At 71.1% G+C, this 56,242-nt stretch carries 46 protein-coding genes and 2 tRNA genes; 15 read left to right on the top strand and 33 right to left on the bottom strand.

Going from position 1 to position 56,242, the window contains the following annotated elements; genetic code table 11:
- Window positions 1–90: 90 nt before the first annotated feature.
- Complete coding sequence (locus AB0903_RS26840; RefSeq protein ID WP_366707039.1) at window positions 91–1,143, top strand: pectinesterase family protein; 1,053 nt, start codon at window positions 91–93, stop codon at window positions 1,141–1,143.
- Window positions 1,144–1,197: 54 nt separating this feature from the next.
- Here AB0903_RS26840 and AB0903_RS26835 read toward each other — a convergent pair whose 3' ends face one another.
- The 5 genes from AB0903_RS26835 to AB0903_RS26815 form a co-directional block, all read right to left on the bottom strand.
- Window positions 1,198–2,007 carry a pectate lyase gene (locus tag AB0903_RS26835; protein ID WP_366707027.1) on the bottom strand — a complete coding sequence of 270 codons (810 nt, stop codon included), beginning with the start codon at window positions 2,005–2,007 and terminating at the stop codon, window positions 1,198–1,200.
- Window positions 2,008–2,108: 101 nt separating this feature from the next.
- Window positions 2,109–2,792, bottom strand: coding sequence for a hypothetical protein (locus AB0903_RS26830; RefSeq protein ID WP_366707025.1), 684 nt, complete (start codon window positions 2,790–2,792; stop codon window positions 2,109–2,111).
- Window positions 2,789–3,319, bottom strand: coding sequence for a SigE family RNA polymerase sigma factor (locus tag AB0903_RS26825; protein WP_366707023.1), 531 nt, complete (start codon window positions 3,317–3,319; stop codon window positions 2,789–2,791). The genes AB0903_RS26830 and AB0903_RS26825 overlap by 4 nt, the downstream gene beginning before the upstream one ends.
- Window positions 3,320–3,354: 35 nt before the next feature.
- A complete protein-coding gene (locus tag AB0903_RS26820; RefSeq protein WP_366707021.1) occupies window positions 3,355–4,362 on the bottom strand; it encodes a LacI family DNA-binding transcriptional regulator in 1,008 nt (335 codons plus the stop codon).
- A 198-nt stretch (window positions 4,363–4,560) separates the two neighbouring features.
- On the bottom strand, window positions 4,561–6,324 hold the full coding sequence (locus AB0903_RS26815) for a glycoside hydrolase family 6 protein (RefSeq protein WP_366707037.1): 1,764 nt from the start codon (window positions 6,322–6,324) through the stop codon (window positions 4,561–4,563).
- A gap of 514 nt (window positions 6,325–6,838) precedes the next feature.
- Between AB0903_RS26815 and AB0903_RS26810 the strand changes: the two genes are divergently transcribed.
- From AB0903_RS26810 to AB0903_RS26795, 4 genes are all read left to right on the top strand, one after another.
- A complete protein-coding gene (locus AB0903_RS26810) occupies window positions 6,839–9,754 on the top strand; it encodes a glycoside hydrolase family 48 protein (protein ID WP_366707019.1) in 2,916 nt (971 codons plus the stop codon).
- Window positions 9,755–9,931: 177 nt separating this feature from the next.
- The gene (locus tag AB0903_RS26805) at window positions 9,932–10,381 is read left to right on the top strand and encodes a hypothetical protein (RefSeq protein ID WP_366707018.1); all 450 of its coding nucleotides are present in this window, start codon (window positions 9,932–9,934) and stop codon (window positions 10,379–10,381) included.
- Window positions 10,378–11,136, top strand: coding sequence for a hypothetical protein (locus AB0903_RS26800; protein ID WP_366707016.1), 759 nt, complete (start codon window positions 10,378–10,380; stop codon window positions 11,134–11,136). Before AB0903_RS26805 ends, AB0903_RS26800 begins: the two co-directional genes overlap by 4 nt.
- Window positions 11,137–11,223: 87 nt before the next feature.
- Entirely contained in the window at window positions 11,224–12,054 is an 831-nt protein-coding gene (locus AB0903_RS26795) for a transporter substrate-binding domain-containing protein (protein ID WP_366707014.1), read from the top strand.
- Between the two features lie 84 nt (window positions 12,055–12,138).
- On the opposite strand, the gene AB0903_RS26790 is transcribed toward AB0903_RS26795, so the two are convergent.
- From AB0903_RS26790 to AB0903_RS26745, 10 genes are all read right to left on the bottom strand, one after another.
- On the bottom strand, window positions 12,139–12,843 hold the full coding sequence (locus tag AB0903_RS26790; protein WP_366707012.1) for a GNAT family N-acetyltransferase: 705 nt from the start codon (window positions 12,841–12,843) through the stop codon (window positions 12,139–12,141).
- A 333-nt stretch (window positions 12,844–13,176) separates the two neighbouring features.
- Window positions 13,177–14,697, bottom strand: coding sequence for an aminopeptidase P family protein (locus AB0903_RS26785; RefSeq protein WP_366707010.1), 1,521 nt, complete (start codon window positions 14,695–14,697; stop codon window positions 13,177–13,179).
- Between the two features lie 126 nt (window positions 14,698–14,823).
- Window positions 14,824–15,330, bottom strand: a complete 507-nt coding sequence (locus AB0903_RS26780; protein ID WP_366707008.1) for a MaoC family dehydratase — start codon at window positions 15,328–15,330, stop codon at window positions 14,824–14,826.
- A gap of 85 nt (window positions 15,331–15,415) precedes the next feature.
- Window positions 15,416–16,774 (bottom strand): hypothetical protein, encoded by a 1,359-nt coding sequence (locus AB0903_RS26775; RefSeq protein WP_366707006.1) that lies wholly within the window; start codon window positions 16,772–16,774, stop codon window positions 15,416–15,418.
- Window positions 16,761–17,786: an ornithine cyclodeaminase family protein gene (locus tag AB0903_RS26770; protein WP_366707004.1), complete on the bottom strand. Its 1,026-nt coding sequence runs from the start codon at window positions 17,784–17,786 to the stop codon at window positions 16,761–16,763. Before AB0903_RS26770 ends, AB0903_RS26775 begins: the two co-directional genes overlap by 14 nt.
- Window positions 17,783–18,652: an aldolase/citrate lyase family protein gene (locus tag AB0903_RS26765; RefSeq protein ID WP_366707002.1), complete on the bottom strand. Its 870-nt coding sequence runs from the start codon at window positions 18,650–18,652 to the stop codon at window positions 17,783–17,785. The genes AB0903_RS26770 and AB0903_RS26765 overlap by 4 nt, the downstream gene beginning before the upstream one ends.
- Entirely contained in the window at window positions 18,649–19,902 is a 1,254-nt protein-coding gene (locus AB0903_RS26760; RefSeq protein WP_366707000.1) for an aminotransferase class I/II-fold pyridoxal phosphate-dependent enzyme, read from the bottom strand. The genes AB0903_RS26765 and AB0903_RS26760 overlap by 4 nt, the downstream gene beginning before the upstream one ends.
- The gene (locus AB0903_RS26755; RefSeq protein ID WP_366706998.1) at window positions 19,902–20,768 is read right to left on the bottom strand and encodes a cupin-like domain-containing protein; all 867 of its coding nucleotides are present in this window, start codon (window positions 20,766–20,768) and stop codon (window positions 19,902–19,904) included. Before AB0903_RS26755 ends, AB0903_RS26760 begins: the two co-directional genes overlap by 1 nt.
- 47 nt (window positions 20,769–20,815) lie before the next feature.
- Window positions 20,816–21,829 carry a 4-hydroxy-2-oxovalerate aldolase gene (dmpG, locus tag AB0903_RS26750; protein WP_366706996.1) on the bottom strand — a complete coding sequence of 338 codons (1,014 nt, stop codon included), beginning with the start codon at window positions 21,827–21,829 and terminating at the stop codon, window positions 20,816–20,818.
- On the bottom strand, window positions 21,826–22,755 hold the full coding sequence (locus AB0903_RS26745; protein ID WP_366706994.1) for an acetaldehyde dehydrogenase (acetylating): 930 nt from the start codon (window positions 22,753–22,755) through the stop codon (window positions 21,826–21,828). Before AB0903_RS26745 ends, dmpG begins: the two co-directional genes overlap by 4 nt.
- Before the next feature lie 740 nt (window positions 22,756–23,495).
- On the opposite strand from AB0903_RS26745, the gene AB0903_RS26740 reads away from it, so the two are divergent.
- Both AB0903_RS26740 and AB0903_RS26735 read left to right on the top strand, forming a co-directional pair.
- Window positions 23,496–24,761, top strand: coding sequence for an MFS transporter (locus AB0903_RS26740; protein ID WP_366706992.1), 1,266 nt, complete (start codon window positions 23,496–23,498; stop codon window positions 24,759–24,761).
- 83 nt (window positions 24,762–24,844) lie between these two features.
- Window positions 24,845–26,233: a hypothetical protein gene (locus AB0903_RS26735; protein ID WP_366706990.1), complete on the top strand. Its 1,389-nt coding sequence runs from the start codon at window positions 24,845–24,847 to the stop codon at window positions 26,231–26,233.
- Between the two features lie 325 nt (window positions 26,234–26,558).
- Here the strand turns inward: AB0903_RS26735 and AB0903_RS26730 are convergent.
- Window positions 26,559–26,632, bottom strand: a tRNA-Pro gene (locus AB0903_RS26730).
- Window positions 26,633–26,785: 153 nt separating this feature from the next.
- On the opposite strand from AB0903_RS26730, the gene AB0903_RS26725 reads away from it, so the two are divergent.
- Window positions 26,786–27,259, top strand: a complete 474-nt coding sequence (locus AB0903_RS26725) for a DUF309 domain-containing protein (protein ID WP_366706988.1) — start codon at window positions 26,786–26,788, stop codon at window positions 27,257–27,259.
- A 367-nt stretch (window positions 27,260–27,626) separates the two neighbouring features.
- Here the strand turns inward: AB0903_RS26725 and AB0903_RS26720 are convergent, their stop codons facing one another.
- Window positions 27,627–27,995, bottom strand: a complete 369-nt coding sequence (locus AB0903_RS26720) for a DUF488 family protein (RefSeq protein ID WP_366706987.1) — start codon at window positions 27,993–27,995, stop codon at window positions 27,627–27,629.
- Between the two features lie 668 nt (window positions 27,996–28,663).
- On the opposite strand from AB0903_RS26720, the gene AB0903_RS26715 reads away from it, so the two are divergent.
- On the top strand, window positions 28,664–31,090 hold the full coding sequence (locus tag AB0903_RS26715; protein WP_366707035.1) for a SpoIIE family protein phosphatase: 2,427 nt from the start codon (window positions 28,664–28,666) through the stop codon (window positions 31,088–31,090).
- A gap of 61 nt (window positions 31,091–31,151) precedes the next feature.
- On the opposite strand, the gene AB0903_RS26710 is transcribed toward AB0903_RS26715, so the two are convergent.
- On the bottom strand, window positions 31,152–32,597 hold the full coding sequence (locus AB0903_RS26710) for a glyceraldehyde-3-phosphate dehydrogenase (protein WP_366706985.1): 1,446 nt from the start codon (window positions 32,595–32,597) through the stop codon (window positions 31,152–31,154).
- Between the two features lie 489 nt (window positions 32,598–33,086).
- On the opposite strand from AB0903_RS26710, the gene uppS reads away from it, so the two are divergent.
- Both uppS and AB0903_RS26700 read left to right on the top strand, forming a co-directional pair.
- Complete coding sequence (gene uppS, locus AB0903_RS26705) at window positions 33,087–33,785, top strand: polyprenyl diphosphate synthase (RefSeq protein ID WP_366707033.1); 699 nt, start codon at window positions 33,087–33,089, stop codon at window positions 33,783–33,785.
- Window positions 33,782–35,269, top strand: a complete 1,488-nt coding sequence (locus tag AB0903_RS26700) for an oxygenase MpaB family protein (RefSeq protein ID WP_366706983.1) — start codon at window positions 33,782–33,784, stop codon at window positions 35,267–35,269. The genes uppS and AB0903_RS26700 overlap by 4 nt, the downstream gene beginning before the upstream one ends.
- A gap of 558 nt (window positions 35,270–35,827) precedes the next feature.
- On the opposite strand, the gene AB0903_RS26695 is transcribed toward AB0903_RS26700, so the two are convergent.
- Window positions 35,828–35,901, bottom strand: a tRNA-Pro gene (locus tag AB0903_RS26695).
- Window positions 35,902–36,133: 232 nt separating this feature from the next.
- Between AB0903_RS26695 and AB0903_RS26690 the strand changes: the two genes are divergently transcribed.
- Window positions 36,134–36,784, top strand: coding sequence for a transketolase (locus tag AB0903_RS26690; RefSeq protein WP_366707031.1), 651 nt, complete (start codon window positions 36,134–36,136; stop codon window positions 36,782–36,784).
- Window positions 36,785–36,896: 112 nt separating this feature from the next.
- The gene (locus AB0903_RS26685) at window positions 36,897–37,784 is read left to right on the top strand and encodes a transketolase C-terminal domain-containing protein (RefSeq protein ID WP_366706981.1); all 888 of its coding nucleotides are present in this window, start codon (window positions 36,897–36,899) and stop codon (window positions 37,782–37,784) included.
- 143 nt (window positions 37,785–37,927) lie between these two features.
- Here AB0903_RS26685 and AB0903_RS26680 read toward each other — a convergent pair whose 3' ends face one another.
- From AB0903_RS26680 to AB0903_RS26625, 12 genes are all read right to left on the bottom strand, one after another.
- Entirely contained in the window at window positions 37,928–38,689 is a 762-nt protein-coding gene (locus tag AB0903_RS26680) for a L,D-transpeptidase family protein (protein WP_366706979.1), read from the bottom strand.
- A gap of 145 nt (window positions 38,690–38,834) precedes the next feature.
- On the bottom strand, window positions 38,835–39,200 hold the full coding sequence (locus AB0903_RS26675) for an MmcQ/YjbR family DNA-binding protein (protein ID WP_366706977.1): 366 nt from the start codon (window positions 39,198–39,200) through the stop codon (window positions 38,835–38,837).
- A 196-nt stretch (window positions 39,201–39,396) separates the two neighbouring features.
- A complete protein-coding gene (locus AB0903_RS26670; protein ID WP_366706975.1) occupies window positions 39,397–39,966 on the bottom strand; it encodes a GAF domain-containing protein in 570 nt (189 codons plus the stop codon).
- Entirely contained in the window at window positions 39,963–40,595 is a 633-nt protein-coding gene (locus AB0903_RS26665) for an ATP/GTP-binding protein (protein ID WP_366706973.1), read from the bottom strand. The genes AB0903_RS26670 and AB0903_RS26665 overlap by 4 nt, the downstream gene beginning before the upstream one ends.
- Window positions 40,573–40,944, bottom strand: coding sequence for a DUF742 domain-containing protein (locus AB0903_RS26660; protein ID WP_366706971.1), 372 nt, complete (start codon window positions 40,942–40,944; stop codon window positions 40,573–40,575). The genes AB0903_RS26665 and AB0903_RS26660 overlap by 23 nt, the downstream gene beginning before the upstream one ends.
- 2 nt (window positions 40,945–40,946) lie before the next feature.
- Complete coding sequence (locus tag AB0903_RS26655; protein WP_366706969.1) at window positions 40,947–41,381, bottom strand: roadblock/LC7 domain-containing protein; 435 nt, start codon at window positions 41,379–41,381, stop codon at window positions 40,947–40,949.
- A gap of 6 nt (window positions 41,382–41,387) precedes the next feature.
- On the bottom strand, window positions 41,388–43,166 hold the full coding sequence (locus AB0903_RS26650; protein ID WP_366706967.1) for an ATP-binding protein: 1,779 nt from the start codon (window positions 43,164–43,166) through the stop codon (window positions 41,388–41,390).
- Between the two features lie 354 nt (window positions 43,167–43,520).
- The gene (locus AB0903_RS26645; protein WP_366706965.1) at window positions 43,521–45,551 is read right to left on the bottom strand and encodes a glycoside hydrolase; all 2,031 of its coding nucleotides are present in this window, start codon (window positions 45,549–45,551) and stop codon (window positions 43,521–43,523) included.
- Between the two features lie 52 nt (window positions 45,552–45,603).
- The gene (locus AB0903_RS26640) at window positions 45,604–47,649 is read right to left on the bottom strand and encodes a beta-galactosidase (RefSeq protein ID WP_366706963.1); all 2,046 of its coding nucleotides are present in this window, start codon (window positions 47,647–47,649) and stop codon (window positions 45,604–45,606) included.
- Between the two features lie 62 nt (window positions 47,650–47,711).
- Complete coding sequence (locus tag AB0903_RS26635; protein ID WP_366706961.1) at window positions 47,712–49,052, bottom strand: sugar ABC transporter substrate-binding protein; 1,341 nt, start codon at window positions 49,050–49,052, stop codon at window positions 47,712–47,714.
- A 79-nt stretch (window positions 49,053–49,131) separates the two neighbouring features.
- Entirely contained in the window at window positions 49,132–50,082 is a 951-nt protein-coding gene (locus AB0903_RS26630; protein WP_366706959.1) for a carbohydrate ABC transporter permease, read from the bottom strand.
- A gap of 3 nt (window positions 50,083–50,085) precedes the next feature.
- Window positions 50,086–51,027, bottom strand: coding sequence for a sugar ABC transporter permease (locus AB0903_RS26625; RefSeq protein ID WP_366706957.1), 942 nt, complete (start codon window positions 51,025–51,027; stop codon window positions 50,086–50,088).
- Between the two features lie 291 nt (window positions 51,028–51,318).
- On the opposite strand from AB0903_RS26625, the gene AB0903_RS26620 reads away from it, so the two are divergent.
- Window positions 51,319–52,305, top strand: a complete 987-nt coding sequence (locus tag AB0903_RS26620) for a LacI family DNA-binding transcriptional regulator (RefSeq protein ID WP_366707029.1) — start codon at window positions 51,319–51,321, stop codon at window positions 52,303–52,305.
- Between the two features lie 324 nt (window positions 52,306–52,629).
- Here the strand turns inward: AB0903_RS26620 and AB0903_RS26615 are convergent, their stop codons facing one another.
- Window positions 52,630–52,965: a rhamnogalacturonan lyase B N-terminal domain-containing protein gene (locus tag AB0903_RS26615; protein ID WP_366706955.1), complete on the bottom strand. Its 336-nt coding sequence runs from the start codon at window positions 52,963–52,965 to the stop codon at window positions 52,630–52,632.
- 210 nt (window positions 52,966–53,175) lie between these two features.
- On the opposite strand from AB0903_RS26615, the gene AB0903_RS26610 reads away from it, so the two are divergent.
- A complete protein-coding gene (locus tag AB0903_RS26610; RefSeq protein ID WP_366706953.1) occupies window positions 53,176–54,219 on the top strand; it encodes a rhamnogalacturonan acetylesterase in 1,044 nt (347 codons plus the stop codon).
- A gap of 48 nt (window positions 54,220–54,267) precedes the next feature.
- Here AB0903_RS26610 and AB0903_RS26605 read toward each other — a convergent pair whose 3' ends face one another.
- Window positions 54,268–55,512 carry an MBL fold metallo-hydrolase gene (locus tag AB0903_RS26605; protein ID WP_366706951.1) on the bottom strand — a complete coding sequence of 415 codons (1,245 nt, stop codon included), beginning with the start codon at window positions 55,510–55,512 and terminating at the stop codon, window positions 54,268–54,270.
- Window positions 55,513–56,242: the final 730 nt, after the last annotated feature.

Genomic DNA, 56,242 nt, shown 5'->3' with positions numbered 1-56,242 from the left:
TGCGGGCGTTAGTCCCACACCCTCCCCACACACCCCCCCGGGTACCCCCACGGTACTGGGCTGGCCCCGGGGGCGGGGGCGCCTCTCGCCCTGGCCGTCCCCGGGGGGGGCGCCGCCGCCGGCCGGCCCGGCCCCTTCGGCCCGTTCGGCTCCCCCACGGCCCGGCTCACACCGCGGACGCTGTACGTCCACCCCGGCGGGCTCGGCGACCACAGGACCGTCCAGGCCGCCGTGTCGGCGGCGGGCGGCCCCGGCCGGACCCTGGTCGTCGCGCCCGGGGCCTACCGCGAGGTGGTGACGGTCCCGGACACCCACGCCGGGCTCACGCTCATCGGCGCGAGCCGCGACCCGCGCGACGTCGTCCTCGTGTACGACAACGCGGCCGGCACCCCGCGGCCGGACGGCTCCGGCACCCACGGGACCAGCGGCTCCGCCACCACCACGGTGCGCGCCGCGGGCTTCACCGCCCGCTGGATCACCTTCGCCAACGACTGGCTGCGGGCCGATCATCCGGAGATCAGCTCGACCCAGGCCGTCGCGCTCAAGGTGATGGGCGACCGCTCGGCGTTCCACCACTGCCGCTTCCTCGGCCACCAGGACACGCTCTACACCGACTCGCCCGCGCTGTCCGCCGTCGCCCGGCAGTACTTCTCGCACTGCTACGTCGAGGGGGACGTCGACTTCGTCTTCGGACGGGCGCGCGCGGTGTTCGAGCACTGCCGCTTCCACACCCTCGCCCGGGACGTGGACTTCACGCCCAAGGGCATGGTGTTCGCCCCGTCCACCGCCCGCGCGAACCCGTACGGTTTCCTCGCGGTGCGATGCCGCTTCACCAGCGGCGCGGAGGACGGCGCGTACAAGCTGTCCCGGCCGTGGGTGCCGAGCTCGGACCCGACCGCGTGGCCTTCGCTGGTGGTGCGCGACAGCCGGATCGGGGCGGGCATCGACGCCGTCGAGCCGTACACCGACATGCGGGACGCCCACCCGTGGCGGGCGCAGCGGTACGCCGAGTACCGCAACACCGGCCCCGGCGCCCGGATCACCGTCCCGGAGAACCGGCCCCAACTGGACCGTTTCCGGGCGGCGTCGGCGACACGGGAGGTGTATCTGGACGGCTGGACGCCCTGGCGGAGCACGGACTGACCCGGGCGGTCACGGTGAAGGCCCCGACGGGGGCCTTCACCGTTCGCCGGGTCCTCAGTCGTAGCTGATGTCCGAGGGACCGTAACGGCAGTGGGTGGAGTCGGGACCGCTGCCGATCTTCCTCGGCTCGTCGCCGTCGTCGTTGCCCTCGTAGCGCGCGCACAGCTCCATCCTGCGGCCGCCGTCGCCGTGGATGCGGATGTTGCGCAGCGCGGCCGTGTCGCCGTAGTTGCCGTTGATGCCGACGAGCGACTTCCCGGGCGCGGTGACGTCGACGTCGTTCACGATGATCGAACGCCGGTACTGCGTCGAGCAGTTGCCGCAGGAGCGGACGAGCTTGCCGAAGTCGGCGACCTGGAACCTGGTGACGACGAGCTTGCCCGCACCGTTGAACTGGAAGACCTTGTCGGACGCCTTCCGCGCGCCCCCGCCGTAGACGGAGTAGACGGAGCCCGACGACTTGCCCTTGAAACTCGCCGCGTCCTCGCCGACGTCCTCCCACCAGACGTTCTGGAGGGTGCAGCTGCCCATGCAGTGGACGCCGTCGGCGGCGGGGGTGCCGAGGACGACGTTCTTCAGCACCGCGCCGTCTTTGAGCTTGAAGACCGGGTCCTGGCCCTCGCCCTGGCCGCCGTCACCGAGGTCGCCGCTGCCGTAGAAGCGCTTCAGGCCGCCGTCGTAGGTCCCGGAGACCTCGATGGTGGCGGTCACCGCCTTCTCGCCCCTCGGCGTCGGCCAGGAGGCTGCCGCGCCGGCGGACGTGAGCATGCTGTTGGTGACGATGCCGGCGGCGGTCAGCCCGAACGCCGCGCCCAGCGCGGCGACCGCCCTGCGGCGGCGTGGACTCCGCTTGTGTCGGCTCATTGTTCCGGTCCCTTCGGTGGGGGGGTGAAGACCTACGCGTGCAGGTCGCCACCGAGGGAGGCGGGGTTGCCGGGCGGAGCGGGCTTCCTCCGTGATCCGGATCACGGCCCCGTGGGCGCGAACCCCCCGCCGGCCTCCACTGGTTCGCCCGACGCCTCGGTCCGGACGGTGTACGTGTCGCCGCCGGCGTCGCGTCCGCCCTCGGCGTGGTTGTACTGGCCGGCGAAGACGTGCCGGCCCGGCGGGACGGTGCGGCCGCGCCGCAGCACCCAGCGGTAGACGAGGGCGTCGGCCTCCTTCCGTACGGAGAAGTCGAAGTCGGCGGCGGGCCGGGTGCGCCAGTTGCCGGTGCTCTCGACGCCGCCGGTCATGGCGATGCGCAGTTCCACGGTGAGCGAGGTCAGTTCCCCGGTGTTGTGCACGGTCACGTTGGACTGCGCCCAGTAGCTGTTGCTGTGCGGGTCCACCGAGCCGTCGGCCAGCAGCCGGCCCTCACCGGTTCCGGTCGGCGCGGAGGGCGTGGCCGGGGGCGCCGCCACGCCGCCACGGTCGTTCTCGTCGTGGCCCATGGCCGCCACGGCGTAACCGCCGAGGGCCAGGACCGCGACGACGGCAGCCGCCGCTCCGGCGATCCGCAACCGGCCGGCGCGGCGCACGGACGGCCGGACGGCCGGGCCCGGCTCCTCGGCCATGCCGCGCTCGATACGGGCGAGTATCCGCGCCCGGTCGGGGCGGTGCGACCGCGCCGCCTCCCGGAGCCGCCGGCGTACCTCGTCGTCCGTCACTTCCTGCCTCCGACCAGATCGGCGGCCGCCCTGGGGCCCAGCAGCCGTTGCAGTTCCGCCATGCCCTTGGAGGTCTGGCTCTTGACCGTGCCGACCGAGATGCCGAGCACCAGGGACGTGTCGCGTTCCGACAGGTCGAAGGCGTGGCGCAGTACGACACAGGCGCGCTTGCGGAACGGCAGCGCGCGCAAAGCCTCCTGCACGTCGACGACCCCGGGCACGTCGGGGCCCTCCACCGAGTCGGGGCGCCGCGACCAGAACAGCGCGACACGGCGGCGCTCGCGGACGGCGCTCCTGATGCGGCTGCGGGCGAGGTTCGCGACCACACCGCGGGCGTAGGCGGCGGGATGCTTTGCGGCACGGGCCCGGTCCCAGCGGTGCCAGAGCGCCAGCATCGCGTCCGCGGCGAGGTCGTCGGCGGCGTCGGCCTCGCCGGTCAGCAGATGGGCGAGGCGGGCCAGCTCCGCGTAGTGGCGCTCGAAGAACTCCTGGAACTCCGCGCGCGCGTCAGCGGCGGGTGTGCCCACGGCGGTGTCCTCTCTCCGGGTCGTCGGGCGGCCGGTCAGCGGGGCGCCGGTCCGGAGCTGGCCCGGACGGCCAGTTCGGGCGGCAGCAGTACCGTACCGGCGGCCTCCCGGCCGTCCAGCACGGCCACCACCTGCTCCACCGCGCGCCTGCCCATCTCCTGGGCCGGGACAGCGACCGAGGTGAGCGGGACCGAGGCCCGCTCCGCGACCTGGTCGGGACAGATCGCCACGACCGAGACGTCCTCCGGCACGGCCAGCCGCCGCTGGCGCAGCAGGGCGAGCAGCGGGTCGGCGGCGGCCTCGTTCTGGACCACGAAGGCGGTGGTGCCGGGGCGTTCCTCGAGAATCCTGCCGAGCGTGGCGTCCACGGCGGTCCAGCCGCTCGCGCAGGGCCTGTGGAGCAGCCGCAGTCCGTGCGCGCCGGCGGCCGACCGCAGGCCGGCGAGGGTGCGCTCGGCGAAGCCGGTGCGGCGTTCGTAGACCCCGGGCGCCTCGCCGACGAACGCGATCTGCCGGTGGCCGAGTCCGGCGAGGTGTTCCACGCACAGTGCCCCGGCGGCCTCGAAGTCGAGGTCGACGCAGCTGAGGTGGGCGGCGTCGGCGGGCAGCCCGATGAGGACGGAGGGCCGCCGCGCCTCGCGCAGCAGCGGCAGGCGCTCGTCGTCGGCCTCGACGTCCATGACGATCATCGCGTCGGCGACCGCGCTGCCCTCGACGCGGCGCACGGCGTCCGCGCCCTCCTCGCCGGTGAGGAGCAGGACGTCGTAGCCGTGGGCGCGGGCGGTGGTGGTGACCGCCATGGCGATCTGGAGCATCACGGGCACATAGAGGTCGGTGCGCAGCGGGACCATGAGGGCGATGACGTCGGAGCGGCTGCTGGCGAGAGCCCGGGCGCCCGCATGGGGGCGGTAGCCGAGTTCCTCGATGCTGCGGTTCACCCGCTCGCGGGTGCCGGCGGAGATGGAGCGCTTCCCGCTGAGCACATAGCTGACGGTGCTGGCCGAGACTCCGGCATGGCGGGCGACATCGGCAAGGGTGACCATCACGTTCTCCACAGCGGACCGTACGGACGCGCCTCGGCGCCCTGGGCCATGACCCTAAGTTGCGGGTCGTGGACTGTCCAGGCCGGCCGGGTCGCGTCAGGCGCGGGGCGCCGGGCCACCGGGCCGCCTGCGGCGGTGATCCGATGGCCCGGCTCCTGATCCCGGCTCCGGTTCCCGAGCCGTGTCCCGGGAGTCTCCCTAGAGCGCGGGGTGCGCGTTCTTCATGAGCTCCTGGAACTGTGCGGAGAACCAGTGGCCTGCGACCGGGGCGTCGCCCAGCGCGCCGGACATGCTGTTCCCGTTGCGGGCGTTGCCGGTGTACGTGGGGTCGCACATCCGGTCGAAGCCCTTGCCCTCGTCGTTCGGGATCTCCTTGCTGGAGCCGTCGGACTCACCCGGCGGCTTGACCCACAGGTAGGCGTCGATGCCCGGCTCGGGAGCCGCCTGCGGCCGCTCGCCGAGTCCTGCCCCTGCCTGGTTGCACCAGTTGCCGAGGTGGATTCGGCGGTCGAGCCTGCCACCGTTGACGTAGGTGTCGACGTTGGTCTGCGCTCCCGGTCCAGTGGGCCGGGCGGCGCCGCCCCAGCCGTTGCGGGACGTGTCGATCAGCATGCCGATGTCCGAGTCGAAGCCGGCCTGGACCAGGCGTCCGCGGAATGCCTGCGCGTACGACAGCTCATCGACGTAGCGGTTCCAGTCGACCCACTTGGACTGGCGCACGGAGGTGCCGTTCACCGAGTCGTCGATCGTGAAGTACGGCTCCTTGACGGGACCGTAGTTGGCGGTGTTGGTGATGAACCCGTGGACGTACTCCAGCTTGCTGCCCTCGGCCTTGGCGGCCTCGGCGAACAGCTCGGCGGCCGGTCCGAAGTTGTCGTCCCAGCCGAGCCAGCCGTGATGTCCGGCGTCGATGTAGTTGTACACGTTGGGGATCGGACCGAGCTTGGACAGCGCGTAGCCGACGCCCTTGACGTAGTTGCCGTTCGCCTTCATCACGTCGCACTGCGGGGTGGCGGTGGGCCGGCTGCCCGCGTTGGTGATGAGGTTGGGCAGCGAGTCGATCTCGATGACCGTGGTGATGCGCAGGTCCCGGTACTTGGGATCGGCAACTGTCTCCGCGATCGGGTCGATGAACTCGCTCTTGTAGCGCGGGAGTTCTTCCGGCCCGAGCTCGCCGTTGGAGGCGAGGGCGGCGCAGTCGCGGCCGGGCAGGTCGTAGACGACGACGTTGATGGCGAGCGGGTCGCCGCCGGACTGGACGAGCGCCTCGTCCAGGTGGTCGCGCAGGCCCATTCCGCCGTTGACGCCCTCGATCGCCGCGATGCGGTCCAGCCACACCGAGGTGGAGGTGTCCGCGATACGGCTGCCGCCCGGTTCGGAGGCGGCCTTCTCGGACCACTCGGGGTTCACGTACAGCTTGGCGCCGGCGAACGGGTTGTCCGCCTTCTCACCGGTCGGCGGGTCGGTCGGCGGGTCCGTGGGCGGGTCGGTCGGCGGGTCCGTGGGCGGGTCCGTGGGGGTGGTGTCGCCGTTGCAGGCCACGCCGTTGACGGCGAAGGACGTCGGGGCGGTGTTGGCGCCGCTGTAGGAGAACTGGGCGCCCGGCGAGACGGTGGCGCCGGCCGCGATGGAGCGGTTCCAGTCGGGGCCCTTGACCGTGATGGCCTTCCCGGACTGCGACCAGCTGCCGTTCCAGCCGTTGCCCAGTTGCTGATTCCCCGCGTAGGCGTAGGTCAGCGCCCAGTTGTCGATGGCGGTGCTGCCGGTGTTCTTGATGTCCACCGTGGCGGTGAAGCCGCTGCCCCAGTCGCTGGTCCTGTAGTCGACGCTGCAGGCGAGCGCGGCGGCGGCGGCCGGCGTCTGCATGACGGTGACCGCACCGGCGCCGGTGGCGAGCAGGCTGCATGCGGCCAGCAGCGCGGTCCGCTTTCTGCGCAGGGGTGGCGCGGTGTCGCGGCTCATTGTGTCGCGGCTCATGAGGTGACGTTTCCTCTCGTCGACGGAGCAGAGTGGGGGCGTGCAGCTGGCCGGCCGGAACCGACTTCTGCATGGGAGCGCTCCCAGCCAAAGTGGCCGGATTCCGCGGACGAATCCATTGGCTCGGGAGGATCGACCCGCAAAGGAGCGAGCCGCCGCAGGGTGCAGCCGTCCGGTGACGGCGGGCCGCCGGGCGGCGCGACGGGGAGGTGCGGGGGGTGACGCATGAGCGACTCCTTGCAGCTCGGACCCGCCGAAACGGCGCGTCCAGTGATGGAACCGCTCCCACTGGTTGCACCGGAGGCTAGCGCCGAACCGCGCGCCGGAAAAGGGGACTTGGCAAATTTCTTGATGGAGCGCACCTCCGCCCACGGGTTTCTGTGACACCTCTTGACAGCCCTGCCCGTCCCCTCCACCGTGGGAGCGCTCCCACTGGTTCAAGGCTTGTGCTCAGCGTTCACATGCCCACCTCCCCAGAGCCGCTAGGAGAGTCACCCTCATGTCCCCACCAGGAAGACGGCGCCCGCTGCGGCGCGTCCTCACGGCACTCGCCGCCGTCCTCTCGCTCCCCCTGGCCCTGACCGCGACCGGCACCGCGCCGGCCCATGCCGCCGCCGTCCAGTGCAGCGTCGACTACAAGGCGAACGACTGGGGTTCGGGCTTCACCGCCGACCTCACGATCACCAACCGCGGCTCTGAGGCCATCGACGACTGGACCCTCACCTACGACTACGCGGGGAACCAGCGGCTGAGCAACGGCTGGAACGGCACCTGGTCGCAGTCCGGCAGTACCGTCACCGTGAAGGCGCCCGCCTGGAGCAGCTCCATCGCCGCCGGTGCCGCCGTCAGTACCGGTGCCCAGTTCTCCTACAGCGGTACCAACACCGCTCCCACCTCCTTCACCGTCAACGGTGCCGGCTGCACGGGCGCGCACCAGCCCCCCATCGCGGTCCTGACCAGCCCGGCCGCCGGTGCCGTCTTCTCGGCCGGCGACCCCGTCCCGCTGGCCGCCACCGCCGCGGCCGCCGACGGCGCGACGGTGAGCAAGGTCGAGTTCTACAGCGACACGACTCTGCTGGGTACGGACACCACGTCGCCGTACACCTTCAGCGCCACCGGTCTGGCGGCCGGCTCCTACTCGCTCTACGCCAAGGCGTACGACAGCCAGGGCGCCTCCGCCGAGTCCTCCCCGGTCGGGATCACCGTGGCCACCGGTCCCGCCGTGGTCGTCTCACCCACGCAACTCGCCGTCCGGCAGGGCGGGTCGGGGACGTTCGCGGTCAAGCTCTCGACGCGACCGTCGTCGAACATCACCGCCTCCGTCGCCCGCACCGCGGGCAACTCCGGCCTGAGCGTGAGCAGCGGCGCGAGCCTCACCTTCACCCCGTCGAACTGGAACACCGCGCAGCAGGTCACCATCGCCGCCGACAGCGAGGGCACCGGCTCGGCCACCTTCGCCGTGACGGCCCCCGGCCACGCGGCGACCGAGGTGACGGCGACGCAGCTGGGCGGTTCCAAGGAGTACGACGAGCGCTTCCTCGACCTGTACGGGAAGATCACCGACCCGGCCAACGGCTACTTCTCGCCCGAGGGCATCCCGTACCACTCGGTCGAGACACTGATCGTCGAGGCCCCCGACCACGGGCACGAGACGACCTCGGAGGCGTACAGCTATCTGATCTGGCTGCAGGCCATGTACGGCCGGATCAGCGGCGACTGGACGAAGTTCAACGGCGCCTGGGAGATCATGGAGAAGTTCATGATCCCCACCCATGCCGACCAGCCCACCGGCTCCTTCTACGACCCGAACAAGCCGGCGACCTACGCGCCGGAACACGACCAGCCCGCCCAGTACCCGGCCGAGCTCCAGCCCTCCGTCGCCTCCGGCAAGGACCCGATCGCGGCCGAGCTGAAGAGCGCGTACGGCACCGACGACGTCTACGGCATGCACTGGCTGCAGGACGTCGACAACGTCTACGGATACGGCAACGAGCCGGGCAAGTGCGAGGCGGGTCCGAGCGCGACCGGGCCCTCGTACATCAACACCTTCCAGCGCGGGCCTCAGGAGTCGGTCTGGGAGACCGTGCCCCAGCCGACCTGCGACAGGTTCGCCTACGGCGGTCCGAACGGCTATCTGGACCTGTTCACCAAGGACGCGTCCTACGCCAAGCAGTGGAAGTTCACCAACGCTCCGGACGCGGACGCCCGCGCCGTGCAGGCCGCCTACTGGGCGGACATCTGGGCCAAGGAGCAGGGCAAGGGCTCCGAGGTCTCCGGCACGGTCGCCAAGGCCGCGAAGATGGGCGACTACCTGCGCTACGCCATGTACGACAAGTACTTCAAGAAGATCGGCGACTGTGTCGGGCCGACGGCCTGCCCGGCCGGCACCGGCAAGGACAGCTCCCACTACCTGCTGTCCTGGTACTACGCCTGGGGCGGTGCGACCGACGCCTCCGCGGGCTGGGCCTGGCGCATCGGCTCGAGCCACGCGCACGGCGGCTACCAGAACCCGATGGCCGCGTACGCCCTGAGCGCCTACGCACCGCTGAAGCCCAAGTCGGCGACGGGACAGGCCGACTGGGCGAAGAGCCTGGAGCGGCAGATCGAGTTCTACCGCTGGCTGCAGTCCGACGAGGGAGCCATCGCGGGCGGCGCGACCAACAGCGTCGGCGGCCGCTACGAGGCCCCGGCGGCGGGCACGCCGACCTTCTACGGCATGGCGTACGACGAGAAGCCCGTCTACCACGACCCGCCGTCGAACCAGTGGTTCGGCTTCCAGGCATGGTCGATGGAGCGGGTCGCCGAGTACTACCAGCAGACGGGTGACGCCGAGGCGAAGGCCGTGCTCGACAAGTGGGTCGACTGGGCCGTGTCCGAGACGACCGTCAACCCCGACGGCACCTTCCTGATGCCCTCCACCCTCCAGTGGTCGGGCAGGCCCGACACCTGGAACGCGTCGGCACCGGGCGCCAACGCCGGCCTGCACGTGACCGTGGCCGATTACACCCAGGACGTGGGCGTGGCCGGTGCGTACGCCAAGGTGCTGACGTACTACGCCGCACGGTCGGGTGACGCCGACGCGAAGCGGGTGGCGAAGGGGCTGCTGGACGGCATGTGGGACCACCACCAGGACGCGCTGGGCATCGCGGTGCCGGAGACGCGGACCGACTACAACCGGTTCGACGATCCGGTGTACGTGCCGAACGGCTGGACGGGCACGATGCCGAACGGCGACACGATCGACTCGTCGTCGACGTTCGTCTCGCTGCGCTCCTTCTACCAGGACGACCCGGCATGGTCGAAGATCGAGAGCTATCTGGCGGGCGGCGCCGCGCCCGAGTTCACGTACCACCGCTTCTGGGCACAGGCGGACATCGCCCTGGCCATGGGGGCGTACGCGGAGCTGCTCGAGTGACGCCGCCGCGTCGCTGAGCGGCCCGGGCGCAGCGGAGCCGGGCGGGCATCGTCCCCATGATGCCCGCCCGGTTCCGTTGTTGCGCGGGGGTGTGACCGTGTGAGTCGAGTGACGCCTAGTCACTTCCGTTGCACAGAGGGTTGAGTAGAATCGGAGGTGATTCCAGAGGGGGAGCGCATGTCCGAACTAGTGACGGCCGCGGCTGTCATCGCGCCGTTCATCACCTCCGCGGCAACGTCTTTCGCCGGCGCCGTCGTCCAGTCCGCGCAGACCGCGGTGACGGACAGCGCGGTGGAGCGGGGGCGGGTGCTCCTGGGGAGGGTGCTGCGGAGAGAGCCCGACGACCCGCCGGAGACCGAGCAGGACGCCGCGGCGGCCACGGCCATCGCGGAACTTTCCGCCGAGGACCGGGAGGTCCTGGATACGGCGGTCGGTGAATGGCTGGCCGGCAGGGACGACCTGAGCGCGGACTCTCTGCGCGAGCACATCCGCATCGCCCACCAGAAATACCACGCGGGGGACCGGAACAGCGCGACGTCGTACGGCAACAACTCCCCCGCGATCGGCAGGCTGGACACGGCCACCTTCAACTACGGCTCGCAGCCCGAGCAGGGGGGCGGTAGTTGAGCGTCGACCCGCCGACGCAACGCGGCAACGCCACGACGTGGGGTGACAACTCACCGGCGATCGGCTTCCTCCGCAAGCTGTTGATCGGCAAGGTGGTCCTCAGCTTCTTCGCTGGAGACGCCGTCGACGCGTTCGCCGACAAGGCGAAACGTTGGGGCGGCTGGAACTGGCCGCCGTTCCTGCTGGTCGTCCTGCTCGGCAGCTACGCCCTGATCAGCGCGCCCGACGGGCCGCCGCGCCAGTTCCTGTGGGTCTACCTCGCCATCGCCACCGCGGTCGGCCTCGCGCTCGCCCGGCTGATCGTCCCGGCAGGCGTGAAGTGGGCGCGCCACTGGCGCGTTCTCATGTCGGCGACGGCGCTGATGTGCGCGGTGGCGGGGACGGTCGGCATGAATTATCTCGCGGAGCACGGCGAGATCGACGTCACCGGCCGTACGGGGATCACCGGCGGCACGTTCACCGACGCCTCTCAGCTCCGGCTCGTCGTCGACAGCCCCGCCGACCGCTCGCGGCTGCGGCTCACCCTGACGATCCGGGACGCGGCCCGCGCCTCCCAGTTCTGCGCGCCGGAGACCAGCTACTCCGCCGAGCTGCGGGGTAACGCGAGCACCCGCGTCGAAGGCGTGAGGAGCGGGCAGACGCTCGACTTCCCGCTCGGCGGGCTGCAGGGCTTGATCGAGGTCCGGATCATCCTGCGGACCGACGCGGGCTGCCGGATGAGCGTGTTCGTCGCGGACGCCGTACTTCACGACTGAGAGGACACAGTGGCCGCCACTCCTGCATCCCGGTGCTCCGTTCCCCGCCACTCGAGGCGCGTCCTCGGCATCGCCGCGGCCGCAGTCATGCTGACCAACCTCGCCTCGTGCTCCTCGAACGAGCCGGAGCCGGAGTTCCTGGGCGTCAAGAGGATCACGGTCGCGATGCACAACGACCTGCCCGGTGTGTCGTACTCGTCCAACTACGACCGGTCGGGGCTGGACTTCCTGGTGTTCCAGCACATCCAGGAGGAGCTCGATGTCGCGTTCAGCGAACCCGTCGACGTCTCCTCGGGCGACCGGGTGACCCAACTTCTCGAACGCAAGGCCGACATGACGATCGCGTCCTTCTCCATCACGGCCGAGCGGATGGAGGAGATCGACTTCGTGGGCCCCTACCTCAAGACCCGGCAGGGTTTTCTCGTCGGCCCCCAGGCAGCCGACGTGGAGCGGCTGTCCGATCTGCGCGGCAGCCGGATCTGCACCTGGCAGGGCACCACCTCGCGGGAGGCCCTGAACGGCATCAGGGAGACGGTCGGCGCCGAGCCGGTCACGGAGACCGACGCGTCGGACTGCATCGAGCAGCTCATGAACGGGCAGGTGCAGGCCGTCTCCACCGACCAGGCCATCCTCTACGGCTTTGCCCAGCGGTATGAGAAGGAGGGCCTGCGGGTGGTTCCGGACGTGACGATAGGAGCACCTCAGCACTACGGCATCGGGCTGCCGAAGGGGCACCGGGAGGACTGCGGCAAGCTCAAGGCATGGCTCAAGAAGCATGTGGGCACCAGCACCTGGATCCGTGACGTCGAGACGTCGCTGCCCGCCCTGCCGGAGGAGGACCGGGCCTGGATCAGCAGCTACAAGCCCAACAGCGCCGAGATCGAGGCCCGCTCCTGCCGGGACGCCGTCAGCCCTTGACACACCGCCGCCGCACGGGCCGCCCGCACGGGCACCGCTGGAGCCGCCCGGCGGCGGGGCCGCGGGACCGCGGGTCCCAAGCCGTCAGGGAGTGCGGAACCCGCGAAAGGTCACGGGCTTGCGGGTGACGAACCCGATCCGCTCATAGAGTGCGATGGCGCCGGTGTTCGCCTCGGCCACGTGCAGGAAGGGACGTTCGCCCCGCGCCACGATGCGCTCGACGAGCGCGCTGACCAGGCGGGCGGCGTGTCCTCGCCCGCGTGCCTCGGGGGCGGTGCAGACGGCGCTGATCTCGGTCCATCCCGGCGGCCGGAGGCGTTCGCCCGCCATCGCGACGAGCGTGCCGTTGTCACGGATGCCCAGATAGGTGCCGAGTTCGTGGGTGCGCGGCCAGAACGGCCCCGGTTGCGACCGAGCCACGAGGTCGAGCATCTCGGGCACACTGTCCGCACCCAGATCCACCACGCCGGCGTCCGTCTCGCCATGAGGGCGGCTCGGGCACCCGCCGCCCGGCCAGATCATCTGCCGGCCTTCGAGTACGAAGACCGGCTCCCACTCCGCCGGCGGGGTCGCCGGGCAGCTGAACATGTCGGCGAGCTCTCCCGGGCCGAGGAGCCGGGCGAGGTCGGCCCACTCCCCCGGGTCGGGATCGGCGGAAACCGTCGCGAAGGTCGCGACGTCCGGTAGGTAGGTCACGGCCCGGCCGACTTGGCGGGCGAGGTGCGCGTGATGGCCGCGAAGTGACTCTCCCACCGGCTCGTCGAGCGCGACGACGTCGCCGTTCACCATCGTGCTGTACCTCTCGTGGTCCCCACCATGAACACAGGACGCATCGGATCGGCTCCGACACACCCTCCGACCTGCGAATCCGCCAAGTCGGGACGACAGGGATCGAACCTGCGACCCGTCGCCCCCAGTCTCGCACACCGGTGCCGGTCGTCCTCGAGGCGAGCGGCCACGGCCCGCAGGCGCGCCGCTCTCGTCGCCGTCGTCGGCCGTGCCCCTGCCGGATCACCGGCAAGGGGCACGGCCGGCCGGGCCGGGCCGGGCCGAGTCAGGTCAGGTCAGGTCAGGTCAGGTCAGGTCAGGTCAGGTCAGGTCAGGTCAGGTCAGGTCGAAGCCCTACCGCAGTGGCCGGTCTCCTGCCGAAGCCGAGACCTGCGCGATCCACTCCTCCACCTCGTAGGAACCGCGCGGCATCGCAGCGGACAGGTTTTCGCACCCGTCCTCGGTCACCAGCACGTCGTCCTCGATGCGCACCCCGATGCCGCGGAACTCCTCGGGTGCCAGCAGGTCGTCCGCCTTGAAGTACAGGCCCGGCTCGACCGTGAGGACCATGCCGGGCTTCAACTCGCCGTCCATGTAGTCCTCGCGCAGCAGCAGCTGGCAGTCGTGCACGTCCATGCCCAGGTGATGGGAGGTCCCGTGGACCATCCAGCGGCGGTGCCAGCCGCCGTGCTCCGGGTCGAGGGTCTGCTCGAGCGTGACTCCCTCGGGCAGCAGTCCCCACTCGTGCAGGTAGCGTGCGACGACCCGGTTCGCGGCGGCGTGGATGTCGCTGAACCTGTTGCCGGGCTTCACCGCTTCCATGCCGGCCTGCTGTGCCGCGTGGACCGCGTCGTAGATCTTGCGCTGGACGTCGGTGAAGCGGCCGGTCACCGGAAGGGTGCGGGTGATGTCGGCGGTGAACAGGGAGTCGATCTCGATCCCGGCGTCGATCAGGATCAGGTCACCGTCGCGGACCCCGCCGGTGTTCTTCGTCCAGTGGATGGTGTTGGCATGGTCGCCGGACGCGCAGATCGACTCGTATCCGACCCCGTTGCCCTCGTGGCGGGCGTACAGACCGAAGACGCCCTCGACCCACCGCTCACCCCGCCCCTTGCGCACGGCTTCCGGCAGGGTGGCGATGACCGCCTCGAATCCCTTGTGGGTGGCGGCGATCGCCTTGCGCATCTCGCCGATCTCCCACTCGTCCTTGACGATCCGCATTCCGGACAGGTGGCGAGCCAGTTCCTCGTCGGCCTCCTCCTGCTCCTCGACGGACAGGGACGTTCCCGCCTGAGTGCGGGTGGCGTCGACGGACTCGGCGAGCTGCGGGTCGGCCGACCGGATCACGCGCAGCCGGGCAGCGGCCTCGTCCTTGGCCAGGTCGCCGGCGAGCGAATCGATGTGGCGCGCGGTGAGGCCGAGTTGGGACTCGACGTCTGCGACGGTCGGGCGGTAGCCAACCCAGAACTCCCCGTACCGGGAGTCGGTGTAGAACTCCTCGGTGTCCCGCGGGGCCGGCGGCCGGAAGTACAGGACGGCTTGGTGCCCGCCCTCGGGACGGGGGTCCAGTACGAGGACGCTGTCGGGCTCGGCATGTGCGCCGAGCCCGGACAGGTGGGCGAAGGCCGTGTGCGGCCTGAAGGTGTAGTCGGTGTCGTTGCTGCGTACCTTCAGGCCGCCGCTGGGGATGACGAGCCGCTCGCCGGGGAACCGCTCCGACACGGCCGCCCGCCGGCGGGCCGCATGGTGGGCGACCTCGGCACGGGGCGTGGGCGAACGGTCGTCGGTTGCCCATCCGGAGGCCATGAACTCGCGGAACGCGGTGCTGGTGGGAGTGCCGCGGTGGCCGGCCTTGGGTTGATTCTCGCTCGTCATGAAAAACATCCTTTCAGACCGACCGATCGCGCGGACAAATGTCGGTCAAACTAACGATCAAACTGACGATCACTTGAAATCGCTGTGCTGGGCGGGCCCGGGAACGGCGTCCGCGACCCCGGCTCGTCAGTCCCCTGTCGGGGCGGCGTCCTCACGGCAGCGGACCATGAACGACCGCTCGAAGACGATGACGGTCTCTCCCGTCGACTTCGTGCCCGTGGTCTCCACCGTGATGATTCCCTGCCCCGGCCTGGAGCGGGACAGCCGCTTGTCGAGGATCCGGCTCGTCGCGTAGAGGGTGTCGCCGACGAAGACGGGGCTCTTCAGACGGACTTTGTCCCAACCCAGGTTGGCCACCGCCCGTGCCGAGAGCGCCTGCACGGTCATCCCGCCCACCAGGCACAAGGTGATGCCGCTGTTCACCAGAACCTTGCCGTACTCGGCGCCGGCGCCGTAGTGCTGGTCGAAGTGGAGCGGGTGCTGGTTCATCGTCAGAAGGGTGAGCCAGGTGTTGTCGGCCTCGGAGAGGGTACGGCCCGGCCAGTGCCGGATCACCATGCCCGGCTCGAAGTCCTCGAAGTCCCCGCCGTGTTCCTCGACGTACTCGTTGTCCTTGACTTGACGCAAAGTCATGTGGTTTCACTCCGGTGATATCACTCAAAAGGGTCAACGCGGACGGCACATCGGTCCGAAGGGCAGAGCGCGAGCGGTGCTGCCGTCAGATCGCCACCATCACGTTGTCGGAGCTGCTCGTCCCTCCTCGGACGCTGACGATCCCGGCGGAACCGTCGCCGAAGAACCGGCAGAACAACCCCGCAGGGCGACCGCCGAACACCAGGGGCCCCAGCACCGGGGCGACATCGACGTCGTACGGCTCGTCGCAGCCGTCGGCGATCAGCGCGACCCGGCAGGTCTGCGGCTGCACGAATTCCTGCACCACGCTGGTGCAGCCCTCGACGGCCTCGCCGACGGCGGACTCCCACGCGGCCTGGTCGACCTCGCGGCCGATGACCACCTGTTTCCCGCTCTCCCCGAGGCCGGCCTTGAGCACCAGCAGGTCCCGGTTCCCCAGCACGAACGGGAGCAGGTCGACCTGCTGCCCCCGGCGGTCGGTCTTCCGGTCCTTGAGGACCCGCGTCCACGGCAGGTACCGCTCGACGAGCCTGCGGTCGGCCGCGGTCATCCAGGGCCGTCCTTCCGACAGCAGACCCATGGTGAGCTTGCTGTGCAGGAAGGTCGACGTCTGGGTGCCCACCAGCAGGGATCCGTTGTCCAGGGCGTCCTGGACCGGCGCGGTGTCGAGGCCCACTTCGAGCCAGTCCGGGATGGTGAAGTTCCGCAGTCCGATCGGATAACGCAGATGCGGGGCGCAGTCCCACGCCTCCGGCAGCTCTTCCGGCTCGAAGAACCGTGCGGTCAGGCCGTGGCTGTTGTAGTAGTCGGCCTCCATCTCGAAGTACCGCCGTTCCACGCCGATCACCCGGGCACTGCCGACGACGGCCACCCGCGGTGCCAGTGCCAACTCCGCGCTGAGCGAACGGAACATCTCGGCGCGTACGGCGAACGGGCTCGGAGAACGGAAGGGGGTCCGGCCCTCCGCGTCGGCGTGCAGTCTGTGCCACACCGCCAGACGGCTCTGCGTCTCCACCACGCCACCGAGCGCACCGCTGACGTTGAACTCCAGGAACTGCGGCCCCTCCGGCCCGATGACCAGATCCGGACGGACCACACAGTCCGCGTACCGCTCCTCGACGAAGGGGTCGCGCACCCACAGCCGGTCCTCGGTGGCGGGCATGTCGTAGGCCGCCAGCCTGTCGGCGGTGGTGGGTCCGGTCTCCAGGGCGGTACGGCGCAACAGCTCGACCAGCGCGACGCTCGCCCGGAAGACCTCGGCGTAGGCCGCGCGCGGGATCGCCATCGGTGCCGCGGGAAGGAGCCGCTGATGCGGCCAGCCGGTGTCCCGGAGCTCGTGCCGCAGCATCTGCCGGATCGTGCCCCCCGGCGCGGCGGGCCGCAGCCGGTGACGACCGAACCACGGGTGCCCGTTCGCCGTACCGAGGCCCTCATGCGTGTCCATCCGGCACTCCCTCGCTTGTCGGCGCGGCGGCGGACGGGCCGCCCGTTTCCCGCTCGGCCGCACGGCGCTCCTCGAAGAGCGCCACCGCGGCGGCGGTGTCCTCGATGGACATCCCGACCGTACGCAGGACGGAGGTGCGCCCGGCGACGCGGACCTCGCCGCTCACCAGCCTGCCCAGCTCGCACAGTTCCCCGGCCTTGATCAAGCCGTCGGCCAGCGCGGCCCGGATCTCACCCGCTCCGTCCAGTGCCGCGGCCCGGTCCTCCACGACGGTCACGGCATCGGCCAGCAGGGCCGGTTCGAGCTCGACGGCATCCGGGTGGGTCCCACCGATCACGTTCACATGCGCTCCGGAGGCCACCCAGCCCGCCTCCACCACGGGTGTGCCGTCGCCGGTCGAGGTGGCCGTGCAGATGATCGCCGCGTCGGTGACGGCCTCCCTCGCGGTGTCGCAGACCACCGCAAGGACGGGTCGCGGTGCGGTGTCCCGGATCCAGTCGGCGAGCTTCTCGGCGCCGGCGCGCGTGCGCGAGTGGATCCGGACGGTGCGGATCGGGCGCACCGCCGCCACGGCCCGGATCAGGGCACGCGCCTGCACCCCCGCACCGATCACCGCCATGTCGTCGGCGTCGTCAGCTGTGCACCAGCGGGTCGCCAGGGCGGCGACGGCCCCGGTGCGGACGGCGGTGAGCTCTGCGCCGTCCAGCAGGGCGGTGATTCGCCCCGTCTCCAGGTCGGTGAGCGCGACGATTCCGTGAATCAGCGGCAGGCCGCGTTCCGGGTTCTCGGGGGTGAGCGTGGTGACCTTGACGCTGCCCACCCCGCGCTGCTCCCAGACGGCGGGGCTGACCAGGAGGACGCGCCGGTCACCGTGCTCGACGACGGTGCGGGCCGGGGACCGGGTGCGACCGGCGGCCAGGTCCACGAACATCTCGCCGAGCACGTCGATCACACGGGTCATCCGCCGGGTACCGGACATGTCGGCGGCGTGGACCGTCACCGGCGCGGTCATGCGGTTCCGCCTTCGTCGCCGAACCGTCTCGTCCAGGCGTCCTCGCGGGCCACCGTGGTGCTCGCCAGCCGGGCGAACGGCGGTCCGACCATGTTGCCGTCCAGGACGGCGATCCCTCCGTCGGCCGCCGTCACGGCCTCCGCCACCCGGCGGGCCAGTCCCAGCTCGTCGGGTCGGGGCCGCAGGATGCGGTTGATCACGTCGAGTTCGCCCGGGTGCACCGTCGCCTTGCCGTGGAAGCCGAGTGCCCGCACCCGGGTGGTCTCCTCGGCGAGGACCGCCGGCTCGGCGAGCCGGAAGTTCGCCGTGTCGATGCAGGCCGTGCCGGACCGGGCGCAGGCCATCGCCATCGCCTGCCGGGCGGCCTGCATGGCCTCCCAGGTGATCTCGACCCCGAGCGTGGCGGCAAGATCGGCGGAGCCGAGCACCAGGCCGTCGGCACAGCGCGCGATGGCGTCGATTCCGGTGACGGCCTCCACCGTCTCCACGGTCACGTAGATCTCCGGATACGCGTCCGCCGACGCCAGGATCCGGCGCAGCAGGTCGACCTCGGTTGCCGAGGTCACCATCGTCATCACGACGATGCCGGGCTTCACCGGACTGTCGGTCAGCATCAGCACGTCGTGAACCGCCGCGAGGCTGCCGAACTCGTTCATGCGCACCGCGACGTTCTCCGGCCGGGGCGCCTGCTCCAGCGCGGCCCGGCAGACGGTGCGGGCGGCCGGCTTGTCGGCGGGCGGTACGGAGTCCTCGAGGTCGATCAGGTGGACGTCCGCGTCGTACTTCCGGGCCTTCACCACCCGTTCCAGCGACAGGGCCGGCGTGTACAGGATGCTGCGCGGGATCGCCCGTACCACGCCGGTCACCGGGCCCCCGGCTCGGGCAGCGCGGCCGCCGGACGCGCGCCGGCCTCGACCAGCGCGGAGCAGAGCCGCTTGATCTGCTCCTCGGTCTGGCCGGCCCGCAGCATCACCCGCAGTCCCGCGGTGCCGCGGGCGACGATGGGGAAGAACACCGGCGAGGTGTAGAACCCGGCGGCGAAGACCTGCTTGGCGGCGTCGACGACCGTCTCGTCGCCCATCGGCACCACCCGGATCGGGTACGAACTGTCCGACTGCTCGGTCTCGACCAGCGAGTCGAACAGCGCGATGTTGGATCGCAGCCGCTCCTGCAGCCGGGTGAGTTCCTCGGTGCGGTGGATCTCGGCGGAGGCGAGCGCCGCGCCGACCGCGGCGGCGTTCATCTTCTGCGAGTAGCCCAGCGGGCCCGCGAATCGTTCGATGAGCCGCCGCGTCTCCTCGGGGTGGCCGTTGAGCAGGATCGCCGTGCCGCCGGCCCCGAAGCCCTTGCTCAGGGTCGCCACGGTGATGGTCCGCTCGTCCAGCACCGGGGAGTGCGAGCGTACGTAGCCGATGCCGCGCTCACCGTACGCGGACAGCGAGTGCGAGTCGTCGTAGAAGACCAGGAGGTTGTACTTCTCCTGCAGTTCCGCCAGCTCCTCGACGGGCGCGTAGCCGCCGAGGCTGTCCGAGCCGTCCACGACGTAGCAGACGCGTTCGTAGGTGCGGCACATGTCCTTGAGGAAGTCGAGGTCGTGGTGGCGGCAGGTCACGACCTCCGTCTCGTCGGCGCAGTTCGGCTTGGCATTGGCCATCGAGACATGGGCGTTCTTGTCGAAGACCATCAGCGGCCGGGTGCCGTTGCCCAGGTGCCCCGACGCGATCAGCGGAAGCAGGCCGGTGCTGGCCGCCGCGGTGGAGATCGCGCTGATCACCATCGCGTCGAACAGCTCGCCCAGCGACTCCTCCAGCTCCAGCAGTACCGGGGTCTGGACGCGGGTGCGCGGGATGCAGTGGTCCAGCACGCCGAAGCGGCGCAGTGAGGCGACCGCCCCGTCGATGACCTTGGGGTGGGTGTCCAGGTCCAGGTAGGAGCAGACGGTGAAGTTGACGAATTCGTGCCCGTCGGGCATGTGGAACACACCGTCGTCGAGGTCGCCGACGATGCCGGCGACCCCGTGCTCGTAGGACATGTTCCAGAAGGTGTTGCCGATCCCGATAAGCCTGTCGTTGTTGCGGTACCGGTGGGTGGGAGTGATGCTTTTGCGCTCGCTCATCAGGAGTTCACCTCGGTGGGCTTGTAGCTGTAGACGCCCTTGAGCCTCCGGTAGGCGTACGTGTACAGCGCGACGCCGAGCACGTGCGGCCTGTGGAGGATCTTCTTGGACTTGAGCCAGAAGTTGACGTTGATGTTCATCTCGTCCAGCGACTCGGCCTGGTGCCACCAGCCGAGCGGCAGGTAGAGCATGTGGCCCGGTTCGAGGACGAAGTCGCGGCGCCGGGCGAGCTTGGCCGCCAGTCTCGGGTAGCGCTCCAGGTCGACGTCGTCGAGGTCGACCACCTGGGACTTGTCCCCGAACCCGCGCAGTACCGACCTCGGGTAGTAGTCCCGCACACCGGGGGGAGCGATGATGAACCGCTTGCGGCCCTCGAGCGCGATGTTGAAGTTCTCGAACTCGTCGAAGTGGTTCTTGGTGAACACGCCGCGGTGGCTGATCCACAGGTTGGCCGCGTACAGGGTGTTGCCGTAACCGAAGAACTCCTCGGCGTCGAAGCCGACGACGGCGTTCACGTCGGCCGGGTTGCCGCGTATGTTGGACACCACCCGGTGCCAGGTGTCCGCGCCGCCCAGGTGTCGCTCGTCCGCGAAGAACTCGCGGAGCTTGATGTCCCGTGTCTCCCAGCGCCCCGGGTGGTTCTTGTCGCCCGGCTCGGTGAACAGGGTGACGGTCATCTCGGCCAGCCGCGCGGCCACTTCGTCCCGGCCGAGTCCCTGCACGCTGTCCGGCAGCTTGATCACCACGGGGCGGTCCGCCTTGTACAGCCCCTGGGGGCCGACGGCCATGAATGCGTCGAAGGACATGCGGGTGACCTCCACACCTGGCCCCCCGTTCGACTCGGGCACAGCTTCTGGAACTGCCATAGCGTTTGTCCTCCTTCCTTGAGGGCAGGGCAATGCCCCGTCAGCCGTCAGGCGTCGTCCTTGCGGCCGCTCAGCTCCGCCACCACGTCCACGATCAGGTCCTCCTGGCCGGCGATGGCCTGCCGTCGGCCGAGTTCGAAGAAGACGTCGCGCGGGTCCACGCCGGCGGCCTGGGAGAGTTCGACGACCCGGTGCTTGAATCCGGAGAACACTCCCGCCAGGCCGCTGACGATGCTCATCGAGGCGGTCACCGGTGGTGCGGGCATGAGTTCGCGCTCGGCGAGGTCGGCGGCGTCCAGCAGCGCGTACAGGTCGATGCCCGTGGCGTACCCGCTCCGCTCCAGCACCGGGGCCAGCACCTCCAGTTGGGTGTTGCCCGCCCCGGCGCCGAAGCCACGGGCGCAGCCGTCGATGATCAGGGCGCCGGCGTCGGCCGCGGCCACCGAGTTGGCGACGGCCATGCCGAGGTTGTTGTGTCCGTGGAAGATCACCGGGATGGTGTCGACCGCCTCGACGATCGCGCTGATCCGCGCGGTGACGTCCGCCGGGAGGAAGTGGCCCGCGGAGTCCATGATCCCCACGGCCCGTGCTCCGTATCCGACGGCCTGCGCGGCCTGCTCTGCCAGCTCGGCCGGGGAGGCCATGTGACTCATCATCAGTACGCAGTGGGGCTCGGCCCCGGCATCCCGCAGGAAGCCGAGGTGCCGCTCGGCCAGTGACGTCTCGGTGGCGTGTACGCCGATGCGGAAGACGTCGACCCCGTGTGCGATCGCCCGCCGCAGGTCGTCGGAGGTGCCCCAGCCGGGCAGCATGAACGTCCCCATCCGACTGTGGCGCAGCGACTCCCGGACGGTCGACAGCATCTCGTCGTCACTCGCCGCGGCCTGCCCGACCTGGAGCGAGGAGGCACCCAGACCGTTGCCGTGGCCGACTTCCACCACGGGAATCCGCGCCGCGTCCGCCGCTTCCGCGTAGCGGCGCAGGGCGGTCAGCCCGAGCTGGTGGCGGACCGCGTGCTGGCCGTCCCGCAACGTCGGGTCGTGGATCACCACCTGCTTCATGACGTCACCCCCGTGCGGGACGCCCGGTCCGGCCGGGCCGCGTACTGCTCGGCGACCATGACGGCGGCGGAGTTGATGATGTCGAGGTTCCCGGCGTACGGCGGCAGGACGTCGCTGTGCGCCATGACCTGGAGGGTGATCGTCACCAGGTCGTCGGTCGCGGTGCAGGCGGTGACCTCGTACCCGGGAGCGAACGACCGCACCTGCTCGGCCGCCCGGTCGACCACCGCGCGCACCGCCGCCGGGTCGGCGTCGGCGATGCGGGCACGGATGGCCGTCCGGAAGGTCGCCGGCGGCACCGCCGGACTGATGTTGAGGATCGCCTTGACGTCACTCACGCCGGAGAACGCCGTCACGGCGTGACCGGTGGTCGCCACGTACTCGTCGAGGTTCAGTCTGGTCGCGCGGCCCGCGACGTCACTGGCCACGGTCGAGACGACCTCGAGGTACGTCACCGGGAAGCGGGCCGCGAGCGCGTGCACGACCGGGACGGACGCCTGGCCGCCGCAGCTGATCAGATTGACGTTGCGCCCGGTCTCCGCCGACACCCCGGTCACCGTGGGCGCCACCATCCGCCCGAGCTTGCTGGGCGTCAGATCGATCACCAGCGTCCCGAGCGGCTCCAGCAGCGGCCAGTGGTCCCGGTGGGACGCGGCGCTGGTGGCGTCGAAGACGACGTCGAACGGGCGCGCGGCCCCCAGTACGGCCTCGATGCCCGCGGCGGTGGTGGCGAAGCCGAGGCTCTCGGCGTACCGCAGGCCCGCCGACTCCGGGTTGCGTCCGGCCACCAGCCGGCAGTCCAGCGCAGGCGACCGGTAGAGCTTGCTGACCAGGTCCCGGCCGATCGCCCCCGTGCCGATGACGGCGACCGTCACCGGTTCGACCACGTCCGGCCGGGCTTTCGTCAGGCCCGCCGTGGGACTCAACGTATGCCTCCGTGGGGCTGGAGGCGACAGGTCAGCGGATGACGTGAGAGGCAACGGCGGGTGCCGGTCGTAGGTCTCGCCGCATCCGGTTCGCAGGTTCCCATGAACGTTGTCCTCGCCCTTCGATGTGCGCGGCCGCTTGTGGCAGCCCTGACTCAGGCACCCGGGTGCCTCACCGGGGTGTCCGTCCGTTCCGGACCGGGTGCCGACGCGGTCGTCACCCGGCCTCCCTTGCAACCGCCGGCCGGCCGTCGCCGCCGACGGGCCGCCGGGAGGTGAAGCGTGCGGAAGCCGACGCGTGGTCGCGCGACTGGAAGATGTGGAAGCCGAGGCCGCGCGGAGGATCGTCACGCCGAAACGATTCATCCCCCAGGCCGACCAAGGGCCTTGACGCAGTGTGTGCAAGCCCGTCGACGGCATGCCCTCCCCCTGCATGCACCGTTTCTGGCCACCGGTTCAGCGCCCAGCGGCGCGAACATATCAGAAGACCGCAGGACTCAAACCTCCTCTGTCATACGGAACTTGATCTTCCTCGGCAACACTCGTGCGACAGGTGTACTGCGCCCCGACGGACCTGAACTTTCCCTCGACGCCGCCGCGGACGCCGACTATCCTCGCCGAGACCCGTGCGCTTGGCCGTACGGGTCTCGGCGAGCGACGGCGGGCCGAAGGGGGCCGCCCACCGGCGGCATGTCGAAGGGGGAGACGATGGACTGCCGGCTGCGCTGCCGCATGGCGTCATGAGCACATCGACGACCGACAAGACCAGCTCGCAACAGCCACGCCTGGGGCGCGACTTCTCCCGGCTGTGGTGGTCCGCCGCCGTGTCCTCGCTCGGCGACGGGGCCACGATCGCGGCCGCCCCTCTGCTGGCCACACGGCTGACCGACGACCCCCGCCTGATCGGCGCGGCCTCGGTCGCCTTCACCGCGCCGTTCCTCCTGTTCGGCATCCCCGCGGGTCTGCTGGTGGACCGCGTCGACATCCGGGCGATGATGGTGCGCGTCGACATCACCCGGGCCGTCCTGCTCGCGGTGCTCGCCGCCGGGATCCTCGGTGGCTGGGGCGGGTTGCCGCTGCTCTACGTGTGCATGTTCCTGCTCGGCGTCGGCGAGGTCCTGTGCCGCAACGCGGCCCAGGTACTCGTCCCGTTCATCACGCCGAAGGCCGGGCTCGCCACCGCCAACGCCCGCATCATGGCCGCGCAGGAGGCCGGTACGGGCTTCGTCGGCCCGCTCCTCGGCGCGCTGATGTTCGGTGTCGCGATGGCCCTGCCCTTCGGCGTGGACGCGGCCACCTTCCTGTGCTCCGCCGTCCTGCTCAGCCGCATCCGCCGCACCCGGCCGATCGAGCGCCCACCGGACAGGTCCGGCGTGCTGTCGGAGATGATGGCCGGCGCCAAGTGGCTCTTCTCGCACCATCTGCTGCGCAGCCTCGCCCTGGTGTCCTGTCTGATCAACCTCGCCGGCAACGCGATGCTCGCCGTGCTCGTGGTGCACAGCGGGAAGGAACTCCACCTGGGCCCGTTCGGGTACGGCGTCCTGCTCGCCTGCCAAGCCGTCGGAGCCGTCCTGGCCTCACGGTTCGCCCCCGTCCTGACGGAACGCCTCGGCCGGGAAGGAGCACTCGTCGCCACCGCCGTCCTGATCGCCGCGAGCGAGACGGTGCTGGCCGCCGTGCCCTCGGTGTACGCGGCAGGCGCGGCCCTCGCGATCTTCGCGTGCGGAACGGTGACGTGGAACGTCGTCGTGGTCGTCCTGCGGCAGACCCTGGTACCGCAGCACCTGCTCGGGCGGGCCAACAGCGTGTACCGGCTCGTCGCCTGGGGCGGTCTGCCCGTCGGTGCGGCGGCCGGCGGCATCGTGGCCGCCGAGGTCGGCACCCGCGCCGTGTTCGGCTTCGGCGCGGTCGCCATGGCGCTTGTCGCGATGGCACTCCTCGTGGGCGCCCGCCGCCAGTGGATCACCCGCGCCGAGCAGGCGCCGCGACCGACGGACACGGACTGAGCGGGCAGCCGACCGGCGCACGACGCCGGGGTGCGCCGGCGCCGCACCGGACACACGGTCGATCCGAGAAGGAAGCAATGACCATGACGACCACGCATCTGCCCAGGCCACCCAGGTCGCGATTGGGCCACGCGTACGGCGAGCAGCTCGCGCAGCAGGCGTCGACGGGCCACCCCACGGCCGCCGCCCGGGAGTCGGCCACACTCACGCTGGCGTACCGGGACCGGTTCCTGAGCGGCCCCGCCTTTCTCGGAGAGACCGAGCGCCGCAGCGTCGTCGAAGACCTCCACACCGTCTACGGGCTGCTTCGCTCACTGCCGGAGCGCGCTTTCGACGGAAGCATCACCGCACTGGCCGCGGCGGTCGGCATGGATCCCCTGCAAACAGCCCTGATCGCGCGGAGCGCCCGGACCGGGACACTCCTCCCGCTGGGGCGGGCCGACCTGTATCACGACGGCACCGGATTCAAACTTCTCGAATTCAATATCACCAGCGCGCTCGGCGGCTTCGAGAACGCGGACATCAACCGGGCGATGCTGACGTACGCGCCACTCGAGGAGTTCGTAACGCGCCACGGGCTCCGCTACCAAGACACGCTCGGCCGCATGGTGCGGACCATGTACGCCGAGTGCGCCGCGGCCATCCCCACCGGCCGGGCACCCGTCGTCGCCGTGGTGGACACGGCGGAGAACTTCGCCGTCGTGGGACCCCGGCTTCAGGTGTTCGCCGCCAAACTGGCCGACTACGGAGTCGAGGGGCTCGCTTGCGATCTCGGCGAACTCACGTACCCGAACGGCCGTCCGACGGTCTCGGGCCGGGCCGTCGACGTCGTCTTCCGGTACTTCCTTGCCGAGGACCTCACCGACCCCGCCTCGGCGGCCCGGCTGGAGCCACTGCTGGGAGCGGTCGAGCAGGGCAGGGTGGGCCTGTTCAGCCGGCTGGACGCCGAACTGTACGGCAACAAGGGCACCCTGGCGATGCTCTCCGACGAGCAGCACCGTGACCTGTTCGATGCCGCCGAACTGGCGTGTATCGACCGGCTCCTGCCATGGACGCGGTACGTGCGCCCACACGCCACGGACCCCGGCGGCACCCGGGTCGACACGCTCACCCACGCCCTGGCCCACCGGCACGAGCTGATCCTGAAGCCGACACTGCTGCACGGTGGCAACGGAATCACCGCAGGCTGGAAGGTGGACGCCGCAGAGTGGGAGAAAAAGGTCGCCTCGGCAATGAACGGCCCGTTCGTCCTCCAGCGACGTGTACGTCCCGCCGCCGAGCCGTTTCCCGACGGTGCCGGCGGCTTGCAGGAGCTCTTCCTCAACTGGGGCATCTACCTGGGGGCACAGAGTGTCGACGACGACGGATACGCCGGAGGCTTCGTACGGGGCAGCACCGATCCGGCCGTGGGGGTGGTCAGCATGGGCAGCGGCGCTGCGGTCGGTTGCGTCTTCCACGGCGGTGACTGCTGATGTCCCGCATCCGGACCCGGTCCGGCGACAGGGCAACGCCGGACCGTCCCCGAGGGGTGTGGTGCTCGCGCTGGAAACGCCGCTGGAGACACCAGGGCGGCGCGGGTCCGGCCCGCACCACGAGCGCTCCGGGAGCAGTTTTATCCGGTGAGCCGGCAGTTCCGGCTCCCGGCCCTCGGCCCTCGGCCCTCGGCCCTCGGCCCGATCGTGGTCGCCCGCTGACGCGGTCAAGGGGAGTCGGTCCGGTCCCCTCATGCTCCCAGAAACGATCAAGGGGCCGTCTCAGATTTCTCTGAAACGGCCCCTGACCCGCGACTCTTTCAAGTCGGGACGACAGGATTTGAACCTGCGACCCCTTGACCCCCAGTCAAGTGCGCTACCAAGCTGCGCCACGTCCCGATGCGCTGTTCGGCCGGTTTCCCGGCCCGAGCGCGCAACAGAACACTACCTCACTCCGCGCGGCCGGCGAACGCCCGGCCCGGCCGACGCGGCACGCGTCGTCCGCAGGTACTCCGCCGTGGCCCGCCGGTGCGCGGGAGGGACAATTGCCGCATGGACGAGGCACGCAGAGACCGCGACGCCGAGGGCCGGGCCCGCAGCGCCCGCCCCCGGGACGGCCTGGGCCGTCCTCTCCCCCATGGCGCGCCCGGCGTGGAGCGCCAGCCGGAAGGGGTGGTGCGCACGCCCGCGCAGACGCTCACCGAGGCGCAGCGACTGCTCGACGCCGGTATGCCGTTCCACGCGCACGAGGTGTTCGAGGATGCCTGGAAGGCCGGCCCCGAGGAGGAACGCGAGCTGTGGCGGGGCTTGGCGCAGCTCGCGGTGGGTCTCACCCACGCCGCGCGGGGCAACACCACGGGCGGCGCCCGGCTGCTGCTGCGCGGCGCCGAGCGCGTCGCCGACTCCCCGGCCCTGTACGGGATCGATGTGCCGGGCCTGAGCCGCTGGGCGAGGCAGCTGGCGAACCGGCTGAGCGGCCCGGTCGACCCGGCGGCGGAGGCGCCGCGGCTGGTCGTCCGTGCCTGACGCGACGCTGCGCACCGGTTGTCCGCGGCCGGTGCGCCACGACAAGCCCCGGGATTCACACGGCAATTCGCCCGCGTGCCGTCGAAACGTCAATCCGTGGGGCGCTGACCGGCTGTGCGCGGATTCCGCATCCGGACGGACCACTCCGTGTCGGAGAGGCCCGCACGCTGCTCGCCCGCCCGGCTGCCGGGGCCGGGGCCGGGGGCCGACCGACGCCGCCGGCCGACCGGCGACGACGACGACCGACCGGCGCCGACGGTCGAAAGAGCCATGCCCGCTGATCATCCAGGCGGACGGGCCTGCTGATCAGCGCCTGCGCGGCATCGCCACCGGCTACGAGAAGACCTCGCAGAGCTGCCTGAGCTGCCTAAGCTGCCGAGAGAAGGCTCCGGAGCACGGAGGCGTGGCTGCGGTCGGGTTCCTTGGCCGCCGTCAGCAGCGTCAGGGGGCGTTCGGCGGCCAGGGCGCGCAGCCGGCTCAGGGCTTCTGCCGCGGCGGGTTCGGCGAGTTCCGCCTCGTAGCGCCGGCGGAACTCCTCGTACTGGCCGTCGGGCCCGTGGTACCAGCGCCGGAGTTCCGTCGACGGGGTCACCGACTTGGGCCACTCGTCGATCCGAGCCTCGTCCTTGCCCAGGCCGCGCGGCCAGAGCCGGTCGACGAGGACGCGTACGCCGTCGTCCGGGTCCGGCGCTTCGTAGACCCTGCGGACCCTCACCTTGCCACTGTCTCGCTGCATGCACACAGCGTCACAGGCGGGTGGGGCTGGTGCGACCGCGCCGCCTGACGAGGCCGAGCCATTCGAATGCGGCCCCGCCGCCTTCCGGCCCCGCGTGACCGCTCGGGAGGTGGCGGGACGGCGCTCCACCGGGCGGGAGCGAGAGACCCACCTGGGGGAAGGGGACGCTCAGGGGGTGTGTCCAGACGTAAGGCGTCGCCAGACGTGAGCGGGGCGTGTACGGGAAGGCAGCCCTGGCATGCCCCCGGAGCAGCACCCGGAGACCGGGCGGCGTGCCCGGGCCCCGCCCCGAAGCCCGGCCCGGACGAGCCCGGGCCCCCGAAGCGCAGCCCGCACTTGTCCGGGCCCCGCCCCGAAGCGCAGCCCGAACCGGCCGGACACCGCCTGCGGACGTGCCGGGACAGACGTACCGGGGCCACGCCACGCCCGCGGGCCGGTCAGGTCCGGTCCGTCGGGACCTCACCGATCGGATCCGGCCCGGTCAGGCGGCGGGTGCAGCCCGGCCACGACTCCACGCGCGCGTGGAGTCGTGGCCGGGACGGGCGCAAGCGCTCTACCGCGAGGACGGACGCACGATCAATGTCGTCTCCTGACTAGCTCCCACCGTGCGAACAACGGCAGCATGGGAGCAGCGCGGTACCTGACCGCGTACGGAGGCGGTGCGCGCATTGACACGGGCGAACTTTGCGTTCTGCGGGGCCGAGCTGGCTGCTGTCTACGTGCTCACGGAAAGTGGCGACGAGCTGCGGCTGGCCGAGGTCGTCGGAGACCGCGGCGGGACGTACGGGCTGCCGGCCGTCGTGTCCCTGGACGGACGCTCCCCCGCCACGGACGCCTACCGGGCCGGACGGCCGCTGTGGCTGAGTCCGGCGGAGCTGGCCGCGTACCTCTCGGCCGACGTCCGCGGTGTGTCCCCCGTCGGCGCCGGAACCCTGCCGCCCAAGTTCTCGCTCGGTGCGCTGCCGCTCGGACACGGCACCACGCAGCTGGGCTGCCTCATCGTGGCGGGCGAGACGGCGGACGGCTTCGACGCCGACCGTCGCAACCTCCTGGAGCTCTACGCCGATCAGGTGACGGCCGGGCTGGAGTCCGTACCGGCCCGTGTCGTCGGCCGGCCGGCGCCCCGTACACACCCGGGGCCGACGCTCGTACCGCTCCACAGCGGGGCGTTCACCCTGACGCTGGACACCGGGCTGATGGAGGCGGACGCGCGCGTACTGGAGCTGCTCGGCATCGCCGAGGAGGACTTCGACGGGCGGGTGGAGACCTTGCTCGCCTGCGCCGTACCGGACGACATTCCGGCGCTGATGGCCGTCGTCGAACCGGGCCGGCTGTCGTCGTCCTCCAGTGAACAGCTGGCGTTCCGTATCCGCCGCCCCGGCGGCGAGCTGCGCTGGCTGGGCCTGCGCTGCCGCCTCAGGTTCGGTGCCGACGGCGCGCCGGAGCGGGTTCTCGGGGTGGTCGCCGACGCCGTCTATCTGCGTCCCACGGACGACGAGGTCGCCGTCGTGCAGGCGCTGTCGGCGCGGCTGGCGGGTGCGACGACGGTCCGGGACGTCAGCCGTACGGTCGTCGAGTCGCTGCGCCAGCCGCTGGCCGCCAGCCGGATCGCCGTCGCGGAGGTGGAGGCCGACCGGCTGCTGGTCACCGTGCTGGACCCGCCGGAGCCGGGCGCGTGGCCGGGCCTGTGGCAGACGGAGTGGCGGTCCGAGTGGCCGGACGCGTCGTGCCATTCGCTGCCCACCCTGGAGAGCGCGCTGCGGGACGGCCATATGAGTCTGTGGCCGCCGGGGGCCGATCTGGAGCCCGGCCTCCTCGGTATCGGGCCGGGCGGGCTGGCGGTCGTCCCGCTGCCGGCCGACGGCCGACTGGTCGGGGTGTGCCTGGTCGGCTGGGACGCGGCACACGAGTTCGCCCCGGAGGAGCGGTCGCTGCTGACGGCGGTGGCGGGCCTGGTCGGCAACGCGCTGCGGCGTGCGCACGCCCTGGACGCGGGGCACGAGCTGGCCCGGATGCTCCAGCGCAGCCTCCTCCCCCGCAAGCTGCCGGTGCTGCCCGGCGGTGTCGCCGTGGCCCGCTATCTGCCCGCGACGGCCGGGCTGGAGGTCGGCGGCGACTGGTACGACGTGATCCCGCTCGCCGACGCACATGTGGCGCTGGTCATCGGCGACGTCCAGGGCCACAGCGCCGCGGCCGCCACCATCATGGGCCAGATGCGTACGGCGGTACGGGCCTACGCGGTGGAGGGCCATCCTCCCGATGTGGTGGTCTCGCGCGCCAACCGGCTGCTCGTCGGCATGGAGACGGACCTCTTCGCCACGTGTCTGTACGTGGACCTGGACATGGAGGAGGGCATCGCCATCTTCGTCCGGGCCGGACATCTGCAGCCGCTGCTGCGGCACCCGGACGGCACGACGGAGGAACTGGCCGTCGACGGCGGACCGCCGCTGGGGGTGCTGGCGGAGGCCGAGTTCTCCATGACCGAGGCGGGTCTGCTGCCGGGCACCCTGCTCACCCTGGTCACCGACGGCCTGGTGGAGTCGGCCCACCTCCCGTTGGAGGAGGGGATCCGGCGGGCGAACGAGGCCCTCGGCGCGGCCGACCCGTCCGACATCGGCCGGGTAGCCGACGAACTCCTCGGCACGGTGAACGGACGTGACGACGACGTCGCGGTGCTGCTGCTGCGCTACGACGGGACCCGCGTGCGTCCCCTGCGGACGCACTGGACGGTGTGGCGGCTCACCAACGCCGTGCTGCACGCCCGCCGCTTCACCGCGCGCACCCTCCGTTCGTGGGGCCTGACCGACGAGATCGACATAGCCCTGCTGGTGGTGTCCGAGCTGGTCACCAACGCCATCGCCCATACCCAGGGAGAGGTGGACCTCGATCTGACGCTGTCGTCGGACCGGCTGCGGATCGCCGTCAACGACACCTCTCCCCGCTCCCCCGTCAAACCGGCGAACGTCGACTGGGAGGCGACGGGCGGCCGGGGCCTGCTGATCGTCGAGGCCACGACCGAGTCGTGGGGCTCGCTGCCGCTCAGCGGCGGCAAGCAGGTGTGGGCCGAGATCGAGGTGTCGGGAGCCCGGGGCTGACCGTACGGCCACCGGCCGCCCACCTGCGGTGGGCGGCCGGACACCGCACGCGGACGGCGGATCAGACCGCCGGGGCCGGGAAGGTGGGGTACTCCACCCCGGAGACGTACTGGACGACCCGGATGACCTGGCACGAGTAGCCGAACTCGTTGTCGTACCAGAGGTAGAGGATCGCGTTGTCACCGTCGACCTTGGTGGCGCCCGCGTCGACGATCGAGGCGTGGCGCGAGCCGATGAAGTCACTCGAGACCGCGTCGGGGGCGGTGGTGAAGTCGATCTGGCGCTTGAGCGGCGAGGTCAGCGACACATCGCGGAGGTGTTCGAGCACCTCGTCGCGGCTGGTCTCGCGGCCGAGCCGCAGGCTGAGGATCGCGATCGAGACGTCCGGCACGGGGACGCGGATCGAGCTGCCCGTGATGGGCGCCTTGAGGTCGGGCAGTGCCTTGGCGACGGCGGAGGCGGCGCCGGTCTCGGTGATGACCATGTTGAGCGGCGCAGAGCGGCCGCGGCGGTCGGCCTTGTGGTAGTTGTCCAGCAGGTTCTGGTCGTTGGTGAACGAGTGGACGGTCTCCACGTGGCCGCGCAGGACGCCGTACTCGTCCGCCATCGCCTTCAGCGGCGGGACGATCGCGTTGGTGGTGCAGGACGCGCAGGACAGGATCTGCTCGTCCGGCTTGATGGTGTCGTGGTTGACGCCGTGGACGATGTTGGGAACGTCGCCCTTGCCCGGGGCGGTCAGGACCACCTTGTCGATACCGGGGCGCAGGTGCTTCGACAGGCCCTCGCGGTCGCGCCACCGGCCGGTGTTGTCGATGAGGATGGCGTCCTTGATGCCGTACGCCGTGTAGTCGACCTCCGACGGGTCGCCCGCGTAGATCACCTTGATCTCGTTGCCGTTGGCGACGATCGTGCTGTTCGCCTCGTCGACGGTGATGGTGCCCTGGAACTGCCCGTGGATGGAGTCGCGGCGCAGCAGCGAGGCGCGCTTGACGATGTCCTGGTCACCGCCCTGGCGGACGACGATGGCGCGCAGCCGCAGCCCGTTGCCGGAGCCGGCCTTCTCGATGAGCAGGCGGGCGACGAGGCGGCCGATGCGGCCGAAGCCGTAGAGGACGACGTCGCGCGGCTCACGGCGCTCGATCCTGTCGTCGCCCGTGGCGCTGGCGACGGCCTGGGCGGTGAACTCCGCCACCGACAGGCCGCGGTCGTCGGCCCTGTAGGTCGCGGCGAGCATGCCGATGTCGATCTGGGAGGGGCCGAGGTCGAGCGTGGCGAGGGCCTGTAGGAACGGCATCGTCTCGGTGACCGAGAGTTCCTCACCGGCGATCTGCCGGGCGAATCGGTGGGTCTTGAGGATGCTGACCACCGACTTGTTCACCAAGGAGCGGCTGTGCAGCAGGACCGTGACGTCCCGCTCCCGGTGCAGCTTCCCGATGATCGGGATCATTGACTCCGCGATCTCCTCGCGGTTCTTCCAGTTGGTGAACGAGTCGTCTTTGACAGTCACAGGTTTATCTTTCGAGCTAGGCAGTGCTCATATGCTAGCCGCACGGAATTTCGATCGTTCAAGCGGTTCGATATGGGCGAAATGCGCCTTTTACCCCGTGGTTGCACCCACGGCTCCGCCCTCCGGGCATGACGAGAGCCGCTCGTCCCCGACCCCGCCCGGACACCTGCCGCACCGGGTGGGTGGAGCCCGGCGGACGGCCTCTCGTTCTCCGACAGGCCCGGCGCCCGGCGAAGGGACTCGAACACACGAGCCAAGGGTGACGCTTCTCGGATCGACCCGTCAGAGCCTCCCGTTGCTGCCAGGATTCGGCCAGGCGCAGCCCGTTGGCAGAGGCGGGGGAGGCTGCAGCGGCAAGGCGGGGTGGGCGTGACCGAGCGTGGCAGGACCGGTCGTGCGACGGGTGGAGTGGGACCGCGCGTGACAGACCACGGCGCCCTGGGCGGGCGACGGCAGGGTGGCGGGGCAGCACATGCGGTCCCCCGGCACGTGGCGTGCGTGATGGACGGCAACGGTCGATGGGCGGAGCGGCGTTCCCTGCCGCGCACGGCGGGCCACCGGGCCGCCGAGACCACGGTCATCGACATCATCGAGGCGGCCCGGTCCGCCGGCGTGGAATGGCTCAGCCTGTACGCCTTCTCCACGGAGAACTGGAACCGGCCCGGCGTCGAGGTCGACTACCTCATGCGTCTGGTCCGCCAAGTCGTACGCAAGCACGCGCCGCTGCTGCTCGCCCGCGGCATCCGCTGCCGCTTCCTCGGGGTTTCCGACCCGCGCATCCCCCGCGAACTGGTCCGGGACTTCGACGATCTGACGACCCTGACCGCGGACAACCGCGGGATGACGCTGACCGTCGCCTTCGACCACGGCGGGCGCCGGGACATCGTCGAGGCCGCCCGGTCGCTGATCCGCAGCGGAACGTCCGCGGACGAGGTGACCGAGGGGCTCTTCGCGGAGCACCTGCCGTTCCCCGACACCCCCGACGTGGACCTCGTCATCCGCACCTCCGGCGAGCAGCGCATCTCCAACTTCATGCTCTGGAAGGTCGCTTATGCCGAGTGGGTCTTCCCCGAGGTGCTCTGGCCGGACTTCCGCGCTTCCGACTTCCTTGCCTGTCTGCACGCCTACCGACGCCGCGACCGCCGCTTCGGTGGCGTGCCCACCCAGACGAACGGAGACCCACGATGACGACCGGACCGACCGGCGCACCCCGCAAGGACGCCCCGGGACCCGTGGACGGGCAGGCCCTGTTCGGGCCGGACTCGCAGCTCCACGCGTTCTTCGACGACCCTCGCTGGGCGCTCGCCCTGATCCGCGCGACCGTGCTGGAAGCGGCCCACCCGCAGATCGGTGCCGCACTCATCGACAACTCCACCTTTGTGACACACCCCTGGCGCAGGCTCCGCAACACTTTCCTCAGCATGCGGCGCATGGTCGGAGCCGACCCCGCGGTACGCGAAAGGGAGGCGGCGCGGCTCAACCGGCTGCACGCCCGCATCAGCGGCTCCGACTCCCGCGGCCGGGCCTATGACGCGACGGACCGCGCGACCCGTGCCTGGGTGGTGGCCACCCTCTTCGAGAGCGCCGTCACCATGTGCCGGCTGAGCGGCCAGCCGCTCGACCAGGACACGATGGAGCGCATGTACGCCGAGTACCGCGCGTACCTGGCCGCCCTCGACGGTGATGCCGGGGAACTCCCCGAAGACCTCCACGACTTCTGGCGGTACTTCGACCGGGTCGTCGAGAACGAACTGGAGAACACCGAGGCGGCCCGCGTCATCCTCTTCCGGCTCTTCGACCACCTGCCCGCCCCTGCACTGCTCGACGGCGCGCCCACCCTGTGGGCGGCGGGCCGGGCCGTCGCCGGTCCTCTCCTCGGCGCGATCACCGTCGCCTCGCTCCCCGAGCCGTACCGGCGGCGTGCCGGTCTGCCGGAGATGCCCGGCACTCAGTCGCTCATGCAGGGTGCCTACCTTGCCGCCGGGCTTGGCCGCTTCCTGCCCGAGGGCTGGCTCAACGCCGAGAGCGTCATCGAACTCCTCTCGCTCTCGCCCGGGAGCGACGACCCCCGCGCTCGGACCGTGGCCGCACTGCGCGGCCACATGAAGCGGGCATCAGCCCTGCTCCGGCTCCTCGGCCCGCTGGGCGGCGGCTCCGGCCCTGACTCCGCGCCCTCGGCGGGTACGGGGGAGTCGCGGCGCTCGGCGGAGGAGTTCTTCCGGCAGGTGCTGGACCAGACCGGCGACGGCCACCTCGACTGGCCCGACCTCGCCGCCATGGCCCGCGAACTCTCCACCCGTCTCGACCTCGACGAACCTGACGAGACCCGGCTCTACGATGCCTTCGCCGCCTGGTGGCGCGAACTCCAGGCCGCGCTCGACACGGACGGTGACGGCCGCATCAGCGCCGATGAGTACGCCACCGCCGTCCCCTCCCTCGCCGGACCCGCGCTCATCCGTGTCGCGGAGGTGCTCTTCGACGCGACCGACAAGGACGGCAACGGGACCATCGACGCGGACGAGTACCGGACCCTCTTCCGCACCGCGTTCCACCGCGACCTCACCACCACCCACGGGGCCTACGGCCGGAGCGCCTTCGTGGGCGACTTCCTCTCCTTCATGTCCGCGCGCCGCACGAGCACTCCGTACGACCCCCTGCTCGCGGACGCCTGAAGCGTGCGGCGGAGGTGGGCAGTGGTCGCCCGCCACTCGGTCCGCCTACGAAACTGCCGTCGCCTTGCCTCACTCCCGAAGCGGGCGTGACATTTGGACGGCACTGCCTGGCGGTGGGAGCCCCGGCGCCAAAGAGGCTCCCCGCCTTCGGAAACCGCGGCCCAGCGGACGGCGGCGGCATCCAGGCGGGGCCCCGTCCTCGCCGGCGCATCCGCATCCGCATCCAGGGGAGCCGGGCCGACACCGCGGCCCTCCGTGGAGAGGCCACGCCACACCCGATTTCCCATCCGCCCGCCCGCCGCCGTCCACGGCGCCTCGCATCCGTACGGTCGTCCCGCGGCCCGCGGCCGTCGAGCGGCCGGGGCCGAACCCGCGCAGGAGGGAGATGCCACACGCTCGTGTGACGCCTCGACGCGCTCCACGCCCCGCGGTCCCTGCCGAGCCGCCGTAGGCACCTGCCGACAGGTCGAGACGGACTGGTCTCCGCCTGGGCCGAAAATGATCAAGGGGCCGTTTCAGATTGCTCTGAAACGGCCCCTGACCTGCGACTCTTTCAAGTCGGGACGACAGGATTTGAACCTGCGACCCCTTGACCCCCAGTCAAGTGCGCTACCAAGCTGCGCCACGTCCCGATGCCCGCTGACCTGGGGTTTCCCCCGGCCGAACGCGCACGAGAAGAATACAGCACTCGGACCGCTGGTCACGAACCCGTATGCGCGGACCGACACTCTTGACCTCAAGCAAACTTGAGGTTGCACGGTGGTGGACATGACGACCACGGCATCCACCATCGCGTCCACGACCGCATCCACCGCGTCCGTCCGACCCCTCGGCCGCACCGGCTTCGGCGATCTCGACCGGCTCATGTCCCTGATGACCGGCGACGAGAAGCACGGGCCGGCAGCCACCTCCACGATGGACGCGCTCTGGGTCCTGTACGACCGCGTCCTGCGGGTGACGCCGGCAACCGCCGAAGCCCTGGACCGGGACCGGTTCCTGCTGTCCAAGGGGCACGGGCCCATGGCGTACTACGCGGTCCTCGCCGCCAAGGGCTTCTTCCCGGAGGAGTGGCTGACCGGCTTCGGCTCGTACGACTCGCCGCTCGGCCACCACCCCGACCGGGTTCTCGTGCCCGGCACCGAGATCGGCAGCGGCTCGCTCGGCCACGGCCTGCCGCTGGCCGTCGGCTCCGTCCTGGGCCTGCGCGCCCAGGGGCTGGCGGACCCGCGGGTCTGGGTTCTGATCGGCGACGCCGAACTGGACGAGGGAAGCAACCACGAGGCCATCGCCTACGCAGGACCGGCCGGGCTCGAGCAGCTGCACACGCTCGTCGTCGACAACTCGTCCGCGACCCACGGCTGGCCCGGCGGCATCGCATCCCGCTTCGAGGCGGCCGGCTGGTCGGCGCAGACGGTCGACGGCAGGGACCACGACGCGCTGTACGCCGCGTTCACGGCGCCCCATCCGGGTCGGCCGCGGGCGGTCGTCGCCCGTGTCGAGCCCAAGGGCGCCTGACCACTCCTTCGTCCCGCTTCTCCTTCGTCCCCGCTACCCGCCCCGGTGACCGTCCGTCGCCCAACCGCCCATCGCGCCCTTCATCACGGCCCCACCCAGGAGACTTCCGACCATGGACACCATGCGTGACCGATTCATCGCGACCGCCTCCCGCCTGCTCGACGAGGACCCCCGCCTCGCCCTCGTACTCGCCGACATCAGCACCGCCGGTTTCGAGCAGGCGCAGCGGCGCCATCCGGACCGCGTGGTCAACGTCGGCATCCGCGAGCAGCTTCTGATCGGCGCCGGCGGCGGCATCGCCCTCACGGGAATGCGTCCGATCATGCACACGTTCGCCAGCTTTCTCGTCGAGCGGCCGTTCGAGCAGGTGAAGCTCGACTTCGGCCACCAGGACATCGGCGGGGTGCTGGTGAGCGCCGGCGCCTCCTATGACTGGCCGGCCGGCGGCTTCACGCACATGTCACCGGGGGACGTGGCCTTGCTGGACACCCTGGACGGGTGGACGGTCCATGTGCCCGGCCATCCGGACGAAGCAGAGGCGCTGCTGCGACACGCGGCCGCCGGCGACGACCGGGTGTACGTGCGCCTGTCGCTGCAGAGCAACGGCGAGGCCCGGCCGGTCACGGGCGACCGGTTCCTCACCGTCCGCGAAGGGCGTGGCGGGGTCGTGATCGCGGTCGGACCGATGCTGGACAACGTGCTCGCGGCGACCGAGGGACTCGACGTGACCGTGCTGTACGCGACGACCGTGCGCCCCTACGACCGGGCCGCCGTCCGCGCCGCCGCGGGCGGCCGGGCCGACGTGGTGATCGTCGAACCGTACCTGGAGGGCACGTCGACCACGGCCGCGAACGACGCCCTGGCGGACGTACCGCACCGGGTGCTGGGGATCGGGGTGCCACGGCGGGAGCTGCGGCGTTACGGCACCGTCGACGAGCACCTGGCCGCGCACGGCCTGGACCCGGCGTCCCTGCGGGCGCGTGTCTCCGCGTTCCTGTGACGCGGGCGGAGGCGTCGGAGGCAGAGCAGGGGCAGAGCCGGAGCCGAAGCAGGGGCAGAGCCGGAACAGGAACAGGAACGGGAACGGGGGCAGGGGCAGGGGCGAAGGAACGAGAAGGAGAGGTGGCCGGAGGTGCCGGTCGGTCACTTCCGGAGCTCCGGGGCGGGCCCCATCACGACGACCGGATGCTTGTCCGGATCGAGCAGCCGCAGCAGTTCACGCATCCGCTCCCTCGGCAGCGAGATGCACCCCTGGGTAGGTCCTTCGTGATCCACGTGGATCCACAGCCCGCTGCCCTTCTCCGGGCCGAGCGGCCGCTCCTTGTCCAGCGGACTGGTCCCCGGGACCCGGTTGTAGTCGATGGCGACCACATGGTCGAAGGAACCTTCGAGGGGTTCTCCGAGAAAACCCGTCCCCGGGGCGACGAACTCCTCGTCCTGGTCGTACGGCAGCCGGGTGCCGGGATCCGGTTCGAGGCCGCCGGCGTCGCCGAGCCCGTAGACCCCGATGGGAGTGCGCAGGTCGCCGGCGTGGTGGTCATGGGTCCAGCCCCGCAGGGCGTTGTGGGCGGGCCAGGGACCGGCGACGCGCCGCCAGTCCCGTCCCGTGTCGCTTTCGTAGAGCGCGGTCTCCGCGACGTTGGTGTCGGCCGTCCCGCCGGACACGACCAGGACCTGGCGGGTTCCGCCGGGGATACGGGAGCGGAAGTCGGGTCCGAGGCCGGGGATGTGACGGGCCGACGGCTTCTGGTGGCCGGGGCCGGCGTGACCGACGGAACTCTTCCCGGGCGCTTTCGGCACGGGTGGTGCGGGCGATACGGATGAGGCGTCCGTACATCCGGTCAGAAGCAGTGCGGCGCACACCGCCGCGGCCAGCGTGCTCCCGGCGCTCTTGGTGACGGGCATGGGTCGGGGTCCTCCCGGCGTCGTGGAACGGCGCCGCCATCCGTACCCGGTCCGCCGCGGGTAGCGCTTGCGCCGGGGGCGCACTCACCCGACCGTGGCACCGCCCGCGCGGCCATCCGGCCCGGCGGGGCCCCGCACCGGCGGATCACTGCTGGGGCGGCGCCAGCTCCGGGTGTGCGTCGAGCAGTCTGCGGGGAGCGGCCTGGCGCCACGAATCGAGCAGGATCGCCCGCAGCTCGTCGTCGTCCTCCAGTGCTTCGAGGCGCACACGCAACCACGCGTAGTGGTCGTCGTGTCCTGCGCGGAGGAAGAACTTGCCGGGCTCGGCGGCGATCAGCTCTGCGCGGTCCTCCTTCGGGCACTTCACACCCATCTCGCGGTCGTCGTCGCCCAGCGACGCGAAGATCCGGCCGCGCTCCTCCAGCCGGAAGGTGGGCATGCCCCAGGCGAGCTTCTCGATCGCCCCCGGAAGCGCGAGCGCGATCCTGCGTACGTCGTCGGCGGTGGCCATGGCACCACCGTAAGCGCCGCCACCGACAACGCCCGCCGGCGTCCGTGCGCACCGCGCGTGCACGTCGAGGGCGCGGGTGAAACAGAAGCGAGCCCTGCGGAGGCCGGGCGCGCCGACCAGAGCCGCGGTGCGCCGGAGCTCCGACCACCGCCAGAACCATCCGCCAGGCACGGCACAGGCGGCCCTCGGGGTCGTGTCAGATGCCGCCGTCCTCCCGGCGGTGGATCTGCTCGATCAGTTCCGCCGCGAGCGACTTGATCGTCTCGAGCCCGGCCCTCCCCCAGGGCCTCGGCTCGGTGTCGACCACGCAGATGGTGCCCAGCGCGATGCCCGTCCGGTCGATCAGCGGCGCCCCGAGGTAGGAGCGGATGCCGATCGCGTCGACGACCGGATTGCCCGCGAAGCGCGGGTAGTCGCACACGTCCTCCAGGACCAGCGCCTTGCGGCGCACCACCACATGGGGGCAGTAGCCGTGGTCGCGCGCCATGAACCGGCTGACCTCGCCGCCCCCCGGCGCGGTGCCCGGGCCGGTCCCGCGGCGGGTCCCCGACGGGGTGTGCAGCCCGGCGAAGAACTGGCGGTTCTCGTCGATGAAGTTGACCATCGAGTACGGAGCTCGGGTCACCTCGGCGACTTTGCGCGCGAAGTCGTCGAAGGCCGCGTCGGGGCGGTCGCCGAAGCCGAGCCGGCGCAGGCGCTGGACCCGGGCGGGTGCTTCGCGGTCGACCGGCGTCAGCAGCAGATGGCCGATGGGGTCGTATGTCATGTCGGTGCTCCATAGCTCGGTGCCGGGCCCGGCACGACGGCGGTGGTGGCGAGCAGATGCCGGACCAGGGTGACCAGGGTGCCGATGCCGGAACTCGCGATCCGTGCGTCGCACAGCACGACCGGAACCTCCGGCATGAGGTCGATCGCCGCCCGCACCTCGTGCGGTTCGTAGCGGTGGGCACCGTCGAACTCGTTGACGGCGACGACGAATCCGATACCTCGACGCTCGAAGAAGTCGACGGCGGAGAACGAGTCCTCCAGCCTTCGGGTGTCAGCGAGCACCACCGCGCCGAGGGCACCCTCCGACAGCTCGTCCCACATGAACCAGAAGCGCTCCTGCCCGGGCGTGCCGAAGAGGTACAGCACATGGCGGGCGTCGAGGGTGATCCGGCCGAAGTCCATGGCGACGGTGGTGGTCGTCTTGGCCTCGACGCCGTCGAGACTGTCGGTCGCCGCGCCGGCCCGGGTGAGCAGTTCCTCGGTACTGAGCGGGTCGATCTCGCTGACCGCTCCGACGAAGGTCGTCTTGCCCACCCCGAAGCCCCCCGCGATCAGGACCTTGAGTGCGGTGGGGAACCGGTCGTCGCTCCCGGCGCCGTAGGTGTCAGAGCCGTCGTCGTAGGCCATCGAGCACCGCCTCCAGCAGTGAACGGTCCGTGGGTGTGTCGTGGCTGCGCGGCGCCCGCGCCGTGACGGCGCCGCAGTCGACCAGGTCGGAGAGGAGCACCTTGGTGACGACGGCCGGAAGCCGTAGGTGCGCGGAGATCTCGGCGACCGACGTGGGCCCGCGGCACAGGCCGAGGGCCATGGTGTGCTCGGGTCCGAGGTGCACCTGAGGCGCCGCGCCGGTCGCCATCACCATGGAGAGCAGGTCCAGTGCGGCGCTCGGACGGGTGCGCCCGCCGCTCACCGTGTACGGACGGATCAGCCGGCCCGCCGCGTCGTCCAGCAGCGGCCCGTCCTTCGGCGAGGGCATGGTCACCGGCCCGCGACGCCCGGTGCTCCGGCGGACCGTCTCACGGGGGTGACGAGATACGGGCGCACGCTCTTGACCAGCATGGCCATCTCGTAGCCGAGTACCGCGGCGTCGGCCTCGCGTCCCGCGAGCACGGCAAGGCAGGAGCCGGAGCCGGCCGTCGAGACGAACAGCAGGGTGGAGTCGAGCTCGACCACGACCTGGCGCACCTCTCCGCCGTCGCCGAAGCGCGCTCCGGCACTGCGGCCCAGTGAGTGGAGGCCGCAGGCCAGGGCGGCCATGTGGTCGGCGCTGTCGCTGTCCAGGCCGTGAACCGATTTCACCAGCCCGTCGGAGGAGAGCAGTACCGCGTTGCGGGTGTACGGGACGCGCTGGACCAGGCCGCTCAACAGCCAGTCGAGGTCCGGGACACGGCCGGTCGGCACATCGCTCGCCATGGTGCGTTACTCCTTGGTGGTGTGGTCCTGGTGCGGGGCATCGGTCTGGCCGAAGTGCTCCGTCCCACGCGCCGGCCGGGCCTCGGCGAGGCCGATACCCCGCTGGAAGGCCGCCATCAGACCGGGGTCGTGCAGGGCGGGCTCGTCGTCCGTGCGCGGGCCGGGGGTGTCCCGCAACTGCGGGACGAGGTGCTCCTGGCTGCGGCGCCTGGGCAGTTGGGGGCGGCCCATGGTGCCGCGGACGACCTGCGGGGCGGGTCCTTGCGGTGCGCCACGGACCTGCTCGGGCTCGGCAGCAGGGGCAGGGGCGGGCGGCGGGTGGTCGGGGCGGGCCGCTCCGGAGTACGGGCGGTCGGGGTGCTCGCCCCGTGCGGGCAGCGGCTCGGCGGCGACGCCGGAGCCGACCGGTTCGCTCTGCGCCGGCAGGGTGCGGGGCGGGTCGGACCGGTCCGACTGCGCGGACAGGGGTGAGGGCGGTGACCCGGTCGCGGCGCCGGGTCCGACGGCGGGCGCTTCGGGTGCTGCGCTCCCGGTCTGTCCCGCCCCTTCCCGGTCTGCACCGAGCAGACCGTGCGGCAGGACGAGTACGGCCTGGACGCCTCCGTAGATGTTCGGCTGGAGCCGTACGGCGATGCCGTGGCGGCGGGCGAGCGCGGAGACGACGAACAGGCCGATCCTGCCGTCCTGCAGCAGATGGGCGACGTTGACCTGGTCGGGGTCGGTGAGCAGGGCGTTCATTTTGTCCTGCTCGGACGGTGGCATGCCCAGGCCCCGGTCCTCGACCTCGACGGCGAGTCCGGCGGTGACGTGCTGGGCGCGCAGCAGGACCTGGGTGTGGGGGGCGGAGAAGAGTGTGGCGTTCTCGACGAGTTCCGCCAAGAGGTGGATCACGTCGGCGACCGCGTGTCCGCGCAGTGTGCCGTCGATCGGCGGCACGAGCTTGACCCTGGGGTACTGCTCGACCTCGGCGATCGCCGACCTGAGCACCTCCGTCATGGCGACCGGGTTGGACCACTGCCGTCGGGAGGTGGCGCCGCCGAGGACCGCGAGGTTCTCCGCGTGCCTGCGGATCCGGGTGGCGAGGTGGTCGACATGGAAGAGCCCTTTGAGCAGCTCCGGGTCCTCGACCTCGTTCTCCAGCTCGTCGAGGAGCTGGATCTCGCGGTGCACCAGGGACTGGAGCCTGCGGGCCAGATTGACGAAGACCTCGACCTTCTGTTCGTTGCCCACGCTGCTGGAGAGCCGGGACGCCTGCACCACGGCCGTCAGCGCGGTGTCGTGCGAGCGCACCAGCTCCTGTGCGAGCAGGTCGAACGCGTCCCCGCCGCCCGGTGCCCCCTGTGGGAGCGCGGGGCGGGGTGGTGGGCCCTCTCCCCGCCGGAGTTTGTCGACGGCGGTACGCAGGTCGTTCTGGGCACGGGCGGTGGTGCGGCGCAGCTCCGTGCAGCGGTCGAGCACTGATCTGGCCGTGCGGTCGGCGCCGCGTGCGGCGACGGCCACGGCGGCCAGGGCGAGCGCGGCCAGGGCGGTCAGCGCCACCCACAGGCCGGCGGACGGTTCCGGGGTGGCGGCACGCACCGTGACGGCGACGGCGATCACGCCGCTGAGGGCGGCGACCACGGTCGGCAGGACGGCGGTACGCAGCAGCCGGTGCCGTACCCGGGTTTCCGACGGCGCCTCGGACGGCGTCCGGCCCGCGGCCGCCAGGGCGCGGGCGCCCGGCCGGCCGTGACGTCCGCCCTCTCGGCGGTCTGACCGCGCGGCGGGTGCGCGTAGTTGAGACATCAGCGTCCTCGGTACGTGGGCCCCAGGGATCGGTGCAGTGCTGTCGGTCGGCGTCCGGCCGACGTCCGGTCGGCATGACGTCACGGCGGACTCCGGGCACACGGACGAGTACCCACCGTCGATCACTGGCCACACACGGTAGTCTCGGTGAGAGGGCGTCGGACGGGCAGTTGCCGAAGTTCCCCGCCGTTCGTCCCCCTCCGGTATGGGGCATCGCACGTCAGCACGAATACGGAGGGCGGAACCGCGGGCCCGGTGCGGTTGCGGTCCTCGACCGGTGCCTCCGTTCGGGCATGCGGGCGGGCCGCAGCCTCTCCGTATCGAGACTGCGGCCCGGACTCGCTCAGCCGTACGTCAACCCACGTCGGTCACCGTCCAGCGCTGGTTGGCGCCGGAGTTGGGCGGCCATACGGTGACGGCCGCCCCGTCGTGCGTCGCCTGGCCGGAGACCTCGAGCAGACGGCCGGAGGCCGCGTTGACCAGCGTCCAGGTGCCGTCACCGGTGGTCGACATGATCCATCGGGCTGCCCGGTCGCGGCGGCCGCGGTCGGGCTCGAGGACGGGTGCTCCGTCCCGCTCGGCGAGCCGCTCGCCCTCCACCGCATCCGTGAGGACGTACTGCTTCCGGTTGCCGTTGCCCCCGGTGGCCGGCCTCAGCCGCCAGTGCTGCCCGGAGGCGGCCGGATCCTGGCCGGTGGTGGCGATGACGAGCCGGGTTCCGTCCTCTGCGACGGTGAGCGCCTTGCCGCTCTGGGTGCCGGTCAGCAGATAGGTGTGGCCCCGGCGGACCAGCGGGGCGTCCTCGGCGACACCGGACACACCGCGGACCAGGAAGGTGGTCACGGATTCCGCCGGCACGGTGAAGGAGGCGCTCCGGCCGGAGACGGGTACGGCGTCGTGCCGCACGAGCTTCCCCCCGGCGCTGGTGACGACGGGTGTGACGGTGGCGTCGTGCTCGACCCGGCCGAACTTCGACAGGTCGACGGTCACGGTGCGCGGGCTGGTCGCCTCGTTGACGTGGACGACGGTGGCTGCGTGGCCCCGCCTGCTGACGGCGGCGGCGCTGGAGGTGTCGTCGACCTTGACCAGCCGGTCGCCGGGCTTGATGTAGTGGGTGAAGTTGCGGGCGGTGTCGAACTTGGTGTTGGTGCGGATCGGGCAGCTTTCCAGAGTGTCCGCCGCGGTGCAGTCGAAGGGCAGCTGGATGCTTCCCCAGTTGCCGCCCCTCTCGGACTCGCCGCCCGGCGCCATGTTGTCGTAGTCCTCGACGGGCTGCCAGAACACCCAGGCACGCGGTTCCAGTTCGCGGAGGTCGTCCACGATGTGCCGGGCGAGTCCGAGGCCGGGTGACATGTCCTCGAAGTCCTGCCCGTCGCCCCAGTCGCCCCCGACCTCGCTCATCCACAGCGGCTTGTCCGCCGCCTTGGCCAGGTCGCGGACCGTGGTGCGGCCGCCTGTGCCGTAGGTGTGGACGTTCATCTGCCGCACGAGGTCGCGCACCTCCTGCGGGTAGGAGGACCAGTTGCGGGCGAAGGTGGTGGGGTTGGTCTCGTCCATGGCCGAGATCCGCGCGTCCGTGGCGGACTTCCGCAATGCCGGTGCCAGGGCGCGCAGTACCTGCTGCTGGAGTGCGGGGCCCATGTGGGCGCCCTCCTGCCGGCCGCCGACCGGTTCCCCGTCGGGGCCCGGGCGGGTGCCCCAGCTCGTGTTGGGCTCGTTGAAGGGGTCGAGCGTGTCGACCTCGATGCCGTGGGCCTCCTCCAGCCGTTCGGTCGCACCCGCCAGATAGGCGGCGAAGTCGTCGACGGAGTCGGCGCGAAGCTGGTCGGCGGCGGGGTCGAACCCGCCTGACACATAGCCGCTGTTCGTCATGAACCACGGCGGCGAGTTGCTGAACGTCTCCCAGTGATCGACCTCGCTCTTGATGCGGTCGACCCACCAGCGCTGTGCCTGATCGGCGTCCGGGTTACAGTCGGCGGGGTCGTCGGCACTCCACCAGCCGGTGTCCTCGCGGGTGGTGCCGTCCGGAGCGCGCCACCAGCCCGGCACCGCTCCCCCGGGCCGCAGATAGTCCTCGACGTCGGGGGCGTTGCCGCCGCCGATGTTGTAGCGGGCGATGTTCAGGGCGAGGCCGTCGTCCCCGAAGAGCCGCTCGGCCAGTGCGTCACGTATCTCGTCCGGGTAGCCGCCGGTGGCGTTGGCGAACCACACGAGGCTGGTTCCCCAGCCTTGGAAGGCGGGCTGCTGGTAGGAGGGGTCGGGCCGGACGGTGACGGCCGCGTCCGCCTGCGCCCGGGGCGGTGGTGCGGCCGTCAGGGCGACGGCGGTCAGGGCGGTGGCACCGAGGACGGCCAGGAACCGTTGTGCGCGGCTGCGGCATGCCATTCAGTGCTCCCGTGACGTGGGTGGTGTGCCTTCGACGGATGGCTGGGGCGGCTCAGGTGGCGGGCTGGCGCAGTACGGTCACTCCACGCGGGGCCACCACGAGCGCGCCGGGCGCGGCGGCTTCACCGACGAGCACTTCGCCGGCCAGGCCCGGCACGGTCACCCGGTCGTCGGTGCGGTTGACCAGGAAGAGGTAGCGGCTGCCGGCGGCGGTGCGCACGGTCGGTTCGACTCGGCCGCGGGCCTCCTCGGGCAGCTCGCTCTCCACTCCGGCGGCGGCGAGCAGCCGTGGCAGCAGCTTGGTGAGTCCGTTCCGGCCGAGGCGGGTGGAGACGTAGCCGGCCGAACCGGTGCCGGTGCTCCGGCGGGTGACGGCCGGGCGGCCGGCCTGCTCGCCGGCCGCGTACCGGGCGAGCACCTCGGTGCCGGGGTCGGTGACGGTGAGGCGGTCGGTCCACAGGGTGCCGGTGGTGCCGTCGTCCAGGGGGACGCTCGACCCGTCGGGCAGCGGGCCGAACTCCTCCGCGCGGACGCCGAGGAGGTCCCGCAGGGCACCGGGGTAGCCGCCGAGCCAGACGTGGTCGTTCTCGTCGACGATGCCCGAGAAATAGGTGGTGACGAGATGGCCGCCGTTCTCGGCGTACCGGGTGAGCCGCTTGGCCAGCGTCGCGGGGATCATGTGCAGGACCGGTGCGACGACGAGCCGGTACCGGTCGAGACCGGTGTCCGCTGGGACGACGTCGGCGCGGATGCCGAGGTCGAGGAGTGCGGAGTACCAGTCGAGGGCCTCCCGGTGGTAGTCGAGCCGGGAGGTGGGGTGGGAGTCCTGTTCACTCGCCCACCACGACTCCCAGTCGAAGAGGATCGCGGCCCGCGCCGGCTCCCGCACGGAACCGGCGACCGGCGCCAGTTCGCCGAGGGTCCTGCCGAGCCGTGCGACGGAGCGGAAGACGTCGCTGTCGGCTCCGGCGTGCGGGACCATCGCGGAGTGGTACTTCTCCGCGCCTGCGGCGGACTGGCGCCACTGGAAGAAGCAGACGGCGTCGGCGCCGTGGGCCACGTGCAGCAGGGAGTCTCGAACGAGCTCCCCGTCCTTCTTGGGCAGATTGACCGGCTGCCAGTTGACCGCGCTGGTGGAGTGCTCCATCAGGAACCAGGGGCGGCCGCCGGAGATGCCGCTGGTGAGGTTGGCGGAGAAGGACAGCTCGTCCCGCGCCTGCGGGCCCGGATGGACGTAATGGTCGTTGGAGACGAAGTCGATCTCGTCGGCCCAGTCCGCGTAGTTCATGCCCTTGACACCGGGCATCACCATGAAGTTGGTGGTGACCGGCACATGGGGGGTGAGTCGGCGCAGGACGTCGCGTTCGGCACGCAGATGGTCCTTCAGCGCGTCCGAGGAGAAGCGCTTGAAGTCCAGCTGCTGCGTCGGGTTGGGGTGGGACGCGGCGAGCCGGGGCGGCAGGATCTGCTCCCAGTCGCTGTAGCGCTGCGACCAGAAGGCGGTGCCCCAGGCCGTGTTGAGGTGGTCGAGGGTTTCGTAGCGGCCGCGGAGCCAGTCCCGGAAGGCGCGGGCGGCGTCGTCGGAGTAGTCGTGGACGTTGTGGCAGCCGAGTTCGTTGGAGATGTGCCAGGCGACCAGGGCGGGGTGGTCCGCGTAGCGCGTCGCGAGCGCCGTCACCAGGCGCAGCGCGTGGGTGCGGAAGACGGGCGAGGTGGGGCGCCAGTGCTGGCGCGCGCCCGGCCACAGCGTCTCGCCGGAGGCGGTGACGGGCAGGACCTCGGGATGGGCCGTGGTGAGCCAGGGGGGCGGGGACGCGGTGGCGGTGGCCAGATCGACGCCGATTCCATGGGCGTGCAGCAGGTCCATGACCTCGTCGAGCCAGCCGAAGTCCCACCGGTCCTCGGCCGGCTGGACCCGGGCCCAGGAGAAGATCGCCAGGGAGACGATGTTGACGCCGGCCTCGCGCATCAGCCGGACATCCTCGTCCCACACCTCGCGCGGCCACTGGTCGGGGTTGTAGTCGGCGCCGTAGGCGATCCGGCGGCCGGCGTCACCGTCCGGCCCGGGACGCAGCTGGGACAGGAGGGTACTGATCATGGTGGTCCTTCCGGTGCGCCCGCGGGGGCGGGTGGTGTGCTGGGGCCGGTCCGCCGGCGCGCTCACTTGTTGACGCTGAAGCCCTGCTCGGTGCCGTACTTGACGATGGCCTTCTCCCAGTTCCGGAGCCCCTCCGCCAGGGTGGTGCCGGAGACGTACGCCTGGCCCGCGGTGTCGTTGAAGACCGAGTTGGCGTACGCCTGGTACGGGAGGTAGTTCCAGTCGTCGGGGACCATGGCGGCGGACTCGGCGAAGATCTTGTTGGCCTGCTGGCCGCCGAAGTACTCGAACTCGGTGTTCCGGAAGTCCTCCGACTCCAGCTCCGCCCTGGTGGCGGGGAACGCGCCCTCCGCGAGGCGGGTCTGGACTCCCTCTCCGGCGTTGGCGTACCGGACGAAGGCGTAGGCCAGCGCCTCGTTCCTGCCTGCCTCCGGCAGGACGAGCGAGCTGCCGCCGTTCTCGGCGCTCGCCCTGCCGCCCGCGGTCCACTGGGGCAGCGGGGCGACGCGCCAGTCGCCGGAGGCTCCCTTGACGCCGGAGGCGAAGTTGGCGGGCATCCAGGCGGCGGAGACCAGGGTGGCGATGGTGCCGTCGCCCAGGCCCTGGTACCACTCGTCCGTCCAGCCGGTGATGGGGGCGACGAGATCCTCGGAGATCAGCTTCTGCCAGGTCTCGGTGTAGGCGGCGGTGGTCTGCTCGGAGAAGTCGACGGTGATGTCGCTCCCGTCGGCCTTGAAGAGGCGGGAACCGGCCTGCCACAGCATGCTCGAGGTCATCCCGGCGTCACCGGTGTCGTTGGCGATGTAGACGTCGGGGTCGGCCTTGTGGAGCTTGCGGCCGGCTTCGACGTACTCGTCCCAGGTGGTCGGCACCTCGATGCCGTGCTTGTCGAAGACCTTCTTGTTGTAGAAGAGCGCCATCGGCCCGGAGTCCATGGGCAGGCCGTGGACGCCCTGTTCGGAGGCGACGGCGTTCCAAGGGCCGGGGGTGTACTTGTCCGCCAGGTCCCCGGCACCGAAGGGGGACAGGTCGGTGAGGGACTTGCCCAGGGTGTACTGGCCCAGGGCGAAGTACTCGATCTGGGCGACGTCGGGCACGCCCTTGCCCGCCGAGACGGCGTTGCTCAGGGCGGTGTACGCGTCATTGGACGTGCCGGGGTTGACGAGCTCGACCTTGACCTTCGGGTACTTCTTCCGGAAGTCGGCGGCGACCGACCTCAGCGTGGGCTCCCAGGCCCAGACCGTGATCGTGCCGCCCTTCTCCAGGGCCGCATCGATGTCCTTCTCCGACATGTTCTTCGGGGCGGACGAGGTGTCGGACGAGCCGCCGCAGGCAGTGGCCAGCAGGGCGAGGGCGCAGAGGAGGCCGGTGCCGCTCAGGGCGCGGCGGGTCTTCAGGGACATGAGGGTCTTCCATTTCGTCGTGGTCCGAAACGGCGGGCGGTGAGGGTGGGGCGTGCGGGACGGCGGCGAGAGGGGCCGGCTATTCCTTGACGCTTCCTGCGGCGAGGCCGGACCTCCAGTACTTCTGCAGCAGCAGGAACGCGGCGATGAGGGGCAGGATCGTGATCAGCGATCCCGTGATCACGAGGTGGAAGACGGCTTCGCCGCCGGCCGTCGCCGCCTGGGCGTTCCATGCGTTGAGGCCCAGGGTCAGGGGGTACCAGTCCGGGTCCTTGATCATGATCAGTGGCAGGAAGAAGTTGTTCCAGGTGGCGACCATCGTGAACAGCAGCACGGTGACGAGGCCGGGTGCCAGCAGGGGCATGCCCACTTGGAAGAAGACGCGCGCCTCGCTCGCGCCGTCGATGCGGGCGGCTTCCATCAGTTCGGTGGGGATCGCCTCGGTGGCGAAGACCCACATGAGGTAGAGGCCGAACGGTGAGATGAGCGAGGGGATGATCACTGCCCAGGGGGTGTCGGTCAGGCCCAGCTTGCTGAACATCAGGAAGGTGGGCACCGCCAGGGCCGTGCCCGGAACGGCGACCGCGCCGATGACCACGGCGAACACCGCCCGTTTGCCGGGGAACGCGAACTTGGCCAGCGCGTAGCCGCCGAGCACGGCCAGGAACGTGGCCCCTCCGGCGCCGACGACCACGTACAGCAGGGTGTTGAGCAGCCACCGGGTGAAGACACCGTCGTCGTAGGTGAAGGTCTGGACGATGTTGTCCCGGAGCGCGAAGTCGTCGCTGAACCAGAGGCCGAAGGAGCCGGACAGGCCCTCCTGGGTCTTCGTGGCGCTGATCAGCAGCCAGAGCAGCGGCACCAGGCTGTAGAGCAGGACCAGTCCGGTGAGGACGGTGAGCAGGACACTGCGGCGGGTGCGGCGCGGGCCGTGCTCCGCAGGGCACGGGGTCTGGGTCCGCAGCCGCGGCGTGCCGCGGGAGGCGCGCTTCTCGGTGGTGCCGGACGCGGCCGTGGTGGGGCTTCCCATCGTTCACGCTCCCTTCCGCATGCCGCGCAGTTGGACCGCGTAGGCGATGACCATGGTGACCAGGCCCATCACGATGGCGACCGTCGCGGCGTAGTTGTGCTGCCCGCCGGAGAAGGCCAGCGAGTAGGTGTAGAGGTTCGGCGTGAAGTACGTGGTGATCGCGTTGGGGGCGAGGTTCTGCAGGATGCTCGGCTCGTTGAAGAGCTGGAAGCTGCCGATGACCGAGAAGATCGTCGCGACGACCAGCGCTCCCCGGATCGCGGGCAGTTTGATCGCGGTGACGACCCGGATCTGGCCGGCCCCGTCGATCTCGGCGGCCTCGTAGAGGGAATGGGGGATCACCCGGAGCGCGGAGTAGAAGATGAGCATGTTGTAGCCCACGAACTCCCAGGTGACGATGTTCCCGATCGAGGCGAGGACCAGGTCCGGGGAGAGCGGGTCCGGGAGCGCGGTGCCGAGGGCGTCGTTGACGTCCCCCAGGAGTCCGAAGCGGGTGCCGTACATGAAGCCCCACATCAGGGTGGCGACGACGGCGGGCACGGCGTAGGGGAGGAAGACCGAGATGCGGAAGAAGCTCTTGCCGTAGAGGCGGCCGCTGTCCAGCGCGAGCGCCACGAGCAGGGAGATGCCGAGCATGACGGGTACCTGGACGGCGAGGAAGAGCGTGACCCTGCCGAGCCCGGACCAGAACTGCGGGTCCTCCAGGGCGCGTCGGTAGTTGTCGAGACCGACGAACTGGTTGCCGCCGATGAGCTGTTCCCTGAAGAGGCTCAGGAACAGCGAGTAGGCGATCGGAGCCAGGAAGACGAGGGCGAAGACGATCGTGAAGGGCGCCATGAAGCCCCATCCGGTCCACGCGTACCGCTGCCGTTTCCCGGGCCGCGGCCGCTGCCCCGGCCGGTCGGCACCAACCTCCGTGGCAGGTGGGGGTCGTAGCGTCGTCATGTCGTTCCTCGCTCGGGTGTCCGGGAACCAGGCGCCGGCTTGCGGGGCGCCATCCGATGTTTACGTAAACATCGGACTGGGCGACGACCCCGCGAGTGTTATGTTTGCGTAAACATCGGATGGCGGAATGTCTACACTGCCCCGATGACGAGCGTCAAGGGTCGGCGGGCGGATTCGCCGCCGACCGGTGGGAGGAGCCGGGTGGACACCGCGGACAGCACACCAGTGGGCGGGCGGCAGACCCGGAAGCACCCGGGCAGGCCGGCCTCGCGTCGCGCCCGCACCGCCTCCATGGCCGACGTCGCGCGGGTCGCAGGGGTCTCCTCGCAGACGGTCTCCCGGGTCTCCAACGGTTACCCCGGCGTGACGGAGGAGACCAGGCAGCAGGTCCTCACCGCGATGAAGGAGCTGGGCTACCGCCCCAACAGCGCCGCCCGCGCCCTCAAACGCGGCGAGTTCCGCACCATCGGCGTCATCCTGTTCTCCCTCTCCACCACCGGCAACGTCCGCACCCTGGAGGCGATCGCCACCTCGGCCGCCGAGGAGGGATACGCCGTCACCCTCCTGCCGGTCGCCGTGCCGACCCAGGACGAGGTGCGTGGCGCCTTCTCCCGCCTGGGGGAACTGGCCGTCGACGCCGTCATCGTCATCATGGAGGTCCACCTCCTCGACACCGCGACCGTCACCCTGCCGCCGAACGTCCAGATCGTCGTGGCCGACTCCGACGCGGGCGACCGCTACAGCGTCGTCGACACCGACCAGGCGGGCGGGTCCCGTGCCGCCGTGCGGCATCTGCTCGAACTCGGCCACCGTACGGTGTGGCATCTCGCGGGCCCCGAGGAGTCCTTCGCCGCGCAGCGGCGCGCCGCAGCCTGGCGCGCCACGCTCACCGAGGCGGGGCGCGTCCCGCCGCCTCTGGTACGGGGCGACTGGTCGGCGGAGTCCGGCTACCGCGCCGGGCTGCGGCTGGCCGAGGAGGCCGGCTGCACGGCGGTCTTCGCGGCGAATGACCAGATGGCCCTCGGGCTGCTGCGGGCACTGCAGGAGCGGGGCAGAAGCGTCCCGCACGACGTGAGTGTGATCGGGTTCGACGACATCCCGGAGTCCGGCTCCTTCCTGCCACCACTCACCACGGTCCACCAGGACTTCGCCGAGGTGGGCCGCCGCTGCGTGGCGGGAGTGCTGCGCCAGATGCGCCGGCAGAGCGCCGAGCCCGGCACGGCACTGGTGCCGACCAGGCTCGTCGTGCGCGACAGCACGGCCCCGCCGCCGGCGTGACGCGAGACCGTCGGCGGGGCGGGTGGACGTCGACGCGACGTGCCGGCGTCGACGGGCGGGGGCGGGGGCGGTAGGCGCCGCCGGGGAGGCGGGGCCGGGAGGGCCGGCGGATGTGGACGGCGCGGCGCGGTTGACGTCGACGCGGCGGCGCCGCCGGTCGACGTCGCCGGTCGGCGTCGGCGGCGGCGCCCGGTTCAGGTGACGGCAACCCGACCGACCTCGACAGCGCCTGCGGCGGAATTCTTGCGCTGCGGGCCGCGCAGTAGCGCTTCAGGATGCCGTACGGGACGTAGACGAGGGGGGTCGAGCCAGGCTGCCTGACGGTCACGCCGGAGCCGCCGAGGCCGGACTCGACGTGCGAGTTCGTGCCAACCGGCTCTGGCACTCCGTGCCCCGGTACGCCGGCGAGGTCAGGTCGCCGTCGGCCTTGCCGACGTTCGGGACGAGCTGGGTGCCGGTGTCGACGACGTAGCGGGAGCCGTCTTCGGCATAGCCGGAGGCCGCGGCGGACGCGGAGGGGCGAGCGAGCCGACAAGGACGGCCGGTCCGGCGGCCGCCGCTAAGCCGAGGGACCGCGCAGCCGAAGAACCGAGAAGCCGAGGAACGGAGCAGCCGAGGGATTGAGGGACCGAGGACGAAGGTACGGCGGCGGGTCGGCACGTTTCGAGGAACCGGGCATGGGGGCACCTCCTTCGAGCCAGAGACAGGGAGTGCGGCGGCCGGCAGCGCGACAGAGTTGAATCGATTTAGGAAAAGGCTTTCGCGTTCTGCCGATGAGTTCCTCGTCAACACCGAACAGGGGGTAGAAAGCGCTTTTCGGAACCGGTACGGTCCACGGCAAGCCTGTCGCCCTGTTGGAAGGAGCTACGAGTGAGACGTTTCAGCATCGCCGTCGTGGCGGCGGCGACCCTGGGAACCACCCTGTCGTCCGTACCGGCGCATGCCCACCCCGGCCGCCCGTCCATGGGACCCGCGCACTGCACCGCCACCGCATGCCACTTCGACGTATCGCCGGGCACCTACGACGTGCAGGTCCTCCTCGGTGGAAAGGCCGCGTCCAGCACGAGCATCGGCGCCGAGAGCCGGCGGTCCCTGCTGGCCGAGACCACGGTCCCGGCCGACGAGCGGGTCGCCCGCGCTTTCACCGTGGACGTCCGCACCCCGGAGGGCGAGCCCACCGGCCCTGAAGGCACCGCGGGCCTGGACCTGGTGCTCGGTGGCGCCGCCCCGGCCCTCTCCGACATCAGGGTGACCCGCGCCCGGCACGCCCGCCAGATCTTCCTGGTCGGCGACTCCACGGTCTGCGACCAGCCCGGCGACCCGTACGCCGGCTGGGGGCAGCAGCTGCCCCGGTACCTGCGCAAGGGCGTCTCCGTCGCCAACTACGCCGATTCCGGGGAGAGTACGGTCACCTATCTGGGAAACCCGCAGCTGTGGGCCACGGTGCGACCCCGGATCCGCCCCGGCGACCTGGTCCTGGTCCAACTCGCCCACAACGACAAGACCACGGACGAGGCCACGTACCGGGCCAACCTGGAGGCCCTGGTGGCGGGCGTTCGTGAGCGGGGCGGACAGCCGGTCCTCGTCACCCCGATCGTGCGACGCTGGTTCAACTCCGACGGCACCCTGAACAACGGCACCGCGCTCCTGGTCAACGGCCTCGGTGTCGACCACCCGGCCGTCATCCGCTCCGTCGCGGCCGCCGCCCACGTCCCGTTGATCGACCTCACGGCGAAGACGAAGGCACTGGTGGAGTCCCTCGGTGTCGAAGCCTCCAAGGCGCTGTACCTCTACAACGAGAAGCGCGACAACACACATACCTCGGTGCACGGAGCCACGGTCTACGCGGGCCTGGTCCGCGACGAACTCCTCACCCGGCGTCTGGTGCCGGAAGGCAAGGTGCGGGTGGGGTGAACACCTGGGGCGCCCCGACCGGAACCGGGGCGCTCCAGGCCGTGCCGCTCACCGGTCCCCGGCGAGGTCGGGCTCGCGGTCGTCCTTGAGCTTGGCGGCCGCGAGGGCCGGCCAGGCGGCCCAGCCACCGGGCGGGGTCTCGGCGACCTCGCGCCACCACGGGTGTGCGGGGTCCATGGCCGAGGGCTCGAACGGCTGCCCCGGACGCGGTGTCGCGACCGTCTGGCCGACCTTGTGCCCGGCGAGCAGGGTGCGCTCGGCGGGCTCGTGCCACGGGTGGGGTGCCAGGTTGAAGGTGCCCCAGTGGATGGGCAGCAGCACACCGTGCGGAGCGCCCTGCTGAAGGTCGAGCTGTGCCCGGATCCCTTCGTCGGGCGTCATGTGGATGTCGGGCCACGGCCCCGGATCCGGCGCGGCACCGGTGTGATTCTTGGGCCAGTACTCGGAGTACGCTCCGATCTGGATCATCGTGACGTCGAACGGTCCGTGCTCGGCCCCGATGTCCTTGAAACCGGGGAAGTACCCGGTGTCACCGCTGTGGTAGACCCGGTGCTCGGGGCCGGTGACGACCCACGACGCCCACAGGGTGTGCTGCTGGTTGCGCAGTCCGCGCCCGCAGAAGTGGCGCGCGGGGGTCGCTGTCAGCCGGATGCCGGCCACATCCGTGGACTCGTTCCAGTCAAGCTCGCGCAGACGGTCCGCAGACACGCCCCAGCGCTCGAGGTGGGCGCCGACGCCGAGCGGCACGGCGAAGACCGTGTCGCTCGAGGCCAGGGCACGGATGGTGGGCAGGTCGAGGTGGTCGTAGTGGTCGTGTGAGATCACCACGACATCGACACTGCCGAGCGCCGCGAGCGGTGCGGGCACCGGATGCAGGCGCTTCGGCCCGGCGAACGAGAACGGAGAGCACCGCTCTCCCCAGACCGGGTCGAAAAGCACCCGGCGCCCGTCGATCTCCGCGAGGACGCCGGAATGCCCCATCCAGGTGAGACGGAGTCCGGAAGCGGCGGGCCTGGCCAGGTCGGCGACCGTGGTCGGATGCACGGGCACGGGACCGGCCGGCACACGGCGGGCCCGCGACTCCCTGGCGAAGTAGATCTTGGCGAACTCCACCATGGACCCACCGGACGGTCTCGCCCTGTCCCCTTCGGGGTTCCGGAAGACGCCGTCGGCGAAGTTCGGCGAGCGACGGATGCGCGCCATGCGTTCTCCGGCCGGGTCGGCCCCGAAGGCGGCCGGCCTGTGCGAGCGCAGCCGCAAGCGCAGCGAGTGGGGGGAACCAGCGCCGGACACGGCACCTCCTGATGCTCGGGAGTCGTTCCATTATGTGCGGTTCACATACCGTCCGGGATCGTTCGAACCGGTCTGAGGGCCCGCACCGGTCCGACCCCTGAGGGACGGACACCTCGCCCTGACCTGGCAACGCCCTGGCGCGTTCCGGTGTTCCTCGAGCCAGTCCGCCGCCATGCCACGATTCCGGCGGCCCGCTCCGTCGTATCCGTGACAGCACCCGGCTTCAGACGACGAGGAGCACGTCATGGCGCGCACGTCCCTCGACCCGCGCCGCTCTCTCCTCTCTCTCCTCCTGCGCGCCATCGAGTGCTACTCCAGGCGCACCTACGGCAAGGCCCTCGACCCGGTCCGGGCACATGGGCACCACCCCGGGACACTCCGGGCGGATTTCCGCTTCGAGCCGGCGGTGGACACACGGCGCTCGGGCCGACCAGCCAGGGGCTCGAGGACCACTGCGAGATCCCGGCTCCCCGGTGGTCGGGGCCCCGGCCACCGGGGACGAGCCGGGCGTCGGGTGAGGCGGGCAGAGACACGCCACGCCGAATACCCGGCACGCCGCGACGAGTACCGGCGTGCCGTGGGGCAGTGCTGTACAGGGCTGGACTTCATCCAAGATCGGCTGTGTACTGTGACGCCAACACCGTTGCGTTTGAGTTTTGAGTCGCAGGTCAAGCCCTGGTGAATGACGCAACGGGACGTCCTGATAGATCAACTTGTGTCGAGCAAGAAG

Source organism: Streptomyces sp. NPDC048389 (assembly GCF_040706335.1).
GTDB lineage: Bacteria > Actinomycetota > Actinomycetes > Streptomycetales > Streptomycetaceae > Streptomyces.
Note: the sequence above shows the minus strand (reverse complement) of the source record. Positions and strands in the feature narration are given on the sequence as shown.

Bases quoted from the DNA above. Each gene is read 5' to 3' on its own strand.
- AB0903_RS26835 (WP_366707027.1), bottom strand. From the start codon at position 2,007: ATGAGCCGACACAAGCGGAGTCCACGCCGCCGCAGGGCGGTCGCCGCG.
- AB0903_RS26820 (WP_366707021.1), bottom strand. From the start codon at position 4,362: ATGGTCACCCTTGCCGATGTCGCCCGCCATGCCGGAGTCTCGGCCAGC.
- AB0903_RS26815 (WP_366707037.1), bottom strand. From the start codon at position 6,324: ATGAGCCGCGACACCGCGCCACCCCTGCGCAGAAAGCGGACCGCGCTG.
- AB0903_RS26810 (WP_366707019.1), top strand. From the start codon at position 6,839: ATGTCCCCACCAGGAAGACGGCGCCCGCTGCGGCGCGTCCTCACGGCA.
- AB0903_RS26805 (WP_366707018.1), top strand. From the start codon at position 9,932: ATGTCCGAACTAGTGACGGCCGCGGCTGTCATCGCGCCGTTCATCACC.
- AB0903_RS26795 (WP_366707014.1), top strand. From the start codon at position 11,224: ATGCTGACCAACCTCGCCTCGTGCTCCTCGAACGAGCCGGAGCCGGAG.
- AB0903_RS26790 (WP_366707012.1), bottom strand. From the start codon at position 12,843: ATGGTGAACGGCGACGTCGTCGCGCTCGACGAGCCGGTGGGAGAGTCA.
- AB0903_RS26785 (WP_366707010.1), bottom strand. From the start codon at position 14,697: ATGACGAGCGAGAATCAACCCAAGGCCGGCCACCGCGGCACTCCCACC.
- AB0903_RS26780 (WP_366707008.1), bottom strand. From the start codon at position 15,330: ATGACTTTGCGTCAAGTCAAGGACAACGAGTACGTCGAGGAACACGGC.
- AB0903_RS26775 (WP_366707006.1), bottom strand. From the start codon at position 16,774: ATGGACACGCATGAGGGCCTCGGTACGGCGAACGGGCACCCGTGGTTC.
- AB0903_RS26770 (WP_366707004.1), bottom strand. From the start codon at position 17,786: ATGACCGCGCCGGTGACGGTCCACGCCGCCGACATGTCCGGTACCCGG.
- AB0903_RS26760 (WP_366707000.1), bottom strand. From the start codon at position 19,902: ATGAGCGAGCGCAAAAGCATCACTCCCACCCACCGGTACCGCAACAAC.
- AB0903_RS26755 (WP_366706998.1), bottom strand. From the start codon at position 20,768: ATGGCAGTTCCAGAAGCTGTGCCCGAGTCGAACGGGGGGCCAGGTGTG.
- dmpG (WP_366706996.1), bottom strand. From the start codon at position 21,829: ATGAAGCAGGTGGTGATCCACGACCCGACGTTGCGGGACGGCCAGCAC.
- AB0903_RS26740 (WP_366706992.1), top strand. From the start codon at position 23,496: ATGAGCACATCGACGACCGACAAGACCAGCTCGCAACAGCCACGCCTG.
- AB0903_RS26735 (WP_366706990.1), top strand. From the start codon at position 24,845: ATGACGACCACGCATCTGCCCAGGCCACCCAGGTCGCGATTGGGCCAC.
- AB0903_RS26725 (WP_366706988.1), top strand. From the start codon at position 26,786: ATGGACGAGGCACGCAGAGACCGCGACGCCGAGGGCCGGGCCCGCAGC.
- AB0903_RS26720 (WP_366706987.1), bottom strand. From the start codon at position 27,995: ATGCAGCGAGACAGTGGCAAGGTGAGGGTCCGCAGGGTCTACGAAGCG.
- AB0903_RS26700 (WP_366706983.1), top strand. From the start codon at position 33,782: ATGACGACCGGACCGACCGGCGCACCCCGCAAGGACGCCCCGGGACCC.
- AB0903_RS26690 (WP_366707031.1), top strand. From the start codon at position 36,134: ATGTCCCTGATGACCGGCGACGAGAAGCACGGGCCGGCAGCCACCTCC.
- AB0903_RS26685 (WP_366706981.1), top strand. From the start codon at position 36,897: ATGGACACCATGCGTGACCGATTCATCGCGACCGCCTCCCGCCTGCTC.
- AB0903_RS26680 (WP_366706979.1), bottom strand. From the start codon at position 38,689: ATGCCCGTCACCAAGAGCGCCGGGAGCACGCTGGCCGCGGCGGTGTGC.
- AB0903_RS26675 (WP_366706977.1), bottom strand. From the start codon at position 39,200: ATGGCCACCGCCGACGACGTACGCAGGATCGCGCTCGCGCTTCCGGGG.
- AB0903_RS26670 (WP_366706975.1), bottom strand. From the start codon at position 39,966: ATGACATACGACCCCATCGGCCATCTGCTGCTGACGCCGGTCGACCGC.
- AB0903_RS26665 (WP_366706973.1), bottom strand. From the start codon at position 40,595: ATGGCCTACGACGACGGCTCTGACACCTACGGCGCCGGGAGCGACGAC.
- AB0903_RS26660 (WP_366706971.1), bottom strand. From the start codon at position 40,944: ATGCCCTCGCCGAAGGACGGGCCGCTGCTGGACGACGCGGCGGGCCGG.
- AB0903_RS26655 (WP_366706969.1), bottom strand. From the start codon at position 41,381: ATGGCGAGCGATGTGCCGACCGGCCGTGTCCCGGACCTCGACTGGCTG.
- AB0903_RS26650 (WP_366706967.1), bottom strand. From the start codon at position 43,166: ATGTCTCAACTACGCGCACCCGCCGCGCGGTCAGACCGCCGAGAGGGC.
- AB0903_RS26645 (WP_366706965.1), bottom strand. From the start codon at position 45,551: ATGGCATGCCGCAGCCGCGCACAACGGTTCCTGGCCGTCCTCGGTGCC.
- AB0903_RS26640 (WP_366706963.1), bottom strand. From the start codon at position 47,649: ATGATCAGTACCCTCCTGTCCCAGCTGCGTCCCGGGCCGGACGGTGAC.
- AB0903_RS26635 (WP_366706961.1), bottom strand. From the start codon at position 49,052: ATGTCCCTGAAGACCCGCCGCGCCCTGAGCGGCACCGGCCTCCTCTGC.
- AB0903_RS26630 (WP_366706959.1), bottom strand. From the start codon at position 50,082: ATGGGAAGCCCCACCACGGCCGCGTCCGGCACCACCGAGAAGCGCGCC.
- AB0903_RS26625 (WP_366706957.1), bottom strand. From the start codon at position 51,027: ATGACGACGCTACGACCCCCACCTGCCACGGAGGTTGGTGCCGACCGG.
- AB0903_RS26620 (WP_366707029.1), top strand. From the start codon at position 51,319: ATGGCCGACGTCGCGCGGGTCGCAGGGGTCTCCTCGCAGACGGTCTCC.